Source organism: Stenotrophomonas sp. UBA7606, from assembly GCF_002477705.1.
Taxonomy (GTDB): domain Bacteria; phylum Pseudomonadota; class Gammaproteobacteria; order Xanthomonadales; family Xanthomonadaceae; genus Stenotrophomonas.
In genome coordinates, this window is the sequence record NZ_DLJW01000067.1 from 1,063 (window position 1) to 43,940 (window position 42,878).

General features: G+C 65.1%; 34 protein-coding genes. 12 read left to right on the forward strand and 22 right to left on the reverse strand.

The features are described 5' to 3' along the window. Nucleotides 1–1,839, forward strand: a 1,839-nt coding sequence (acnA, locus tag B2527_RS08825) for an aconitate hydratase AcnA (RefSeq protein WP_293707976.1), incomplete at its 5' end; no start/stop codon positions are given. 133 nt (nucleotides 1,840–1,972) lie between these two features. Here the strand turns inward: acnA and hutC are convergent. After that, nucleotides 1,973–2,701 carry a histidine utilization repressor gene (gene hutC, locus B2527_RS08830; protein ID WP_293707978.1) on the reverse strand — a complete coding sequence of 243 codons (729 nt, stop codon included), beginning with the start codon at nucleotides 2,699–2,701 and terminating at the stop codon, nucleotides 1,973–1,975. A 28-nt stretch (nucleotides 2,702–2,729) separates the two neighbouring features. After that, entirely contained in the window at nucleotides 2,730–4,103 is a 1,374-nt protein-coding gene (locus B2527_RS08835; RefSeq protein ID WP_293707980.1) for a formimidoylglutamate deiminase, read from the reverse strand. Nucleotides 4,104–4,160: 57 nt separating this feature from the next. Here B2527_RS08835 and hutI point away from each other — a divergent pair, with 57 nt between their 5' ends. From hutI to hutU, 4 genes are all read left to right on the forward strand, one after another. After that, nucleotides 4,161–5,366 carry an imidazolonepropionase gene (hutI, locus tag B2527_RS08840; RefSeq protein ID WP_293707981.1) on the forward strand — a complete coding sequence of 402 codons (1,206 nt, stop codon included), beginning with the start codon at nucleotides 4,161–4,163 and terminating at the stop codon, nucleotides 5,364–5,366. 23 nt (nucleotides 5,367–5,389) lie between these two features. Continuing rightward, complete coding sequence (gene hutH, locus B2527_RS08845) at nucleotides 5,390–6,937, forward strand: histidine ammonia-lyase (protein ID WP_293707983.1); 1,548 nt, start codon at nucleotides 5,390–5,392, stop codon at nucleotides 6,935–6,937. Between the two features lie 616 nt (nucleotides 6,938–7,553). After that, nucleotides 7,554–8,405: an N-formylglutamate deformylase gene (hutG, locus tag B2527_RS08850; protein WP_293707984.1), complete on the forward strand. Its 852-nt coding sequence runs from the start codon at nucleotides 7,554–7,556 to the stop codon at nucleotides 8,403–8,405. Further along, a complete protein-coding gene (hutU, locus tag B2527_RS08855; RefSeq protein ID WP_293707985.1) occupies nucleotides 8,402–10,069 on the forward strand; it encodes a urocanate hydratase in 1,668 nt (555 codons plus the stop codon). Before hutG ends, hutU begins: the two co-directional genes overlap by 4 nt. A 52-nt stretch (nucleotides 10,070–10,121) precedes the next feature. Here the strand turns inward: hutU and B2527_RS08860 are convergent, their stop codons facing one another. Next, nucleotides 10,122–10,541, reverse strand: coding sequence for a DoxX family protein (locus tag B2527_RS08860; protein WP_293707986.1), 420 nt, complete (start codon nucleotides 10,539–10,541; stop codon nucleotides 10,122–10,124). Between the two features lie 126 nt (nucleotides 10,542–10,667). Here B2527_RS08860 and B2527_RS08865 point away from each other — a divergent pair, with 126 nt between their 5' ends. Continuing rightward, entirely contained in the window at nucleotides 10,668–12,902 is a 2,235-nt protein-coding gene (locus B2527_RS08865) for a CocE/NonD family hydrolase (RefSeq protein WP_293707987.1), read from the forward strand. A gap of 42 nt (nucleotides 12,903–12,944) precedes the next feature. Here B2527_RS08865 and B2527_RS08870 read toward each other — a convergent pair whose 3' ends face one another. After that, nucleotides 12,945–13,514, reverse strand: a complete 570-nt coding sequence (locus tag B2527_RS08870) for a TetR/AcrR family transcriptional regulator (RefSeq protein WP_293707988.1) — start codon at nucleotides 13,512–13,514, stop codon at nucleotides 12,945–12,947. Between the two features lie 80 nt (nucleotides 13,515–13,594). Here B2527_RS08870 and B2527_RS08875 point away from each other — a divergent pair, with 80 nt between their 5' ends. Further along, nucleotides 13,595–14,146 carry a thioesterase family protein gene (locus B2527_RS08875; RefSeq protein ID WP_293707990.1) on the forward strand — a complete coding sequence of 184 codons (552 nt, stop codon included), beginning with the start codon at nucleotides 13,595–13,597 and terminating at the stop codon, nucleotides 14,144–14,146. Between the two features lie 36 nt (nucleotides 14,147–14,182). Here B2527_RS08875 and B2527_RS08880 read toward each other — a convergent pair whose 3' ends face one another. The 4 genes from B2527_RS08880 to B2527_RS08895 form a co-directional block, all read right to left on the reverse strand. Continuing rightward, nucleotides 14,183–14,662 (reverse strand): VOC family protein, encoded by a 480-nt coding sequence (locus B2527_RS08880; RefSeq protein WP_293707992.1) that lies wholly within the window; start codon nucleotides 14,660–14,662, stop codon nucleotides 14,183–14,185. 129 nt (nucleotides 14,663–14,791) lie between these two features. Then, entirely contained in the window at nucleotides 14,792–15,271 is a 480-nt protein-coding gene (locus tag B2527_RS08885) for a L,D-transpeptidase family protein (RefSeq protein WP_293708579.1), read from the reverse strand. Nucleotides 15,272–15,417: 146 nt separating this feature from the next. Then, on the reverse strand, nucleotides 15,418–16,566 hold the full coding sequence (locus B2527_RS08890; protein ID WP_293707994.1) for a fatty acid desaturase family protein: 1,149 nt from the start codon (nucleotides 16,564–16,566) through the stop codon (nucleotides 15,418–15,420). A gap of 2 nt (nucleotides 16,567–16,568) precedes the next feature. Next, nucleotides 16,569–17,624 (reverse strand): ferredoxin reductase, encoded by a 1,056-nt coding sequence (locus tag B2527_RS08895; protein WP_293707996.1) that lies wholly within the window; start codon nucleotides 17,622–17,624, stop codon nucleotides 16,569–16,571. Between the two features lie 91 nt (nucleotides 17,625–17,715). On the opposite strand from B2527_RS08895, the gene fabR reads away from it, so the two are divergent. After that, nucleotides 17,716–18,378, forward strand: a complete 663-nt coding sequence (fabR, locus tag B2527_RS08900) for an HTH-type transcriptional repressor FabR (protein ID WP_293707998.1) — start codon at nucleotides 17,716–17,718, stop codon at nucleotides 18,376–18,378. Between the two features lie 37 nt (nucleotides 18,379–18,415). Here fabR and B2527_RS08905 read toward each other — a convergent pair whose 3' ends face one another. Next, complete coding sequence (locus B2527_RS08905) at nucleotides 18,416–19,525, reverse strand: DUF1615 domain-containing protein (RefSeq protein WP_343124754.1); 1,110 nt, start codon at nucleotides 19,523–19,525, stop codon at nucleotides 18,416–18,418. 125 nt (nucleotides 19,526–19,650) lie between these two features. Between B2527_RS08905 and B2527_RS08910 the strand changes: the two genes are divergently transcribed. Further along, on the forward strand, nucleotides 19,651–20,622 hold the full coding sequence (locus B2527_RS08910) for a hypothetical protein (protein ID WP_293708002.1): 972 nt from the start codon (nucleotides 19,651–19,653) through the stop codon (nucleotides 20,620–20,622). Between the two features lies 1 nt (nucleotide 20,623). On the opposite strand, the gene B2527_RS08915 is transcribed toward B2527_RS08910, so the two are convergent. Continuing rightward, nucleotides 20,624–22,612: a PAS domain-containing hybrid sensor histidine kinase/response regulator gene (locus tag B2527_RS08915; protein WP_293708003.1), complete on the reverse strand. Its 1,989-nt coding sequence runs from the start codon at nucleotides 22,610–22,612 to the stop codon at nucleotides 20,624–20,626. 312 nt (nucleotides 22,613–22,924) lie between these two features. Between B2527_RS08915 and B2527_RS08920 the strand changes: the two genes are divergently transcribed. Together B2527_RS08920 and B2527_RS08925 are read left to right on the forward strand one after the other, a co-directional pair. Next, nucleotides 22,925–23,701: a HipA family kinase gene (locus B2527_RS08920; protein ID WP_293708004.1), complete on the forward strand. Its 777-nt coding sequence runs from the start codon at nucleotides 22,925–22,927 to the stop codon at nucleotides 23,699–23,701. After that, the gene (locus B2527_RS08925) at nucleotides 23,679–24,071 is read left to right on the forward strand and encodes a DUF3037 domain-containing protein (RefSeq protein WP_293708006.1); all 393 of its coding nucleotides are present in this window, start codon (nucleotides 23,679–23,681) and stop codon (nucleotides 24,069–24,071) included. Before B2527_RS08920 ends, B2527_RS08925 begins: the two co-directional genes overlap by 23 nt. 53 nt (nucleotides 24,072–24,124) lie before the next feature. Here the strand turns inward: B2527_RS08925 and B2527_RS08930 are convergent, their stop codons facing one another. The 12 genes from B2527_RS08930 to rpsF all read right to left on the reverse strand — a co-directional run bounded on the left by B2527_RS08930 (nucleotide 24,125) and on the right by rpsF (nucleotide 41,249). Further along, the gene (locus B2527_RS08930) at nucleotides 24,125–25,744 is read right to left on the reverse strand and encodes an acyl-CoA synthetase (RefSeq protein ID WP_293708008.1); all 1,620 of its coding nucleotides are present in this window, start codon (nucleotides 25,742–25,744) and stop codon (nucleotides 24,125–24,127) included. Between the two features lie 269 nt (nucleotides 25,745–26,013). Continuing rightward, nucleotides 26,014–28,713, reverse strand: coding sequence for a DNA gyrase subunit A (gene gyrA / locus B2527_RS08935; RefSeq protein WP_293708009.1), 2,700 nt, complete (start codon nucleotides 28,711–28,713; stop codon nucleotides 26,014–26,016). A 721-nt stretch (nucleotides 28,714–29,434) separates the two neighbouring features. Continuing rightward, on the reverse strand, nucleotides 29,435–30,496 hold the full coding sequence (gene mtnA / locus B2527_RS08940) for an S-methyl-5-thioribose-1-phosphate isomerase (protein ID WP_293708010.1): 1,062 nt from the start codon (nucleotides 30,494–30,496) through the stop codon (nucleotides 29,435–29,437). A gap of 45 nt (nucleotides 30,497–30,541) precedes the next feature. Beyond that, on the reverse strand, nucleotides 30,542–31,225 hold the full coding sequence (locus B2527_RS08945) for a DUF3011 domain-containing protein (protein WP_293708012.1): 684 nt from the start codon (nucleotides 31,223–31,225) through the stop codon (nucleotides 30,542–30,544). Between the two features lie 115 nt (nucleotides 31,226–31,340). After that, nucleotides 31,341–32,249: an EF-P lysine aminoacylase EpmA gene (gene epmA, locus B2527_RS08950; RefSeq protein ID WP_414717046.1), complete on the reverse strand. Its 909-nt coding sequence runs from the start codon at nucleotides 32,247–32,249 to the stop codon at nucleotides 31,341–31,343. Nucleotides 32,250–32,284: 35 nt separating this feature from the next. After that, nucleotides 32,285–32,767, reverse strand: a complete 483-nt coding sequence (locus B2527_RS08955) for a GNAT family N-acetyltransferase (protein ID WP_293708016.1) — start codon at nucleotides 32,765–32,767, stop codon at nucleotides 32,285–32,287. Between the two features lie 2 nt (nucleotides 32,768–32,769). Further along, nucleotides 32,770–35,241, reverse strand: a complete 2,472-nt coding sequence (gene ligA, locus B2527_RS08960) for an NAD-dependent DNA ligase LigA (RefSeq protein WP_293708018.1) — start codon at nucleotides 35,239–35,241, stop codon at nucleotides 32,770–32,772. Between the two features lie 187 nt (nucleotides 35,242–35,428). After that, nucleotides 35,429–36,166, reverse strand: coding sequence for a cell division protein ZipA (zipA, locus tag B2527_RS08965; protein WP_293708020.1), 738 nt, complete (start codon nucleotides 36,164–36,166; stop codon nucleotides 35,429–35,431). 48 nt (nucleotides 36,167–36,214) lie between these two features. Continuing rightward, nucleotides 36,215–39,718: a chromosome segregation protein SMC gene (smc, locus tag B2527_RS08970; RefSeq protein ID WP_293708022.1), complete on the reverse strand. Its 3,504-nt coding sequence runs from the start codon at nucleotides 39,716–39,718 to the stop codon at nucleotides 36,215–36,217. Nucleotides 39,719–39,948: 230 nt separating this feature from the next. Further along, on the reverse strand, nucleotides 39,949–40,398 hold the full coding sequence (gene rplI / locus B2527_RS08975) for a 50S ribosomal protein L9 (RefSeq protein WP_293708024.1): 450 nt from the start codon (nucleotides 40,396–40,398) through the stop codon (nucleotides 39,949–39,951). 177 nt (nucleotides 40,399–40,575) lie between these two features. Continuing rightward, a complete protein-coding gene (rpsR, locus tag B2527_RS08980) occupies nucleotides 40,576–40,806 on the reverse strand; it encodes a 30S ribosomal protein S18 (protein WP_002804494.1) in 231 nt (76 codons plus the stop codon). Between the two features lie 11 nt (nucleotides 40,807–40,817). Beyond that, nucleotides 40,818–41,249, reverse strand: coding sequence for a 30S ribosomal protein S6 (gene rpsF, locus B2527_RS08985; RefSeq protein WP_293708576.1), 432 nt, complete (start codon nucleotides 41,247–41,249; stop codon nucleotides 40,818–40,820). A gap of 248 nt (nucleotides 41,250–41,497) precedes the next feature. Between rpsF and B2527_RS08990 the strand changes: the two genes are divergently transcribed. After that, nucleotides 41,498–42,712: an MFS transporter gene (locus tag B2527_RS08990; protein ID WP_293708578.1), complete on the forward strand. Its 1,215-nt coding sequence runs from the start codon at nucleotides 41,498–41,500 to the stop codon at nucleotides 42,710–42,712. Nucleotides 42,713–42,878 lie beyond the last annotated feature (166 nt).

Here is a 42,878-nt window from a genome sequence, read left to right on the forward strand (position 1 = left end):
GCCACCTGCGGCATCTTCCCGATCGATGCCGAGTCGTTGAACTACCTGCGCCTGTCCGGCCGCAGCGATGCGCAGATCAATCTGGTCGAAGCCTATGCAAAGGCGCAGGGCCTGTGGCACGACGCCAACAGCGCGCATGCGCAGTACAGCGCCACGCTGGAACTGGACATGGGCGACGTCAAGCCGTCGATGGCTGGCCCCAAGCGTCCGCAGGACCGTGTGCTGCTGCAGGACGTGCACAGCAACTTCGCCGAAGCCCTGACCACCCTCACCGCCAATCGCAAGCCCAAGGTGGGCTGCGCGGTGCAGGAGTTCGACGAGGAAGGCGGCGACCAGCCGCAGGCCAAGCGGCTGGCGGCCAAGCCCATTTCCAGGATCCGCATCAACGACGAGGACACCGAGCTGTCCGACGGCTCTGTGGTCATCGCCGCCATCACCTCGTGCACCAACACCTCCAACCCGGCGGTGATGCTGGGTGCCGGCCTGCTGGCGCGCAACGCGGCCCGCATCGGCCTGAAGGCCAAGCCGTGGGTGAAGACCTCGCTTGGGCCGGGTTCTCGCGTGGTGACCGACTATCTGGAAAAGGCCGGCGTGCTGACCGATCTGGAAAAGCTGGGCTTCTTCGTGGTCGGCTATGGCTGCACCACCTGTATCGGCAACTCCGGCCCGCTGCCAGAAGCGGTGTCCGCCGGTATTGCCGAGAACGAACTGGTGGTGGCCTCGGTGCTGTCGGGCAACCGCAACTTCGAAGGCCGCGTGCATCCGGAAGTCAAGGCCAACTACCTGGCCTCGCCGCCGCTGGTAGTGGCCTACGCCATTGCCGGTACCGTCAACATCGACCTGACCAAGGAGCCGATCGGCAAGGGCAGCGATGGCAAGGAGGTGTACCTGCGCGACATCTGGCCGAGCAACAAGGAGATCGGCGACATGATCGCCGCTACCGTTGGCCCGGAAATGTTCAAGCAGAACTATGCCGACGTGTTCAAGGGCGATACCCGCTGGGCGCAGATCGAGTCGCCCGAAGGCCAGGCCTACGAGTGGAACAGCGACTCCACCTACATCAAGAACCCGCCCTACTTCGACGGCATGACCATGCAGGTGGGCAACATCAGCGACATCCATGGCGCGCGGGTGATGGGCCTGTTTGGTGACTCCATCACCACCGACCATATCTCCCCGGCCGGCAACATCAAGAAGGACTCGCCCGCGGGCCGCTTCCTGCAGTCGCGCGGCGTGCAGCCGGCCGACTTCAACAGCTACGGCAGCCGCCGCGGCAACGATGACGTGATGGTGCGCGGCACCTTCGCCAACATCCGCATCAAGAACCTGATGTTTGGTGGCGAAGAAGGCGGCAACACGCTGTACTATGCGCCCGGCAGCCAGACCGGCGTGAAGCTGGCGATCTATGACGCGGCAATGAAGTACAAGGCCGACGGCGTGCCGCTGGTGGTACTGGCCGGCAAGGAATACGGCACCGGCTCGTCGCGCGACTGGGCGGCCAAGGGCACCAACCTGCTGGGCGTCAAGGCGGTCATCGCGGAAAGCTTCGAGCGTATCCACCGCTCCAACCTGGTCGGCATGGGCGTGCTGCCGCTGCAGTTCCATGACGGCGAGAACGCACAGACGCTGGGCCTGGATGGCTCGGAGGTGTTCGATGTGACCGGCCTGGACGATGGCAAGGCCAAGACCGCAACGGTCACCGCGACCAAGGCAGATGGCAGCCAGAAGAGCTTCACCGCCAAGGTATTGCTGCTGACGCCCAAGGAAGTGGAGTACTTCCGCAATGGTGGCCTGCTGCAGTACGTGCTTCGCCAGCTTGCATCCAGGAAGGCAGCCTGACCAAAAACGCCCCGCAAGGGGCGTTTTTCTATCGACAGGCCAGGTAAAAGCCGCGACGCCGACGATGCGTGTCTGCGGGAATCCCTGGGCAATCGGCCTCCCAGGGCTTCGCGCTCATGCCCCTGCTACCGCGTCAGCGGGCACCTGGCGCGAAGCGCGCGATCAGGTCATAGGCATCGCCCAGGAACATCTGCCGCACCCAGGTGATGGACAGCTCGCCACGCCAGGTCTGGCGATCGATCACCAGGCAGGCCGTGCCCAGCGGCACTTTCAACAGCGCCGCTTCTTCGGCATTGGCTGCCACCGCGCTGATCCGGTGCTGGCCGCGCGTCCATGACACGTTCTGCAGCAACCAACTGCCGGGGGCGTGCGTGGAGAAATCCACGTCCAGCGTTTCCGGCACCGCCTCGGGGTTGATCAGGCGGCGCTCCAGCGCCAAGGGCTTGCCATCGGCCAGATGCAGGCAGCGCATCGCCAACAGCTTGCCCTCGCCCACCAGCTCCAACTCTTCGGTTACGCCGGCCTTGGGCTTGCGCAGCGCACGCTCCAGCAACTGAAACATGTAGGCATGCCCACGCTCGGTCACCGCCACCTCGATATCGGGGATCTCCAGCGCCACCTGCTCCAGGTGCGGCGGCTGCCGCGCAACGAACGAACCCGCGCGACGCCGGCGCTCGATCATGCCGCTCTCGGCCAGCGTGGTCAGTACCTTGTTCACGGTCATCCGCGAACAGTGGTACTGCTCCATCAGCTCGTGCTCGAACGGAATGCGGAAACCGGGCTGCCATTCGCCACTGAGGATGCGGCTTTCGATATCACTGCGGATGCGGTGATTGAGGGTGGGAGCCTTCTTGCTCTTCACTCGGGGTTCCTGAAAGGGCTGCAGCGCGTCAGGCCAATATCCGGCCCAGCGCGGCACGGTAGCGCGCGGTGATCGCCTCGCGGTTCACGTGGCGTCCATCGCGCACCAGTTGCCGGCCATTGCGCCAGACGCCACGAAGGGCGCCATTACGTGCGGCAAACAGCCAGCTGTCAAGCAAGGCATCGCCGGCACGGCCCAGCATTGCCGGGTGCTGTTCATCCAGCTCCAGCAGATCCAGCGGCGCGCCAACTGCCAACCCCGCCTGCTCGCCCAGCGCCTGCGCGGCCCCTTCAACGGCCTGCTGGTAGAGCCAGCGGCCGCTGGAGACGGCTCCTGGCGACAACACGTTGCGCCCGCGCAGCTGCAGCCGCTGGCCGTATTCGAGCAGCCGCAGCTCCTCGGCCGCATCGATCAGGACATTGGAATCGGAACCCACGCCAAAGCGTCCGCCGGCCTGCATGTAATCGCGCATGGGGAACAAACCGTCGCCCAGGTTGGCCTCGGTGATCGGGCACAGGCCCACCACCGCACCACTGACCGCCATCTGTTGTACTTCATGGGCATCCACGTGGGTGGCATGCACCAGGCACCAGCGCGCATCGACCGGGGCGTGGTCATACAGCCACTGCACCGGGCGCTGGCCGCTCCAGGCAAGGCAGGCATCGACCTCGCGGGTCTGCTCGGCGATATGGATATGGATCGGCCCCGCCGCCATGCCGACCAGGGCCTGCAACTGCTGCGGCGTGCACGCACGCAGGCTGTGCGGTGCCAGCCCAAGGACGGCATCGGGAATCGTGGCCAGGGCCTCGCGGCAGCCTTCCAGCAGGCGCGCAAATCCATCCAGATCGTGCAGGAAGCGACGCTGCGCCGGCACCGGTGCAGCCCCGCCGAAGTCGCTGTGGGCATAGAACACGGGCAGCAGGGTCAGGCCAAGCCCGGTTTCGGTGGCCGCTGCGGCAACGCGGCTGGCCATCTCGGCCGGATTGGCGTAACGGCTGCCGTCTTCGGCATGGTGCAGGTAATGGAACTCGCCGACGCGGGTAAATCCACTTTCCAGCATTTCCATATAGGCCTGCGCCGCAATGGCCTGGAAGGTATCCGGATCCAACCGGTCCAGGAACCGGTACATCAGCTCGCGCCAGCTCCAGAAGCTGTCCCCGGAGCGCCCGCCCACCTCGGTGAGCCCGGCCATCGCCCGCTGGAACGCATGGCTGTGCAGGTTGCCCAGGCCGGCGACCACACATCCCAGACGCTGCGCCTGGCCGTCCCAGGCCATGCCCGGAGTGATGGCGGTGATGCGCCCCGCACGACTGTCGATGCGCACATCCTGTGCCCAGCCTTGCGGCAACAAGGCCTGGGTGGCGTGGAAACTGAGCTCTGGGGTGGATTGGCTCGCAGTCACTGGACACTCTCCGATTCTCATCGTTATTGTATATACAAATAAGCACGGAGAGGGGCAATGCGCTGCGACACGCTTTGGCACAACGCCAATCTGATGACCCTGGACGACCCCAGCGGCGGCCTGGGCATTGTCCGCGACGGCGTCATCGCCGCACATGAAGGCCGCATCGTGCATGTGGGCAGCGCCGCCAACGCGCCCACGCTTGCCGCTGACCAGCACATCGACTGCGCTGGCCGCTGGATCAGCCCGGGGCTGATCGACTGCCATACCCATCTGGTCTATGCCGGCAACCGTGCGGGCGAGTTCGAACAGCGCCTGCGCGGCGTGAGTTACGCGGAGATCGCCCGCGCCGGCGGCGGCATTGTTTCCACCGTCAAGGCTACCCGCGCTGCTGACGAGGCCGCGCTGACCAACACCAGCCTGCCGCGGCTGGACGCGATGCTGGCCGAAGGCATCACCACCATCGAGATCAAATCCGGCTATGGCCTGAACCTGGCCGACGAGCGCAAGCAGCTGCGCGTGGCGCGCCAGCTCGGCGAGCTGCGCAAGGTCGAAGTGGTACCCACCTTCCTGGGCGCACACGCTGTACCGCCGGGGCACGAGGCCCAGGCCTACATCAACGAAGTGTGCGCGGCGATGATCCCCGCGATCGCTGCCGAAGGGCTGGCCGAGGCAGTCGACATCTTCTGCGAGAACATCGCCTTCACTACCGCGCAGGCACAGCAGGTGTTCAAGGCCGCGCGCCAGCATGGGCTGGCGATCAAGATTCATGCCGAGCAGTTGTCCAACCAGCATGGCGCCGAGTTGGCAGCGCACTTCGGGGCGCTGTCGGCGGATCACATCGAGTTCCTGGATGCGGCTGGCATCGCCGCGATGCACAGGGCCGGAACGGTCGCCGTGCTGCTGCCCGGCGCCTACTACTTCACCCGCGAGACCCAGCTGCCGCCCGTACCGCAATTGCGCGAGGCAGGCGTGCCAATCGCCCTGGCCACCGACTGCAACCCCGGCACCTCGCCGCTGACCAGCCCGCTGCTGACGATGAACATGGGCGCCACCCTGTTCCGCCTGACCGTCGCCGAGTGCATTGCCGGCTTCACCCGCGAGGCCGCACGCGCGCTTGGCCGCGCTGACCGGCTGGGCACCCTGAGCGCCGGCAAGGACTGCGACCTGGCCATCTGGGACATCGAGGCACCCGCCGATCTGGTCTACCGCATCGGCTTCAACCCCCTGCATGCCCGCGTCTGGCGCGGGCAACCCGCCTGAAACAACGCACCACTGGAGCATTCATGAACACCCCTTTGACCCTCGTCCCCGGCCACGTTCCTTTGGCCCAATGGCGGCAGATCTACCGCGGCGCCGCCGTGCGCCTGCATGAATCCGCACAGGCAGCGGTTGTGCGCAGTGCGCAGGTGGTGGACGCCATCGTCGCCAAGGGCGAGCCGGTGTATGGCATCAACACCGGCTTCGGCAAGCTGGCCAGCGTGCGCATCGAACGCGAGGACCTGCAGACCCTGCAGCGCAATATCGTGCTGTCCCACGCTGCAGGTGTGGGCGAGCCGATCCCGGCCAACGTGGTGCGGCTGATGATGGCGCTGAAGCTGACCAGCCTGGCGCAGGGCGCGTCGGGCATCCGCCCGGAAACCCTGTCGCTGCTGGAAGCCATGCTGCAGAAGGACGTGGTACCGGTGGTGCCCTGCCAGGGTTCGGTCGGCGCCTCCGGCGACCTGGCACCGCTCTCGCATCTGGCCAGCGTGATGATCGGCGTGGGCGAAGCCTTCGTTGCCGGCGTGCGCATGCCGGCCGAAGCAGCATTGCAGCAGACCGGGCTGCAGGCACTGGTGCTCGGTGCCAAGGAGGGCCTGGCCTTGCTCAACGGCACCCAGTACTCCACTGCCTATGCCTTGGCCGGCCTGTTCGAGATCGAGACCGTTTTCCAGGCGGCGCTGGTCACAGGCGCGCTGTCGGTGGAAGCCGCCAAGGGCTCGGACACGCCGTTCGACCCGCGCATCCACAGCATCCGCGGCCAGCGCGGGCAGATTGCCACAGCAGCGGTATTGCGCGAGCTGATGCAGGGCTCGGCCATCCGCGAATCGCACCGTGACAACGACGTGCGCGTGCAGGACCCGTACTGCCTGCGTTGCCAGCCGCAGGTGATGGGCGCTGCACTGGATGTGATCCGCCAGGCTGCGACCACCTTGGAAATCGAAGCCAATGGCGTGTCCGACAACCCGCTGGTGTTCACCGACACCGGCGAAGCACTGAGCGGCGGCAATTTCCACGCTGAGCCGGTGGCCTTCGCCGCTGACATGCTGGCGATGGCGATCTGCGAGATAGGCTCGATCAGCGAGCGCCGTACCGCCATGCTGGTGGACCCTGCCTTGTCCGGCCTGCCGGCATTCCTCACTCCCAAGCCGGGATTGAACTCCGGTTTCATGATTCCGCAGGTGACGGCGGCAGCACTGGTATCGGAGAACAAGCAGCGCGCCTATCCGGCGAGCGTCGATTCGATCCCGACCTCGGCCAACCAGGAAGATCATGTGTCGATGGCAGCGCATGGCGCACGTCGTCTGCTTGCGATGGCCGAGAACGCCGCCAACGTGATCGGCATTGAACTGCTTGCCGCCGGCCAGGGCTGTGACTTCCATGCGCCGCTGCGTTCGAGCCCAGCGCTGGAGCAGGTTCGCTCCACCCTGCGTGCGCAGGTGCCCGCCCTGGTGGACGACCGCTACTTCCATCCAGACATGGTTGCTGCCACCGCATTGGTGCGCGCTGGCGCCTTGACGGCAGGCCTGGCGGTGCTGCTGCCGGGCGTTGATGTTGCGGATCAGGGCTGATCCAGACCCATGCGGAATTGGCTGCAAACTGCGAGCACTTCCCTTCTCCCGCTTGCGGGAGAAGGTGGCGCGCAGCGCCGGAAGAGGGGCGCTTTTCGCTTCAACAGCCAAGAGCGCCCTCACCTGCCCTGCGGGCATCCTCTCCCGCCTGCGGGAGAGGCGACAGCGGGCAACGCTGAACTCTGTGGGACCACGCCGACCCGCCCGCAAGCCGCGAACCTTTCCCTTCTCCCGCCTGCGGGAGAAGGTGGCGGGCAGCGCCGGATGAGGGGCGCTTTTCACTTCAACAGCCAAGAGCGCCCTCACCTGCCCTTCGGGCATCCTCTCCCGCACGCGGGAGAGGCGACAGCGGGCAATGCTGCACTCTGTGGCGCCGCGCAGACCCGTCCGCAAGCCGCGACCCCGTCCCTTCTCCCGCCTGCGGGAGAAGGTGGCGCGCAGCGCCGGATGAGGGGCGCTTTTCACTTCAACAGCCAAGAGCGCCCTCACCTGCCCTGCGGGCATCCTCTCCCGCAGGCGGGAGAGGCGACAGCAGGCAATGCTGCATTTTGTGGCGCCGCGCAGACCCCACCGCAAGTCACGAACCATTCACCCCATCCAGCCCCGGGCCCCCGCCATGACCACATCCCCTGATTGGCTGCACATCCATCGTGGCCAAGCGCCACTGATCGTCAGCTTCCCGCACACCGGCACCGAGCTGCCGGCCTCGCGCGTTGGCCACTTCCTGTCACCGTGGCTGGCACGGCGCGACGCCGACTGGTGGGTGCATGAGCTCTACGCATTCGCCAAGGCGATGGGCGCCACCACTGTGCGCACCGCCATCTCGCGCTCGCTGATCGACGTCAACCGCGACCCCTCCGGCGTTTCGCTCTACCCGGGGCAGAACACCACCGGCCTGTGCCCGCTCACCACCTTCGACAACCAGCCGCTGTACCGCCCCGGGCACGCACCCGACGAGGCAGAAATCCAGTACCGCCGCCAAACCTGGTTCGATCCCTATCACGCCGCACTGGCGGAGGAGATCGCGCGCCTGCGTGCCGCCCACGACACCGTCGTGGTCTATGACGCGCACTCCATCCGCTCGCTCATTCCGCACCTGTTCGATGGCGAACTGCCGCAGTTCAACATCGGCAGCGCCGGCCCCAGTGGTGCGCCCGACACCTCCTGCGACAACGCGCTCACCGACGTGGTCGAAAACCTGTGCGCGATCAGCGGCATGAGCCATGTGCGCAACGGCCGCTTCAAGGGTGGCTGGATCACCCGTCACTACAGCAACACTGCCAATGGCGTGCATACGCTGCAGATGGAACTGGGCTGCCGCGGCTACATGCACGAACCGGCGCCCGAAGACGTCGACGAGCACAGCTGGCCCACGCCCTACGACCCCGACCACGCCACCCCCGTTCGCAACACCTTGCAGCAAGTGCTCGGCGCTTGCCTGGAATTTGCTACCCGGAGAAATGCATGACCCGCCACGACCCCACCCGCAACCCGCGCGCACCGCGCGGCACTACGCTCAACTGCAAATCCTGGCAGACCGAAGCGCCGTTCCGCATGCTGCAGAACAACCTGGACGCGGAAGTCGCCGAAGATCCCACCTCGCTGGTCGTCTACGGTGGCATCGGTCGCGCCGCGCGCGACTGGGAGAGCTACGACAAGATCCTGGAAACGCTCAAGCGCCTGGACGACAACCAGACCCTCCTGGTGCAGTCCGGCAAGCCGGTCGGCGTGTTCCCCACCCATCCCGACGCGCCGCGCGTGCTCATCGCCAACTCCAACCTGGTGCCGCACTGGGCCAACTGGGAGCACTTCAACGAGCTCGATAAGAAGGGCTTGATGATGTACGGGCAGATGACCGCCGGCAGCTGGATCTACATCGGCAGCCAGGGCATCGTGCAAGGCACCTACGAAACCTTCGTCGAGATGGGCCGCCAGCACTACGGTGGCAGCCTGAAGGGCAAATGGATCCTCACCGCCGGGCTCGGTGGGATGGGCGGCGCCCAGCCGTTGGCCGCATCGCTGGCCGGTGCCAGCAGCCTGACCATCGAATGCCGCCAGAGCAGCATCGATTTCCGCCTGCGCACCCGCTATGTGGACGAACAGGCCAGCGACATCGACGACGCACTGGCACGCATCGCCAAATACACCGCAGCCGGCGAAGCCAAGTCCATCGCCCTGCTCGGCAACGCCGCCGAGATCCTGCCCGAACTGGTACGCCGTGGCGTACGGCCGGACTGCGTCACCGACCAGACCAGTGCCCACGACCCGGTGCACGGCTACCTGCCGATCGGCTGGACCGTCGAGCAATGGCTGGCCGAACAACAGGCCAATCCGGAGCAGGTGCGCGACGCGGCCAAGGCTGCAATGCGTGTGCACGTGGAGGCAATGCTGGCCTTCCATGCCGCCGGCATCCCAACCGTCGACTATGGCAACAACATCCGCCAGATGGCCTTCGATGTGGGTTTGAAGAACGCCTTCGATTTCCCCGGTTTCGTGCCGGCCTATGTGCGACCGCTGTTCTGCCGCGGCATCGGCCCGTTCCGTTGGGTGGCGCTGAGCGGCGATCCGGAGGACATCTACAAAACCGACGCCAAGGTAAAGGAGATCATTGCCGATGATCCGCACCTGCACCGCTGGCTGGACATGGCGCGTGAGCGCATCAGCTTCCAGGGCCTGCCGGCACGCATCTGCTGGGTGGGCCTGGGCTTGCGCCATAAACTCGGCCTGGCCTTCAACGAAATGGTGCGCAGCGGTGAACTGAGCGCGCCGGTGGTGATCGGCCGTGACCATCTGGACAGCGGCAGCGTCGCCTCGCCCAACCGCGAAACCGAAGCGATGCAGGACGGCTCCGATGCGGTCTCCGACTGGCCGCTGCTCAACGCCATGCTCAACGTCGCCGGTGGCGCCACCTGGGTGAGCCTGCACCATGGGGGTGGCGTGGGCATGGGCTACTCGCAGCACTCAGGCGTGGTCATCGTCTGTGACGGCAGCGACGCCGCCGACCAGCGCATCGCGCGCGTGCTATGGAACGACCCCGGCACCGGCGTGATGCGCCACGCCGATGCCGGCTACGACATCGCCCTGAACTGCGCGCGCGACAAGGGCCTGGACCTGCCCGGCATCCTGGGCTGATGCGCTACCCGCCCGTTGCAGCGAGCTGCAGCGGGCGGGTCTTCTCCCGCCCTCAGCGGCGGCTGCGGCACACGGCGTACCTGCCTGCACCGGTCACCACCAGCAACAGCAGCCCACCGGCAATCGACACGTTCTTCAGGAACTGGGTGAGGTTGGCCGCGCGTTCGGCCCCCTGCATGCCCCAGAACGCATGGCCCAGGAGGGCGGTGCCCAGCACGAACGCTACAAACAACAACGCCAACGGCCGCACTGCGATACCCAGCATCAGCGCAATGGCGACCACGAACTCCATCGCCACCGCGATGGCGGCTGCCACTTGCGGCAACGGTGCCTGCAGCGATGCCATGTAGCCAACCGTGCCCTGGAAGTCATGCAGCTTTGCCCAGCCTGACAGCACAAACAGCAACATCAGTGCCAGCCGCGCAAGCAGTATCAAGCCATCGCGATTACGTTCCGCCCATCGATCCAACATGACTGTCTCCTCTCGACAGTGTTGTTCTTGCTTGCCTCTGGCGCCAGGCCGGAGGCCTGCGCCTGCTTCCAGGCCGCCCACGCGGTGTGCTATTCAACGCCCTCCGCAAACTGCCGGGTCAACCCGATGCGCTACCTGTTGGGATTCCTCCTGTTCCTGACCGTCGGCACGAGCTTCGCGCAGTCCGTCAGCATCCCGCTACCGGCGCAGCTGCATCATGGTGCAGGTGACGTGGGCATGCGCCAATTCAGCAAACAGGTGTTGCAGCTGTACCGCGAAGACGATGCCGCGCAATACCTCGACAACGTCTTCCGATTGCAGCTTGCTGCGGGTCTTGATGCGGAAGCGGTCGCCAGCATCCGGCAGCTGCGTGCATTGCGGGCAGGCCCTGTCGGGCAACCGCCGTTGTACCTGCAATACGAGATCTATGCGCTGGCCCGGCAACGCGCAGCCGCAAGCGGCACGCCCTTTACCCTGCACTGGCCCGTCGTGTTTGCCGAGCAGTTCGGCCGGCTCGACGATCGCACTGCGCTGCAGGCCGCGTACGCTTTTGGCAGCTATCTGCCCCGCCTGCGCGCGGAGCTGGACACGCAGCTTGCAGAGATTGCCGGCCAGAGGGCCTTGCCCCTCAGCGATGCGCTCAAGCTGATACGAGCATGGCAGGTACAGCGTGCCTATGCCGATTTCCAACCACAGTTCGCCAGCGCGCTGGCTGCCGATGACCAACATCGCTATCTCATCGACAGGCACCTGATGATTCCGGCCGAGGATGGCACCGGCCTGGCCAGCATCCTGGTGCGCCCGCGGCAAGCGCCCGTGCTCCCCACCCTGCTGACTTTCACCATCTATGCCAACGATGACTGGGCATGGGCCGATGCCAAGACGATGGCCGCCCACGGCTATGCCTCGCTGGTCAGCTACAGCCGTGGCAAGGGCAGGAGCAGCGCAGCCATCGTGCCGTTCGAGCAGGATGGCCCGGACGCCGCCGCGGTGATCGGCTGGGCGGCGGCGCAACCCTGGAGCGACGGCCGCGTGGGCATGTATGGCGGCAGCTACAGCGGCTACACCCAGTGGGCGGCACTGAAGCAACGGCCTGCAGCACTCAAGGCAATCGCAACCTCGGCCACGACCGCCCCGGGTATCGATGTACCCATGGAAGGTGGCGTCTTCCTCAACTTCATGTACGCGTGGCCGCATTACACCAGCAGCAACCGCGGTCTGGACGAGGTCACCTATGGCGACAGCGAGCGCTGGAATCGGCTGAACAGCCGCTGGTTCCGCAGTGGACGCGCTTACCGTGAACTCCCCGCCATCGATGGGGCAGCCAATCCGGTGTTCCAACGCTGGTTGCAGCACCCCCGGTACGATGCGTACTGGCAAACGATGATTCCACAGGAAGAGGAATTTGCCGCTATCGACATCCCCGTGCTCGTCACCACCGGCTATTTTGATGGTGCCCAGATAGGCGCGCTGCACTACTTCCGCCAGCATCTGAAGTACCGCCCCGACGCCGATCACAGCCTGCTTATTGGCCCCTATGAGCACTTCACCATGCAGACCGGCGTGCCGCCGCAGGTGCAGGGTTATACGCCAGAGCCCAGTGCGCGACTGGACCTGCAGGCCTTGCGCCTGGACTGGTTCGATCATGTGTTCAAAGGCGCCGCCAAGCCCGCCCTGTTGGCCGACCGGGTCAACTGGCAGGTGATGGGCGCTGACCGTTGGCGGCATGCCCGCACATTGCAGGCAATGGGCAATGCCCGGCGACGGCTGTACCTGCAACCCGGTGCCGGCAACGAACATCGCCTGCTCGCTACCCCCGCGCAGGCCGCAACCACACTGCAACAGGTCGACTACCGCACGCGCGATGATGCCGACTGGCAGCCATCGCCCAAGGTACTCAACCCCGGCCTCGATCCGCATGCAGGCCTGGTTTTCCGCAGCGATGTGCTGAGCGAAGATCTGGAACTGGCAGGACCTTTCACTGCAGAACTGGATTTCAACCTCAACAAGGTGGATGCCGATATCAGCATCGCCATCTATGAGCAGACGGCTGAAGGCAACTATCTGGACCTGGCCTACGCGTTGCAGCGCTTGAGCCATGTGCACGATCCCCGGCAACGCCATCTGCTTGCGCCCGGCAGCACACAGCATGTCAGTCTGCGCGACACCCGCCTGCTTGGCCGCCGGCTCGCTGCGGGCAGCCGCGTGGTTGTAACCCTCGGCGTGCTCAAACAGCCCAATCTGCAGCTCAACCTGGGCAGCGGCAAGGCCCCCTCTGACGAGACGATTGCCGATGCAGGCACGCCGCTGCGGATCCAGTGGCACGGCAGCAGCTACGTGGAGCTGCCGGTCAGGGAATAAGGAGCCTGCCGCAAGGGCAGGCATCAACCAATCCGCCTGTATTCAGCGCAGCAACCGCTCCAGCCGCTGCACCACGCGATCGAACGCGGCGATGTCACGCGTCGCCCGGCTCATCGCAACGCCGCCCTCCACTGCTGCGATCAGCAGCGTCGCCAACGCGCGGGCATCATCGGCCGCGCGACCTTCGGCAGCGAACGCATCGCCCAGCCGCTGCTCCCAGGCAGAAAACGCAGCACCTGCCGCCTGCCGGGCCTCGTCGCCACCGCCGTCGATAGGCTCTTCCACAGCAGCGGCGAGCACCGGACAGCCGACGCGGAAATCCGATTGCAGCAGGCGTTCACGCCACAGCGCCAGGAAGCGCGACACGCCATCTGCTGCCCCGGCTTTCAATACCTCCTCCAGCATCCGCTCGATGCGATCGCCCGCCAAGGCCGTGGCCTGCCCCAGCACCTGCTGCTTACCGCCGGGGAAGTGGTGGTAGGTGGAGCCGAACGGCGCATCGGCGCGCCTGGTCACCTCCCGGATGCTGGTGGCGTTGAGGCCGTAGGTCGCCAGCATGTCGGCCGCGGTAGTGATCACGCGTTGCGGCGCGTCGGTCGGACGTCGGCTCATTGGCGGCTCCTTGCTATGACGATCGTCATAGCTTAGCGTACCGCCATTATGACAGTCGTTATAGAAGGCTCGGCCGTGCCATGAATCTCTGGTTCCGTCTGCTGCATCTGTTGATCTGCTCCCTCTTCCGGCCACGCTTGACGGCCCTGGCGGATGTCTCCCGCCTGCAGTTCAGGGTGCTGCCCAACGACCTGGACCTGAACATGCACATGACCAATGGCCGCTACTGGACGATCTTCGACCTTGGCCGCCTGGACCTGGTCCTGCGCACCGGGCTTGCGCGGGTGGCGATGCGCAGCAAGTGGGCGCCAATTGCTGGTGCCGGCACCATCCAGTTCCGTCGCGAACTCAAACCCTTCCAGCGCTTCACCCTGGAAACGCGGATGATCGGCTGGGTGGGCGGCCGCATCCTGATGGAACAACGGGTGCTGATCGGTCCGGAACAGACCGTCGCTACCCGTGCCCTGCTGATCACCGGCATGTACGACCGCCGCAAACGGCGCTTCCTGACCGGCGAGCAGGTGCTGCAGGCAGTCGGCATCCACGATGCACGTTCGCCCCTGCTTGGGCCGGCCGCACAGGCCTTGTTGGCGGCTGATGCTGCGCTCAAGCTGGAAGACGACGCCAGCTGAGCCCCGCCCGGTCTGTGCGCCGCCACTGCCTCATGCTCAACCGCGTCGTGCTGCCTCGATCGCCGCGATGTCGATCTTGGTCATCTCCATCATCTTCTCGAACGCACGCTTGGCCGCCGCCGGGTCGGGATCGGTGATGGCCGCGCTGAGCGCGCGCGGCGTTATCTGCCACGACAAACCCCACTTGTCGCGGCACCAGCCGCAGGCGCTCTCCTCGCCACCGTTGCCGACGATGGCGTGCCACAAGCGGTCGGTCTCATCCTGGTCATCGGTCGCCACCTGGAACGAAAACGCCTCGCTGTGCTTGAACGTGGGGCCGCCATTTAGGCCCAGGCAGGGAATGCCCATCACGATGAATTCAACCGTCAGCACATCCCCCTGTTTGCCCGAGGGATAGTCGCTTGGCGCACGATGGATCGCGTGCACATGGCTGTCAGGGAAGGTCGCCGCATAGAAACTGGCCGCATCCAGCGCGGTACCGTCGAACCACAGGCAGATCGTGTTCTTGGCGTGCATCGGTATTCTCCTGGTCTGGAGGAATAATCAGCAGCGATCTGGCTCAGTTGCTTACAACTATTCGCTCTGCTCGCTGATTGCATCGAGCGTTGCCGATAATTGCACAGAGTTCCGCCAAGCCCAACCGGTTCAGGGCACGATGAGAATCGGCACCGGGGTATCAACCACTTTCCACAGCGCATCCATCTGCGCGTTGGTCAGGGCAATGCAGCCGTCTGTCCAATCCACTGCCTGCAATTGTGCCGCCGGCAACCGCGAACCGTTGGGTTGCCCGTGGATCATGATGTCACCGCCCGGCGATACCCCCTGGTTGCGCGCGCTCTGGCGATCTGCCGTGTCCGGATAGGACACATGAATGGAGCGGTAGTACCGGCTGTTGGGGTTCTTCCAATCCAGCAGGTACTGCCCCTCAGGCGTGCGCTTGTCACCTTCCTGCTGCTTGTGGCCCACGGGTGAGCGCCCCAGCGCGACACGATGGTGCAGCAGCAGTTCACGGCCCGCGAACACGAACATCTCGCGCTCGGACTTGTCGACATAGACAAAGCTGGCCTTGGGCTGTGCCGCCCTGGCCGGCAGTGCCACCGTCCCCAGCCACAGCGCGAGAACCATCCCCAACGCGCTTGCACACCGCACCTCAGCCCCCCTTAGTCCGCATCTGTAGGCAGCAAGCCAGCCGACACCCCTCGCCTTCACCTGCAGAGAAGCACAAAGCCCATAAGCAGCAACGCCGCCCCCAAGGGCGGCGTTGGCAACACTCAATCGGCAGCCAGGGCACGCTGCGACGGTTCTGCCGCCGATACCGACACCAACGGCCGCTGCGGCGCAGGCTTGCTCGGGAACGCATGCCGCAGGATGCGCCACATCACCTGGCCAAACTGTTTCGGCATCGAGCCCGTGTTGTAGTGCTGCCCGTAACGGCGGCAGATTTCCTTCACTTCCACCGCCATGGCTGCATAGCGGTTGGCGGGAATGTCCGGGTAGAAATGGTGTTCGATCTGATGGCTGAGATTACCGGTCATCACGTCCATCCACCTGCCGCCGGTGAGGTTGGACGAACCACGCAGCTGGCGCATATACCAATGGCCCCGGGTCTCGTTGCGCACGCAATCCTTCGGAAAGGTTTCGGCTTCGGCGGTGAAGTGGCCGCAGAAGATCACCACATACGTCCACACGTTGCGGATCACGTTGGCAGCAAGGTTACCCAGCAGCACCGGCAGGAAGAACGGCCCGGCCAGCAGCGGGAAGAACACATAGTCCTTGCCGATCTGCTGCAATGCCTTGCGCCGTACCGGCCTGGCCTGGCGCCACAGCTGGCGCAGAGTGATCTTGCCACTGAGCACCCGCCCCACACGCAGATCCTGTATGGCAATACCCCATTCAAACAGCAGCGCGAATACCACCGCGATGAACGGCTGGGCCAGGAAGTACGGGTGCCAGCGCTGCTCCGGGAAAATGCGCAGCAGGCCGTAGCCGATGTCGTCGTCCAGCCCGCGCACATTGGTATAGGTGTGGTGGCGGAAGTTGTGGGTCTTGCGCCAGTTCTCCGAGGTGCCGGCAATATCCCATTCGTAGGTCTTGCCCTGCAGATGCGGGTCGCCCATCCAGTCGTACTGGCCGTGGATGACGTTGTGCGCCAGTTCCATGTTCTCCAGGATCTTGGAGAAGCCCAGCAACAGCACGCCAGCGATCCACGCGGGCACCAGCAGGCTGTGCACGAAGGCCCCCAGGAACAGCAGCGCACGCCCCGCCACACCGGTCCAGCGCACCGCCGCGACGATGCGGCGGATGTAGCGGGCGTCACTTGCCCCCAGCAAGGCCTGGTGACGGGCGCGCACGCCATCGAGTTCATCGCCGAAGGCCTGCAGTTCCTGCGGCGACAGCACACGGTTATGCACGGAAGACATCGTTACAGCTCCAGGGTCAGATCGGTACTGGCGCTGTTGACGCACAGCTTGAGCGGGGTTGAGGGCTCACTGGCATGCTCACCGGTGAGCGTGTGGCGGGTGATACCCGACACCTTGGTACAAACGCAGGTATTGCACAGGCCCATGCGGCAGCCACTGGCCGGCTGCAGCCCCTCCGCCTCCAGTGCCGCCAGCAGCGATGTGCCACGGGCAATGCTCAGGCGACGGCCACTGCGCAGCAACTCCACCTGCACGCTGCCCTGCTCCACTTCCGGCAACGCAGGCAGGCTGAAGGCTTCCCCTTCAAAGCAGGCCACCTGCGGCGCCAGCCGTGCACGTGCCGCTTCGACAAAGCCGGCCGGGCCACAGGCCAGCACCCGCGCCATCGTCAGCTGGTTGAAGGAGGAGAAATCAAACCCATCCACACGCGCTGCAGAGGCCGCCTCGCGGGTCAGCGCCAGGTGCAGATGGAAACCGGACTGGCGCGCCGCCATGGCCTGCAGCTCGTCCAGGAAACACAATTCCTCCCGCCGCCGCGCCCAGTAGACGAGGTCGACGGGCGCCGCCAGGGGCTGCGCATCCAGCTGCCTCAGCAGCGCACGCATCGGGGTGATGCCGCTGCCTGCGGCCAGCAGCAGCAATCGCTGGGGTGCCGGGGCCAGGGTCATCCCACCAAACGCGGCTCCGATGCTGAACACCTCACCGACAACGGCAGACCGTGCCAGATGCTGGCTGACCTTGCCGCCCGGGATGGCCTTGACGGTGATTGCCAGATGGCCGTTGTCCAGCACGGTGGGGCTATAGCTGCGCGTGCACAGGCGGCCATCGACCTCCACCCCAAGATTCAGGTGCTGCCCGGCGCGCATGCCGCCGAAATGACGATTGGGCTGCAGCTGCAGCGTCACTGCATCGGCACTGGCCGGGCTACGCGCGACCAGCCGCACCAGCGGACGGCGCAGGGTCCATAGCGGATGCACCCGGGTGGACCAGAAATCGAAGAAGCCTTCCTTGAACCAGGGGATCAACGGCGGCGTTGCATTGCGGTAGACAGCACTCATGGCGCAACTATACGGCCGCACATACAGGCGTGTATACACTTGTATATTCGCTAGTCAGGCTATGATTCACGCACCTGACCGGCCTGAGCCCATGACTTCACGCGAACAGCCCCTGCCCGCACACGACGACCTGCACCCGGCGCGCAAGGCCAGCATCTCGCGCGACGACCTGCTGGCCGCCGCGTTGGCGCTGGTGGGACCGCACCGCAGCGTGTCCACCCTGAGCCTGCGCGAAGTCGCGCGCGAGGCTGGCATCGCGCCCAACTCCTTCTACCGCCAGTTCCGCGACATGGACGAACTGACGGTGGCGTTGATCGACCTGGCTGGGCGCTCGCTGCGTACCATCATCGGCCAGGCCCGTCTGCGCGCCGCCGACAGCAACCGCGGCGTGATCCGCCTGTCGGTGGAAACCTTCATGGAACAGCTGCGCGCCGACGACCGCTTGATGCACGTGCTGCTGCGCGAGGGCACGGCCGGCTCGGATGCCTTCAAGCAGGCGGTGGACCGCGAACTGGGTTATTTCGAAGAAGAATTGAAGGGTGATCTTGTACGACTGGCCGCACTGGATGGCGCGCGCCTGCACGAACCGGCGCTGGCCGCCAAGGCCATCACCCGGCTGGTTTTCGCCATGGGTGGCACCGCCATGGATCTGCCGGCCGAGAAGGACCCGGAACTGATCGAGCAGATGGCGCAGATGATCCGCATGATCATCACCGGCTCGCGCGCCCTGGCGCGCCAGACCGCCAAGACCTGACCGCATCCGGCGCTCACCCGGCGTCTCCAGGATCCAGCTAACGCTGCAGGCACTGCCGGTAGCGCCCATCCACGCGGTTGGCAAACCACTCGGTGGTGAGCTCACGGGTGATCTTGGGGCTGTCCAAGCGGATACCCGGGATCAGAGCGCGCGGTAACGCTTTGCCCGCCCGTGCATCGGCCAACGCGAATACCTGCGCATGCAGTGCGCTGTCGCTGAAGCTCAACTGGTCGGCCTGCTGCAGGGCGCGACGCAGTTGCGCATCGTCCATGTCCAGTTGCGGCCCCAGCTCGCGCAGGGCGCGCTCGGTCTGCCCCGGCTTGTCCAAGGACGCTCCCGGCGCCAGCACATCTCCGTCCAACGCCAGTGTGTTGCCAGTGGCCACCGCCACCGCATTCTGGAACGCCGCGTTGCGGCTGGCATACCAGCCGGCGTTGTAGTCGGCAAAGCGGTGCACCTTCTGGGTATAGGGCGTCTGGTAACCCAGCAGGTGCAGGATGCCGAAGTACAGACCTCCGCGACGGCTGAACACCTCGTCACGGATGCCGGTTTCCAGCGGATACGGGTAGCCGTCCGCATGCGCCTGCGCGAAAGCGATGCCCACCTGCATCGCCCCACCTGTCTGTACGGGATTCTTGCCGGCGAACAGACGCTGCCCCAGTGGCACCCGGCCGATGATCTCCTCATACAGACGACTGAGATCGCGCTCGGTACGTACACGCGCCAGATGCTCGGCATAGCTGCGGCCGTCGCTGGCATTGATCTTCAAGCCTGCATCCACCAGCAGTCGCGGCACGTGCAACGCAGCCGCACGCCGGTCGATTTCGCCGCGCGCCACCTGCGGCAGGTTGGGTACCTCCGGATTGGCACGGTAACCGGACTCCTGCTCGATGATCGCCAGCACCGCGCAGATGTTCTCGGGATTGGGCGTCACCCGCTGGGCGGAAAACGCAGCCTGGATGTCGGCCGCCCAGCCACTACGGTCGATGGTGGCAGCGGGAATCCGTCGCTGGATATCCGCGCGCACGACATCGGCCGAAGGGCCTGGCGGCGGCGCTGGCACCGTGCTGCAACCGGCCAGCGTCAGCAGAACCACCGCTGCCACCCAACGACGGCACCTCCCTCCGACGTGCGTGTTTGCCAGCATTGCAAGGTTCCTCAGGTACTTTTCCATGGCAAACCCTACCGCAGCACTCGCCAACAGCGAAGCACCGTACGATTCACGCGCCCCCATGGCACACTGCGACAACGACACCCTGGAGCTGCAACGGAATGCCCACGCCCCATCCTGTCCGCGCCCGCGTCTTCGCCTGCCTGGCAGCCTGCCTGCTGTTGGCCGGTTGCGGCGAAAAAACCGAACAACAGCAACTTGCGGCGCTGCACGACAGCTTCACCTATAAGCGATATCGGCAACTCTCCGAGAAGGGGCTGCCTGCCGCCTACGCGGCCTGGGCTGCCGGCAGTCAATGGGCCGAGGCGGAGCCGCCCCCTCCTTTCACACCGGAAACCGAATGCCTCGTCCATGCGCTGCTTGGGTACAGCGCCTTGACCGCCAATCGCGGCACCTTGGCCATCGCCGAGGCCGACATCGTCGATACCCTGCCCGCCTGCAGCGACCTCAAACAGCCGAGCGCGGCACTGCGTGCGGTCGCCTTCCAACGCCTGGAATGGCCACAACTGGCACACGAACAGAGCCAACTGGCCATCTTTGGCCCGACAACCGGCAATGCCGCCGATGCCGAACAGGCTCTGACCCAGGCGCTGGTGATCCATGCCGTGCTTGGCTATGCCGCCCTGTCCGACAAGGACGCCGCGCGCGCCCAGGTTCATATCGACGCGATTGCCCTGATCCTGCAACAGCCCTGGCTTGGCGACCTGGGCAAGGCGGGCTTGGCAATCCAACAAGGCGACGTGCGCCAGGGGCTGGTGGCGCTCAAGGGGCTGTCCAACAATCCGCAGGTCCCGCCCGAGGTGCGCACCTACCTGCAGCAGATGATCGCAGAGATCGAGGCCGATACCGGCGACGTCGACTCCTCGCTATGGACCGCCCGTGTGTTCGCGATGATCATCTGGCGCGAAGCCCGCGCGCATGGCCCGCAGGGCGTGCGCAGCCTGATCGGATTTGTCGACCAGCAAAGCGGCAGGCTGGATCAGGTAGGCGAACAAGGCAAGGGCATGCTGCACGGCTGGTGGAACACCGCGCGGGAAAAACTGCGCGGCAGCGGCAGCAACAACAGCGACTGATTCACCCGGCCTGTGGCGCAGCCGCTGGCGCTTCCGCGTTGGCGGCCTGCGCATGACCGCCCAGCGCGCTCTGTATGCGGGCGGATATCTCCGCCGCCGAGAACGGTTTGAACAGCACCGGATACCTGTCATTGACCAGGCCCTCGCGGATCACCACATCCGCGCTGTAGCCGGTTGCAAAAATGATGGGAGTACGGCTGCCCGCCTCCACGGCCGCTATCAGGTCATGCACGTTGAGCCGCCCGGGCATGCGGATGTCGGAAATGATCAGGTCCGGTTTCATCCCTCCCTGCAACAAGGTCACTGCGTGGTCCGAGCTGAAGGAGGGGATGGTGTCGTAGCCGAGCTGGTTGAGGATGCGGTTCATGGCATCACGCACCGAATCATCGTCCTCGACCAGCAGTATCCGTCCGCTACCCATCACGATGGCAGCATTCACATCCATCGCATCATCGACCGGAACCGCCGAAACCGGCAGATACATCGCCACCCGCGTGCCCACACCCGGTGTCGACTCGATGCTGACGTGGCCGCCAGAGTTCTCCACGAACGTCTTGACCATGGTCAGGCCCAGGCCATTGCCCTTGCCGCTGCCCTTGGTGCTGAAAAAAGGATCGAACACTCGTGCCTGCAACTCGGGCGCCATGCCCGCACCGGAGTCTTCCACTTCGAACATCACATACTCGGCAAGGTGGCCGTTCTGGTCCTGTCGCGAGCGTGGCGCCACCCGCAACGCCATGCTGCCGCGCCCGGCCATGGCATCACGCGCATTGATGGCCAGATTGATCAGCGCGTTCTCCAGATAGGATTTGTCGGCAAACAATGGTTGCAGGCCCGGCTCCATCTGCAACTGGAAGCTCACCTCCGCACCCACTGCCTTGGCCAGCAGGTCGTGGATGTCGTCAACCAGCGCCTGCGGCTCAAGCGCCACCGCGTTCTGCGGCAGGCGCCCACTGAACCCAGCCAGCTGCGTGGACAGGCGCCCTGCCTTCTTCAGGCAACCATCCAGCACCCGCAGATAGGGCAGCAGGGCCGGTTGCTGCGGCTGGGCCTGCATCAGTTCGATATTGATGCCCATCACGTGCAGCAGGTTGTTCAGGTCATGGGCCACGCCGCCGGCAAGGTGCGAGACCAGCTCCATCTTGTGCTGCTGCGCCTGCAGGCGCTGTGACTCAAGCGCACGCTGCTCGTGGGCGATGCTGCGCTGACGCAGCTGCTCGATGCGGGCGTTGGCACCCATCTCGGCATCGTGGAACGCCTGGATATTGATGCTGGTACCCACCCAGTACAGGGTCGCGCCCAACGCATCACGCACCGGTGCCATCGAGAATTGGAACCAATGGTAGATGCCACCATGGTCGCGCAGACGATACCGATGCGGCGTATCCATCCGTCCCAAGCTCATTGCCTTGGCCAACGCCACACCAGCGCCGGTCAGGTCATCCGGATGGATCTTGGCGATGTAGCGGGTATTGTCCCCATCATGGAATTCCGGCTGACCATAGATGAACAGGTTGGACGTACGGTTGGTCCAGAACAGTTCCCCCTTCACCGTGCACAGCCAGACATTGTGCGGAAAATTGTCCAGGATGCGGCGGTAGCCTTCATTGAGCAGGACCTCCGCCGGCGCATCCGACGATGCCTGCCCCGTCAAGTCCAGCAGCGGACCCGCCAGCGGCGTGACCATGCAGTGCAACCAGGTCGCGGGCGCGCCTGCCTGCAGCAACGGAGAAAACTCGTAGCGGGCATTGGTATGGGGGCAGTCATGCGCGACCATCATTCCAGCAACCGTAGCGTTGTCCATCACGTTGGACAACGCAGCGACTTCGGCAAATACGTTCCTGCCGGCAACAATCTGCAGGCTCTTGAAAAACAGCAGGAATGCGTCGTTGGAGTACAGCAGGTTCCTGCTTGCGCTGTCGATCACCGCGACGGCAACTGCCGAATCGCGGAAGGCGATTGCATACCTTGAAAGAACCGCATCTTCCATCGAACGAACCTGTCTTCGGCCCAAGCGCCCGCGGAACTCCGGCACTCTGGCACTGCGCCATCGTTCATGCCGGATATCTGTGCCGCACAAATACACGGCTGCCCTGCATGACAGCGTGAATGGTGGGATACGCCCGCCTGCCTCTGACGCACGCCCCGCCTGCCATACCCACCGATTCTGCGTATGCCTGCAGCGCGGTGCATGTGTCAGGAGGCATGGTGCCGCAACTGTATCCAACAAGATGCGGGATGCCACACGCCGCCGGTTCCTTTTGGGTTAGGCTGGCGGCCCCTGTCCTGCCGGTCCATACGCTTGAGAACGGTCCACGCTACCCGCTACATCACCCCGCTGCGCGAGGGTGGCTCGCTGCCAGCGGTCATCGAGGCTGATGACGACGGCATGTATGTCATCAAGTTCCGTGGCGCCGGCCAAGGGCCCAAGGCGCTGATCGCCGAGTTGGTGGTCGGCCGCCTGGCGCAGGTGCTTGGGCTGCCGATGCCCGACATCGCCCTGGTCGAACTGGACCGCGAGTTCGCCCGTACTGAACCGGATCCTGAAATCCAGGATCTGATCCGTGCCAGCGAAGGCACCAACCTGGGCAGCGATTACCTGCCGGGCGCGATCAACTATGACCCGGCGGCAATGCAACCGGACGCGGCACTGGCCTCGCGCATCGTCTGGTTTGACGCTTTCACCAGCAACGTGGACCGCACTGCGCGCAACCCCAACCTGATGGTCTGGCACCGCCAGCTCTACTTGATCGATCACGGTGCGGCGCTGTATTTCCATCACGATTGGGAAAATGCCGGCGAAGCCTGCGGCAAACCCTTCGTGCTGATCCGTGACCATGTGCTGCTGCCATTTGCCAGCGCCATCGGCGAGGCCGACAAGACACTGGTGCCCCTGCTGACTGACGAAGTCATCGACGCCATCGTCGCCGAAATTCCCGACAGCTGGCTGCAGGGCGAACCCGCCTTTGCCGATGCCACCGCCTACCGCCAGGCCTACTCGGATTACCTCAAACGCCGCCTGCAGTTACGCGAGGCATTCGTACAGGAGGCCATCCGTGCCCACGCTGCACACCTATGATTACGCGGTGATCCGCGTGGTACCGCGGGTTGAGCGCGAGGAATTCATCAACGTCGGGGTGATCGTCTCCTGCCCCCGCGCACGCCACCTGGAAGCCGCCATCGAGATCGACAGCGGCAGGCTGCAAGCCTTTGCCCCGCAACTGGACCAGCAGGCCCTGCAGCCATGGCTGGATGCGATCGTGGCGATCTGCCGTGGCGAGGCCAGCGCCGGCCCCATCGCACAATTGCCGCCAAGGGCACGCTTCCACTTTCTTACCGCCAAGCGCAGCTCGGTGGTGCAGACCTCGGTGACCCACGTCGGCCGCACCGCACACCCGGAAGGCATCGTCGAGCACCTGCTTGAACGCATGGTGCGCACGCCACGCTGATTGCGGCGCAGCTGCATTCAAACGCAATGGCCCGCTGCAATGCGGGCCATTGTTCATTCGGCTTCAAGCAGCTCCCTGGCCCTGTCACGCAACGTGAATTTCTGCACCTTGCCGGTTGCCGTGCGCGGCAAGGGGCCGAACACGAAACTGCGCGGCACCTTGAAACCGGCCAGGTTCTGCCGACAATGCGCCAGTGCCTCTTCACTGGCCAGTTCCACCTCTTCTCTCAACTCGATGAAGGCGCATGGCGTTTCGCCCCACTTCGGGTCCGGCTTGGCCACCACTGCTGCCGCCAGCACCGCCGGATGCCGGCACAACACGTCCTCCACTTCCAACGAGGAAATATTCTCGCCGCCGGAAATGATCACGTCCTTGGAACGATCGCGGATCTTCACGTTACCGTCGGCATACACCACGGCCAGGTCACCGGTGTGGAACCAGCCGCCGGAGAACGCTTCGGCGGTGGCGCTGGGATTTTTCAGGTAACCCTTCATGGTGATGTTGCCGCGGAACATGATCTCGCCCACGGTCTCACCATCCCACGGCACCGGCTGCAAGGTCTGCGGATGCAGTACCTGCATGTCTTCCTGCAACAGGCAGGCCACGCCCTGGCGGCTGTTGAGCTCGGCACGCGCGTCGACGGGCAGGCCAGCCCAGTCCGGCTGCGGCTGGCAGATCGATGCTGGCCCATAAACTTCGGTCAGGCCATAGACGTGGGTGATCTCCACACCCATCCGTTCCATCGCTTCGAGCACCGCCGCAGGCGGCGCAGCGCCGGCCGCCTGCCCCTTGATCCCGGCCAGGCCGTGCTTGCTCTCTTCCGGCGCTGCTGCCAGTGCCGCATGCACCACCGGCGCACCGCAATAGTGGGTGACGCCATGTGTGCGCATCAGGTCCAGTACCCGCCGCCGGTCGAAACGGCGCAGGCAGACCTGGGTGCCGGCCACGGCCGCCATCGTCCACGGGAAGCACCAGCCGTTGCAATGGAACATCGGCAGCGTCCACAGATAAACCGGGTGCTGTGGCATGCCCCAATCGATGATGTTGGCAACTGCATTCAGATAGGCACCACGGTGGTGGTAGACCACACCCTTGGGATCGCCGGTGGTGCCGGAGGTGTAGTTCAGCGCGATCGCACTCCACTCGTCAGCCGGCAGCTCGAACGCAAACGCCGGGTCGGCCGCGGCCAACAGCGCCTCGTACTCGATCTCGCCCAGCCACTCACCCTCCTCAACCTCGGCATCATCCACGTCGACCACCCGCGGCGGCTGCTTGCACAGCGCCAGGGCGCGCTGCATCACCGGCGCGAACTCGCGGTCGGTAAACACCACCTTGGCTTCGCCGTGGTCCAGCATGAACGCCAGGGTCCACGCATCCAGCCGGGTGTTCAGGGTATTGAGCACGGCGCCAAGCATCGCCGGCCCGTAGTGCAGCTCGATCATGGCCGGCGTGTTGGGCAACAACGCGGCCACGGTATCGCCGGCGGTGACGCCCATCGCCTGCAGGGCCGAGGCCAACCGGCGGCAGCGCTGATAGACCTGGGCCCAGTCCAGGCGCCGCTCGCCGTGGATCACCGCCAGGCGCTGCGGGTGCACGGTGGCGGCCTTGCGCAGGAAGCTGATCGGTGACAGCGCGGTGTAGTTGGCCTGGTTGCGGCCTAGGTCCTGGTACATCTGAAGCCTCTCCCTCTCCAAGGATGTTGCAGGTACAGGGTCGGCCAGAGGCCGGGCTGTTGTCGCTGCGACATTAGTCGCAGGGATTGGTCCTGGATTGCGCGCTTTCGCCCCATCCGAGGCGGCCCTCACCCCAATCCCTCTACCGCTGGCGGGAGAGGGGCTGAAACACGCTCCGCTCGCAGCCCAACGAGGACATGCCCGCAGTTTCCGTAACCCACAAAAAAAACGCCGGCTTGCGCCGGCGTTCTTCCTGCAACTCACAACGATCAGGCTTCCGGCGTCGCCGCCGGTGCTTCATCACCGCTCACTGCAACATCCTCGTCTGCCGCGTCGTCCTCAGCCTCCAGCGAGGCATCCAGGCGTTCGACCGCCTGCAGCTTCTCGCCCTTGGACAGACGGATCAGGGTCACGCCCTGGGTATTGCGGCCTACGCGCGAGATCTCCGAACCACGGGTACGCACCAGGGTGCCACCGTCGGAAATCAACAACACTTCGTCGCCGGTGCCCAGCAGCACCGCACTGACCAGCTTGCCGTTGCGCTCGCTGGTCTGGATGCCGATCACACCCTGGGTGCCCCGGCCCTTGCGCGGGTAATCCGCCAGCGGGGTGCGCTTGCCGTAGCCGTTTTCGGTCGCGGTGAGGATGTACTGCACGCCGGCATCGTCGGCAGTCTCGACAATCTCGCCGCCGTCAACCAACACGTCCTCGACGCCGCTCTCATCCTCGTTCTCGTCCTCAACGCCACCCGCACTTTCGGCGACGATCAGGCTTACCACTTCCTCGCCCTTGGCCATCTTGATGCCGCGCACGCCGGTAGCGGTACGGCCCATCGAGCGGACCTTGTCCTCACCAAAGCGCACGGTCTTGCCATTGGACGCAAACAGCAGGATGTCGCGTTCGCCGTCGGTCAGGCCAACGCCAACCAGTGCGTCACCTTCGTCGAGGTTGATCGCGATCTTGCCGCGTGCCAGACGGAACGCAAACTCGCTCAGCGGGGTCTTCTTGACCGTGCCGTTGCGGGTGGCGAAGAACACGAAATGGTTTTCATCGTACTCGCGCACCGGCAACACGGCCTGCACGCGCTCGCCGTTCTCCAGCGCGATCCAGTTGATGATCGGGCGGCCACGGGCATTGGAACCGGCTTCCGGCAACTGGTGCACGGGCAGCCAGAACACCTTGCCCGAGCTGGTGAAGGTCAACAGGGTGTCGTGCGTATTGACCAACCACAGCTGCTCGATCGAATCCTCGTCCTTGGTCGCAGCGGCACTGCGGCCACGGCCACCGCGACGCTGTGCGCGGTAGGCACTCACCGGTTGGCGCTTGACGTAACCGGCACGCGACAGGGTTACCACCACGTCTTCCGGCGCGATCAGGTCCAGGATGTCCAGGTCTTCTTCGCTGTGACGGATTTCGGTGCGACGGGCGTCGCCGAACTCGGCACGGATGCTTTCCAGCTCTTCGCGGATCACTTGCAGCAGCACATCCGGATTTTCCAGGATGCGGATCAGGCCGGCGATGACCTCCAGCAACTGACGGTATTCCTCGGTCAGCTTGTCCTGCTCCAGCCCGGTCAGGCGGTGCAGGCGCATTTCCAGGATCTGCGTGGCCTGGACGTCGCTCAGCTGGTAGTTGCCGTTGACCAGGCCGATGCCCTTGGGCAGGTCTTCCGGACGCGAGGCCTCGGCGCCAGCGGCGCCCAGCAGCGCTCCGACCAGGCCCGGCGTCCACACCTTGGAGAGCATGCGCTCCTTGGCTTCGGCCGGGTTGGCCGAGGTCTTGATCAACTCGATCATTTCATCGATGTTGGCCAAGGCAACGGTCAGGCCTTCCAGCACGTGCGCACGCGCACGCGCCTTGCGCAGTTCAAAGATGGTGCGGCGGGTGACAACCTCGCGGCGGTGGCGGATGAATGCCTCCAGCATCTCCTTGAGGTTCATCAACTTCGGTCGGCCATCAACCAGCGCTACCATGTTGATGCCGAACACCGACTCCATCTGGGTCTGCTGGTACAGGTTGTTGAGCACAACCTCGGCCGATTCGCCGCGCTTGACTTCGATGTAGATGCGCATGCCGTCCTTGTCGGACTCATCGCGCAGCTCGCTGATGCCTTCGAGCTTCTTTTCCTTGACCAGCTCGGCGATCTTCTCGATCAGCCGTGCCTTGTTCACCTGATACGGAATCTCGGTGACGATGATCGACTCGCGGCCGTTGTCGGCCACTTCGATATCGGCCTTGGCACGGATGCGCACGCGGCCACGGCCGGTGCGGTAACCGGCAATGATGCCGGCGGTGCCGTTGATGATGCCGGCGGTGGGGAAATCCGGGCCCGGGATGTATTCCATCAGCCCATCCACGTCGATCGACGGCTCGTCGATCAGCGCGATGCAGGCATTGATGCACTCGGTGAGGTTATGCGGCGGGATGTTGGTGGCCATGCCCACCGCGATACCGGCCGAACCGTTGACCAGAAGGTTCGGGAACCGGGTCGGCATGACCGTCGGCTCCAGCTCTTTTTCGTCGTAGTTGGGCTGGAAATCGACGGTTTCCTTGTCGATATCAGCCATCAGCTCATGCGTCAGGCGCGACATGCGCGCCTCGGTGTAACGCATGGCTGCCGCCGAGTCGCCGTCGACCGAACCGAAGTTACCCTGGCCGTCCACCATCATGTAACGCAGCGAAAATGGCTGCGCCATGCGCACAAGCGTGTCGTAGACCGACGCGTCGCCGTGCGGGTGGTACTTACCGATCACGTCACCGACGATACGCGCCGACTTGTAGTACGGCTTGTTGCTGTGCGCACCGAGTTCGTTCATGGCGAACAGGACACGGCGATGGACCGGCTTCAGGCCATCGCGTGCATCGGGGAGTGCGCGGCCCACGATCACGCTCATCGCGTAATCGAGGTAGCTCTTGCGCATCTCGTCTTCCAGTTTTACCTGGATGATTTCCTTGGCGGTTTCTGCCATTCGGGTTCCGTTGTCAGGTAGCGATCCTGCCCGGCGGCACTCCCTTGACGGGCCGAGTGCCGGGCTCTGGGATCAACCTACGGAGTCTATCACAAAAGGCGCTTTTTCGCCGCCAGTTGAGGGACTTTTACCGGAACAAATCAGGAACTTAGGGGCAGTCCGCAGGTGCTGCCACAAGCTACTGGGGCAATCCCGTGCAGACTGGACTGCCGGACCCGGTTACGGCATTGAATAGGTGCCGGATCTGCGCGTGGGACGGCTGGGGAGTCGGGAGATGGCTGAGCTTGGGGGCGCCAGGCTGGGCCCTTGCCGAGCATGGCTCGGCACTACACCTGGTGGGTGAGGTTCGTTGGGGAAATCCCTGCCGAACATGGCTCGGCACTACCCCTGGTGGGTTGAGGTTCGTTGGGGAAGCCCCTGCCGAGCATGGCTCGGCACTACACCTGGTGGGTCGAGGTTCGTTGGGGAAGCCCCTGCCGAGCATGGCTCGGCACTGCACCTGGTGGGTTGAGGTTCGTTGGGGAAGCCCCTGCCGAGCATGGCTCGGCACTACACCTGGTGGGTTGAGGTTCGTTGGGGAAGCCCCTGCCGAGCATGGCTCGGCACTACACTTGGTGATTGAGGTTCGTTGGGAAAGCCCCTGCCGAGCATGGCTCGGCACTACACCTGGTAGGTTGAGATTCGTTGGGGAAGCCCCTGCCGAGCATGGCTCGGCACTACCTCAGGCGAAAGCCGCTGCCATGTTGGCCCGGTCCGGCTTCAGGATCACACCGCGCTCGGTGACGATGGCATCGATCAGCTCGCCCGGGGTCACGTCGAACACCGGATTCCAGGCCGCGATGCCCTCGGCCACGGTACGCACGCCACCCACGCCAAACAGCTCGCCCGGGTCGCGCTGCTCGATCTCGATCTCGTCGCCGTGGGCCGTGCCCATGTCCACCGTCGAGGAAGGTGCCACCACCATGAACTTCAACCCATGATGGCGGGCGGCAATGGCCAGCTGGTAGGTGCCGATCTTGTTGGCGGTATCGCCATTGGCACAGATGCGGTCGGCACCAACGATCACCCACTGCACCGCGCCGGTCTTCATCAGGTGCGAGGCCGCCGAATCCGCCACCAGGGTGGCGTCGATACCGTCCTGCTGCAACTCCCATACGGTCAGGCGCGCGCCCTGCAGCCACGGCCGGGTCTCACCGGCGAACACGCGCTCGATACGCTGCTGCGCCTTGCCTGCACGGATCACGCCCAACGCCGTACCGAATCCGGCTGTGGCCAGCGAACCGGTATTGCAATGGGTCAACACACCGCTCCCCGGCGTGATCAAGGCGGCACCCAAGGCACCCATATGGCGGTTCGCCGCCAGGTCCTCATCGGCAATGGCCTGGGCTTCCAATGCCAGCACCTGCTTCCAGTCAGCACCGGCCCCCTGCAGTGCACGACGCATGCGGGCCAATGCCCAGGCCAGGTTGACGGCAGTCGGCCGCGACGCGTTCAGGCGCTGCAACGCCGGCTCCAGAGCCTGCAGCGCGGCAGCACCGTCAGCGGCCTGCACTTGCCGGGCCGCCAATACCGCACCCCAGGCGGCGGCAATGCCGATGGCCGGGGCACCGCGCACCGTCAGCGCATGGATGGCCTCGGCGACGGCGTCACTGTCCTGGCACAGCACATGCTCCACCACGAAAGGCAGCTTGCGTTGATCCAGCAGTTCCAGCGCTTCGCCGGTCCAGCGGATCGGGCGGATATGGTCGTAACGGGCGTAATCGATGGCGTGGGTGTCGTTCATGGCGCCATTGTAATCGGCGCCATCGCCATGGCGCGCATCACCCGCTCAATCTGCGGAAAACTCGGCCCTACACCCTTTGTCCACCCATACCCCGAACCGGTCCCAGCCCCAGCTGTCGCCCTCCTTGCAGGGGGCATTGGACAACTGCTTCAGCAAGGTGACCCGGTGAGTCACGCTGACACCGCACTCCCGCCGCAATTCGCCCTTGGACTCACAGGTGATCCGGCGCGGCACATCGACAAAGCCGGAGCCGTCCTCGGCACCGACTTCAAACTGTCCCTGGCAGCCCCGGCTGACCCAGATCTCGTTGCGGCCATAACCCCAGCTGCGGCCTTCCCGGCACGGCAGCACCGATTGTTGGCGCAGCAGGCGCACAGGTGCACCACGCAATACCACCGGGCAAACCTCCACCCGGCCCTTGGATTCGCAACGGACCACGCGCCGGGTGAGCCGCGTTGACTGCGTGCGCGGCGCGAACTCGGCGCGGCAGCCGTCACTGACCCAGACCTCACCCTGCTCGAAGCCCCAACTGCTTTCGCGGATGCAGTCGCGCACCGACAGCTGGCGCACCATCTGCACCCCCCGATCGGTGTTGATCGGGCAACTGACGCGCAGTTCGTCTTCGGATTCGCAGCGCACCACGCCGGTGGCCGGTGCCGCCGCAGCATCCTTCACCGCCGCAAACAGCGATGGCGAGACCAGCAGCAGCACGCCGCAGAACCACTTCATCCGCTCGATCCCTCCCGCCCTGATGGATATCGCTTGCAAGCAGCCTGCCTCAGACCATGTGAGTACCGCATCATCATGGCCGCAGGGCCGTGGCCCGTCCATGACAGGAATCAATTCAGGCGTTGGCGAAATCGTAGGCCAGCACGTCGGCGATGCGTGTCGTCCCCGCCAGCGCCATCAACAGGCGATCCACGCCCACCGCCACGCCTGCGCAGGCCGGCAGCGCGGGCAATGCAGCAAGAAAGCGTTCATCCAACGGCGGCAACACCGCGCCACGGCCGGCCCGGATGTCCAGATCGCGCGCAAACCGTTGCCGCTGCTCGTTGGCATCGTTCAGCTCATGGTAGCCGTTGGCCAGCTCCACTGGCCCCAGGTAGAGCTCGAAGCGCTCGGCCAAGGGCGGCTCGCCCGCGCGGATCCGCGCAAGCGCCGCCTGGCTGGCAGGCCAATCGTGGATCACGGTGATGGCGTCGTTGTCGAAAAGCGCCTGGATGCGATGGCTCATCAGCAGATCCAGCCAGTCGTCGCGGGTGAGCCCGTCCGGCTGGATGCCCAAGTCGCCCAACCCGGCCCGCAACTGCGCCTCGCTGGCGACAAAGGGGTCCAGCCCCACGCCATCGATGAACAATTGCCTGTAACTGACGATGCGCACCGATGCCGGCGACCGGCCGACCAACTGCAAGGCCTGCTGTACCAGCGCGATGGTTTCCTGGATCAACTGATGATGATCCCAACCCACCCGGTACCACTCGAGCATGGTGAACTCGGGGTTGTGGCGGCCGCCGGCTTCGCCATTACGGAACACCCTTCCAAGTTCATAGCAGTCACCAACGCCGGCCGCCAGCAGGCGCTTGAGCGGGTATTCCGGCGAGGTTCGCAACCAGCGCACGGGCGAACCGGCATCGACATGACCACTGAAGCGGGTGTGGAAACCCTCGATGTTGGGTTCGGTATTGCCCGCTGCCGACATGATCGGGGTTTCCACCTCCAGCACGTCGCGACGGGCGAAGAAGTCGCGGATCATCGCGTTCAGGCGCGCCCGACGCCGCAATGCCTCGATCACGAATGCAGGCTCCCGGCGGTGCCTGTCAGCGGCAGGGTCAGGATGTCGCGTTCGTCATCGCGATAGCCGGCGGCCAGGTACAAGGCCTTTGCCTTGGCGTTGTGATGATTCACTTCCAAGCGGATCACCGCTGCGCCCTGCCCGGCCGCCCAGTCGCGGGCGAGCGCCAGCGCCTGGTGGCCCCAGCCGCGGCCGCGCGCCACCGGTGCCAGATACAGTTCGTCCAACAGCACGAAACGCCCGCCCTGTTCGACGCTGAAGCACCAGCCCAGGGTGACGTAGCCGGCCAGCTCGAAGTCCTCGGCCGACAGCAGCAACACCGCACCAAAATGCGGATTTTCCAATACCGCCTGCAGCCCCGGCTCCACCAGCTGCGGCAGGTAAGCAATGCTGTCTTCCGCATAGAAGTCGCGCACCATCGCGATCAGCTGCGGAAAGTCATCCGGCCCGGCAACCCGGACCTGCAAGGTAGTGCTCATGTTCATTGCCCATTATCTGCGAGGTAAGCCAACAACTGCGCCTCGTCCCAGACCGGGACGCCGAGTTCGTTGGCCTTGTCCAGCTTGGACCCGGCTTCACTGCCGGCAACCACGAAGCTGGTCTTCTTCGACACGCTGCCGGCCACCTTCGCGCCCAGCGCTTCCAGCTTGCCCTTGGCCACATCGCGACTCATCTGCTGCAAGGTACCGGTCAGCACTGCGGTCTGCCCTTCCAGCGGGCCAGCCGCATCTACCTGCGCCTCCGGTGTGATACGCAACAAGGTATCCAACGCCTGCCCGGCGGCAGTGAGCAAGCCAGCGTTGGCATCCTCCTCCAGCCAGCGCACCAGTGCATTGGCAACTTCCGCGGGCAACCCGGCAGTGACGAAGTTGTGCGCGCTCTCGTCGCGGATCGCCTCCACCGACGGGAATGCCTCGGCCAGTTGGCGTGCACGCACGGCGGTGACCTTGGGAATCTCCAGGTCGGCCAACAGCGTGGCCAGTGACAATTCCGCGCGCAGCCTGGGATGGGGTGCATGCGTATCGCTGATCTGCACGCCGCGTGCCAACAGCGCGTCGATGGCCTGCTGGTTGCCCGGCTGCGCCATGAAGTGGCCAATCGAACGCGCCACTTCACCGCCGATATCCGGCACCCGCTTGAACAGCGGCCAGGGCAGATGGCGGATCCGTTCCAGGTCACCAAACCACACCGACAAGGCCTTGGCGGTGCTCTCGCCGACATGCTCGATGCCCAGCGCGAACAGCAGGCGCTCCAGCGTGGTGTTGCGGCTGGCGGCGATCGCGGCGATCAGGTTGTCGGCCCACCTGGTGGCGATCTTCTTTGTATTCCACTCAAAACTGGCCGGCACGGACAAGGCCTGTGCGCGCCAGGCGGCATCACCCGCATCCAGCTTGAGAATGCGATTGAGCGTCTCGCCACTGCCTGCCGGCTGCAGATGCAGGCGCAGCTGCGACGTCAGGCTTTCCGGTGAGTCAGCATCCAGCGCCAGCTTCAACACCAGCAGTTGATCGCGGCTGAGCGCATACAGGTCGGCGACGCCGCGCACGATGCCCGCATCCACCAGGGTCTCGATGTACTTGTCGCCCAGGCCGTCGATATCCATGGCCTTGCGTGAGGCGAAATGCGCGATGGCTTCCTTGCGCTGCGCCGGGCAGCTCAACTCGCCCGAACAGCGCCAGGCGGCCTCGCCTTCCTCGCGCACGACCTCCGCGCCACATACCGGGCACTCGCGCGGCATCTGCCACGGCGTGGTGCCTTCCGGGCGCCGCTCGGCGATGACGCTGACAACCTCCGGAATGACGTCGCCGGCACGGCGCACGATCACCGTATCGCCCACCCGCACATCCAGCCGCGCGATCTGGTCGGCGTTGTGCAGGGTCGCATTGGTGACTACGACGCCGGCCACATGCACCGGCTTGAGCCTTGCCACCGGCGTCGCCGCCCCGGTACGGCCGATCTGGATCTCGATGGCTTCAACCGTGGTGGTCTGTTCCTGCGCGGGGAATTTATGCGCGATGGCCCAGCGCGGCGCGCGGGCGACGAAGCCCATTTCCTGCTGGCCCTCGCGGTCGTCCAGCTTGTAGACCACGCCGTCGATGTCATAGGCCAGGCCGTCACGGCGCTCGCCGATATCGCGGTAATAGGCCAGCAGGCCTTCGGCCCCCTGCACCACCTTGCACAGGTCGCTGACCGGAAAGCCCCAGCGTGCGAGCTGCGCCAGCGTTGCCGAATGCGTATCGGGCAGTTCACCGCCAGCCACCTCGCCCAGCCCGTAGGCATAGAAGCTCAATGGCCGCTGCGCGCTGACCCTGGGATCAAGCTGGCGCAACGAACCGGCGGCGCCATTGCGCGGATTGGCCAGCACCTTGCCGCCATGCAGGCGTGCCTGCTCGTTGTAGCGCTCGAAATCGGCACGCGGCATGTAGACCTCACCGCGCACTTCCAGAATTTCTGGCCAGCCTTCACCAAGCAGCTGCTGCGGGATCACCTTGATCTGGCGCAGGTTGGCGCTGACGTCTTCGCCGGTGGCACCATCGCCACGGGTCGCGCCCTGCACGAACACGCCGTGCTCGTAGCGCAGGTTGATAGCCAGGCCGTCGAGCTTGGGCTCTGCGGAGAAGAACAGTTCGCGGCGATGCAGGCGCTCGTCGATGCGGCGCACGAAATCGTGCACCTCGGCATCGCTGAAGGCATTGCCCAGCGACAGCATCGGCACCGCATGCACTACTTCGGGAAAGCGCGAAGACGGCTTTCCGCCGACCTGATGGCTGGGCGAATCGGCGCTGTCCAGTTCCGGGTGCGCGGCTTCCAGTGCTTCGAGCTCCCGCATCAAGCGGTCGTACTCGGCGTCCGGAATAATCTGTTCGTCCTGCTCATGATAGGCGCGCGCGGCAGCGGCCAGCTGGCGGCGGAGTTCGCTGATGCGCTGGATAGCGGCGGTAGTCTGATTCATGCGGCGATTTTACCTGCGCGGAGTGTTGGCGCGGTAAAAGCAGCTGCTGCGAGTGCAACCATGTTTGCTGCGAACAGCACCCCTCCCCGGCCCTCCCCTACGCTGCGCGCAAGGGAGGGGGAAAAGATAAGCCCCCTCCCTTTGCCGCAGGCAAGGGAAGGGTTGGGGAAGGGTGGCGCTTAAGGCTTCACCAACGCGGCGACTTGGTCAGCGGCGGCGCCTGGTGCTGGCGGTCATAGGCGCGCAGGTCATCGCGGATGTGGGCGATGCGCTGGCGACCCAGTGCGTTGCGACTGTCATCCAGCACCACGCCATCAAGCAGCTCGCCCATGCGTTGTACGGTCGGCAGCATCTTTTCCCAGGCGTCGAGCGCGGTCATCGGCGCCGGCAGAGTCAGGAAGAACGCGATGGCCGGGGTTTCCAGTTCGCGGATGGTAGCCATGTCGAAGCTGCCCGGCTTCATGATGCTGGCCATCGAGAAGATCGGGCCGCGCTCGGGGTGGCCTTCCACCAGACGGTGGAACACGTTCATGTAGCCGAAAACCAGGCCGGTCTTCTCCGCCGCCACCACGATGTCCTCGCCGCGCAGCACCTGACCGGCGCGCGCCGCCACATACAGCGACACGATCTTGTCGAAGTCCTGGCTGGGCCGCTTGCCCAGGTCGCTGGCGTTGGCCGCCTCCACGTCGGGCAAGCCCAGTTCAGGCTGACTGACCTGCTCCCCCTCCACCGCGGGCGCCACGCTGTCGCCATCACCCTCAAGATCGCCTCCCAGCACCGGCTCGCGGCGCTGACGCTCGGCGTCGGCCGGCTCCTTGCGCTTGCCCTGGGCAAGCCGCTTGGGGCGACCGAACAGGAAAATGGCTGCTATCAGCAGCACCCCGGCAACCAGAATGCCGATACGCAACAGTGCCATGTCGGACATGCGTTGAAGTCTCCGGATTAATCGTTCAGATGATTACAGAATGGCACGTCAGGCCGCGCCCGCCAATCGCGCGGCTTCTTCCAGGTCCACGCTGACCAGGCGGCTGACGCCCGGCTCGCGCATGGTCACGCCCGACAACTGATAGGCCGCCTCCATGGTCGCCTTGTTGTGGCTGACGAACAGGAACTGCACCTTCTCGCTCATTTCCTTGACCATGTTGGCCAGACGGCCAACGTTGGCCTCGTCCAGCGGCGCGTCCACCTCGTCCAGCAGACAGAACGGCGCCGGATTGAGCTGGAAGATGGCAAACACCAGCGCCACCGCGGTCATCGCCTTCTCGCCGCCGGACAGCAGCGAGATGCTGGACACGCGCTTGCCAGGTGGCCGCGCCATGATGGTGACGCCGGTGTCGAGCAGGTCTTCGCCGGTCAGTTCCAGATAGGCGTGGCCGCCACCGAACAGGCGCGGGTACAGCGCCTGCACGCCGGCATTGACCCGGTCGAAGGTGTCCTTGAAGCGGCCGCGGGTTTCCCGGTCGATCTTGCGAATGGCGTCTTCCAGCGTTTCCAGTGCGGTATTGAGGTCGACGTTCTGTGCCTCAAGGTACTCCGAGCGCTGCGAAGCCTCACCGTACTCGCTGATGGCCGCCAGGTTGACCGGCTCGAGCCGACGCATGCGGCCGTCGATCTGGTGCACCGCCGATTCCCAATCGGACAGGCGCGCCTCCTCGGGCAGGGTATTGATCACGTCCTGCAGCACGAACCCGGCCTTCTCCACCGCCGCCGACAGCTGCTCGGCACTGAGCACCAGTGCCTGCTGGTCGAGCTTGCGCTGGGAGATACGCTCGCGCTGCGCCAGCGCCTGTTCGTCGCGCTGGTGGCGGGTCTGCTCCAGGCCGCGCAGCTCGGCGTCAATGCCTTCCAGCAAGGCCCTGGCCTCGCCCAGTACGCGCTCCGCCCGTACCCGCTCGGCCAAGGCATTCTGGTGCTCGCTCTCCAGCGTCTGCACCGGGGTATCACCGTCATCCAGCTGCAAGTGCAACTCGCCCAGGCGTGAATCCAACTGCCCGCGCTGGCTGGACATGCGTTCCAGCGCCTGGCTCAGCGCACTGATCTGGGTACGCTGCGATTCCAGGGTCAACGCCAGTGCATGCATGCTGTCACGCACGTTGCGGGCCGCATCGCGGGCCGCGTCGCGAGCCTCGCCCAACTGCCGACGCTCGCCCTCCAGCGCCTGCCGGGCCGACTCCAGGTCGCCCATGCTGTTGACCGCTTCATCAAGGCGGATGCGGGCTTCGCTGGCCTGTTCGCGACTGGCATCCAGCGTTTCCAGCAACTGGGCCAGTTCGCTCTCGATGCGCTCGATGCGGGCGCGGGTGGTGTCCAGGCGTCCCTGCTGGCTCTGCAGCTGACCGGCCAGCTCAGAGCCGGCACGGTGCGCCTGATGGAGCGCACGCTGCGCCTCCTCGCGCTGCTGCTCGGCTGCCAGCAATTGCTCGCGACCGCTACCCAGCCGGGTATCCAGGGTGACTTCGCGCTCCTGCAGGGTTTCGATCTGTTCGCGCAGGGTCACGATCTCGCGCTCGCGCAGCAAGGCCCCCTGCTGCGCGGCACCCGAGCGCGACAACTGCAGCCAGCCCTTGCCCAGCCGCTCGCCGTCGCGGGTGATGACCGCTTCGTCCTCGCCCAGGCTGGCCTGCAGCGCCCGTGCCGCGGGCAGATCATCGGCACCGTGCAGGTGCGCCAGCATGCGCCGGATGGCCAGCGGGCCTTCCACTCTGGACGCCAACGAGGTGGGCGCGAACGAGGCCTTGCCCGGCGCCGCCGATACCAACGCCAAGCGCCCTTCGCCGAGCTCGGCCAAGGCATCGACCAAGGTCTCCGGCGCGTCCACCAGCACGGCTTCGATCAGCTGGCCCAACGCGCTTTCGACCGCGTTTTCCCAACCCGCCTCGACGCTGATGCGTTCACCCACGCGCGCCGCCGATTCCAGACCCTGCGCCTGCAGCCACGCCAACGCAGCGCCCTGCTCCTGGCCCAGCGCAGCCTGCTGCAGGGCTTCGAGCGAAGACAGCCGGCCGCGCGCGGCCTGGGCCTGCTTGCGCACTTCGGCCAGCTCGGCCTGCGCTTCGCGCTGCTGGGTTTCCAGCGTGCTGACGGACGCCTTGCGTGCCTCTACCTGTTCTGTCAGACCCTCGACGGTGAGCTTCTGGGTTTCGTGCTGTTGCTGCAGTTGCTCGAAGGCCTCGCTCAGGGCGGCCAGATCCAGGCCCGCACGCTCCCCCTGCAGGGCCTCGCGGCGGCGGTCAGCCTCCAGCACCTGTTTGTCCAGGTAGTCGACGCGGGTGCGTTCGACCTCGCCCGAACGGGTCGCTTCGGAGGTATTGCGGTTGTGCGCTTCCCAGCGCTGCTGCCAATCGGTCAGCCGGCCTTCGGCTTCGCGCAGCGCCTCCTGGCGGATCTCGTTCTCTTCCTGCAGCTGCTCCAGCTGCGGCTCGGCGTTCTCCACCGATTCGCGCAGCACGATCAGCTTGGCCTCGTCGCCGCTGATGTGCTGGCCGAGCTCGGCAAGTGCCTGGCGGGTTTCGTCGCGCGCTTTGTGCAGGCGCTGCGCCATTTCCCGCTGGTGCTGGATCTGCTGCTCCAGGCGGGCCAGGCTGCTGCCTACCTGGTAGACCTCGGCCTGTGCCTTGTTCAAATTCTCGGCCGCTTCCTCGCGCCGCACGCGGCCCGTCTCGATGCGACTCTCGGCCTCGCGCTGCTCGGCAATCAGCTGCTGCAGTTTGGTCTCCTCGCGCGACAACGCCTCGCGCAGACCTGCCAGGCGCCCATCCAGCCCGCGGAACTCAAGTGCCTTCCACTCCGCATCCTTCACCCGGCGCTCTTCCTGCAACGTCTGGTACTGCTCGGCCTGGCGCGCCTGCCGCTTGAGATGTTCCAGCTGCTTGCCGATCTCCTCGCGCAGGTCGTTGAGCCGGTCCAGGTTCTCGCGCGTATGGCGGATGCGGGTTTCGGTTTCCTTGCGGCGCTCCTTGTACTTGGAAATGCCAGCCGCTTCTTCCAGGTAAACGCGCAGGTCTTCCGGGCGCGCCTCGATGATCTGGCTGATCATGCCCTGCTCGATGATCGAGTAGCTGCGCGGGCCAAGGCCGGTGCCCAGGAACAGGTCGGTGATATCGCGGCGACGGCACTTGGTGCCGTTCAGGTAGTAATTGCTGCTGCCGTCACGGCTGACGGTGCGCTTGACCGAGATCTCATTGAACGAGGCGTACTCGCCGGAGATCGTGTGGTCGGTGTTGTCGAAGATCAGCTCCACCGTCGCCTGCGACACCGGCTTGCGGCCGGCAGACCCGGAAAAGATCACATCGGTCAGCGAATCGCCACGCAGGCGGCTGGCCGAGCTCTCCCCCATCACCCAGCGCACCGCGTCGATGATGTTGGACTTGCCGCAGCCATTGGGGCCGACGACACCGGTCATGTTGGTCGGCAGGTGCAACGTCGTGGGGTCGACGAAGGACTTGAAACCGGAGAGCTTGATCGTGGATAGACGCATGGAATCGGGCTGTTGGCGGACATCGGCAGCCACTGCCGACACCCGGAGGGAAGTTCCGGAAGTTCCATCTCCATGCTCAAGTCATTGATATCCCCGGGGATTCAATAGACCAAACACAGTACTGGCACCCGAGTATAGCGACACCCAAGGCAGCCGCCAGTCGCGCCAGCGGGCCACCAAAACAAACGGGCGCCTTTCGGCGCCCGTTGCGTGCAGCTTTTACCGCAGGATCAGGCGTCGGCTTCGACGATGACCTTGACGGTGGTTTCCACGTCGGCGTGCAACTTGACGATGACGTCGAACTCGCCCACGTTGCGGAAAGCGCCTTCGCCCAGGATCACTTCGCTCTTGCTCAGCTCCAGGCCGGCAGCGGTGAAGGCTTCGGCGATGTCGCGCGGGCCAACCGAGCCGTACAGCTTGCCTTCGGTCGAAGCGTGCGCACCGATGGTGACGCTGGCGCCTTCGAACTTGGCAGCACGGGCCTGGGCTTCGTCGTGCGAGGCCTGGGCCTTGGCTTCGTACTCGGCGCGCTTGGCTTCGAACTCGGCGATGTTGCTTTCGGTGGCCGGCACGGCCTTGCCCTGCGGCACCAGGTAGTTACGGCCGTAGCCCGGCTTGACGTCGACCAGGTCGCCCAGGCCGCCGAGGTTGGTCACTTTCTGTACGAGAATCAGCTTCATGGAATTTCTCCGTTATTCGTTAGCGATGCCCGAGGCACCGCAACGCTTGCTGTCCGAATAGGACGGGTTTGAGGCGAGAAGCGAGTAAAGAGGAGTGTGAAACGAGGGAGGGCAAAGCGCCCCACTCCCACTTCTCACTTCTCATCGCGGCGCATGCGCCGCGACTCGTTTCCGCACTCAGACGTCGTGGTTGTCCGTGTACGGGATCAGGGCCAGGAAACGGGCGCGCTTGACGGCCGTTGCCAGCTGGCGCTGGTACTTGGACTTGGTGCCGGTGACGCGGCTCGGAACGATCTTGCCGTTCTCGGTCAGGTACTGGCGCAGGGTGTTGAGATCCTTGTAATCGATCTCTTTCACGCCTTCAGCGGTGAACTTGCAGAACTTGCGGCGGCGGAAGAACTTGGACATGAAAGTGCTCCTTATTCAGCAGAAGCGGCGTCGTCGCCGGCTTCGTCATTGTTGGAAGATGCACCTTCTTCGTCGTCACGACGACGGCGCTCGCCACGCTCGGGCTTGTCGCCCTTTTCGTCCTTGCTCTTCATGATCAGCGACTGCTCGGTGTCAGCCTCGTCACGCTTGATGACCAGGTTGCGCAGCACGGCGTCGTTGAAACGGAAGCTTTCGGTCAGTTCGTTCAGAACCGACTGGTCAGCTTCGATGTTCAGCAGCACGTAGTGGGCCTTCACCAGGTTCTGGATCGGGTAGGCCAGCTGGCGGCGGCCCCAGTCTTCCAGACGGTGGATGGTGCCGTTGCCGGCTTCGACCAGCGCCTTGTAGCGCTCGATCATGGCGGGGACCTGTTCGCTCTGGTCCGGATGGACCAGGAACACGACTTCGTAATGACGACTCATGTTTTCATACCTTTCGGATGTGGCCCTGATGGGCCGGACAGCCCCCCGCCGTGGTTTGCGGTGGGGCAAGGGTTCCTGCACCGGAAGCGCAGGAAGCCGGGCATTATCCACTGCGCAAGACCTTGAGGCAAGTCGCCCGGCTGGCGCAACACAGCATCCGGCCTCGAAAAGTCACTGAGGCAGGCTGATTGCTGCGACGCAACAGTACACTATGTAACCGCTTACACACCCCGCCCTCCGGACCCGACGTGACTACTCAGCCTTCCTTGGCCGCCTTGCTGACGCCCCGCCAGCGCACCCTCATCCTGATCGCCCTGTCACTGGGCGGTTTTGCCATCGGTACCAGCGAGTTCGCCAGCATGGGTCTGATGCTGGAGATCAGCCGCGGCCTGGCCATCAGCGAGGCCCAGGTCGGCCATCTGATCAGCGCCTATGCCATCGGCGTGGTGGTAGGCGCGCCGTTGCTGGCCTTTGCTGGCGCCAGCCTGCGCCGCCGCACCCTGCTGCTGTGGCTGATGGGCTTCTATGCCATCGGCAACCTGGCCAGCGCACTGGCCCCCAACTATCCCAGCATGCTGCTGGCGCGGTTCGTGGCGGGGCTGCCGCACGGCGCTTACTTCGGCGTGGCAATGCTGGTTGCCGCCTCGATCAGCCCACCGGAACAACGCGGCGCCGCCGTCTCCAAGGTCCTGATGGGCCTGTCCATCGCCATCCTGCTGGGGAACCCACTTACCACCTGGCTGGGCCAGCAGTTCAACTGGCGCAGCGCCTTCGTCCTGGTCAGCCTGCTGGCCATCGCCACGGTGACCATGGTCGCGCGGCAGCTGCCGCCTGATCCGAGCGAAACCCGCACCTCGCCGATGCGTGAACTGCGCGCCTTCAACACCCCCCAGGTGTGGCTGGCATTGGCGATCGGCGCGATTGGATTTGCCGGCATGTTCTGCGTCTTCACCTATCTGGCCCCGACTCTGGTCAATGTCACCGGCATCAATGAACGCTGGATGCCGGTAGCGGTCGGCCTGTTCGGCGTGGGCGCCATCATCGGCAACATTGCCGGCGGCAAGCTGGTGGACCGGCTGCAGTTCCGCGCCGCCGGCGTGCTGCTGGCCTGGTCGATCCTGGTATTGCTGCTGTTCCCGCTGGCCGCGCATTCGGCCTGGGCCATGGTGCCGGCGATCATCGCCGTGGGCACGATGGGCGCCCTGGCCGTGGCCCTGCAGACGCGGCTGATGGACGCTGCCGGCGAGGCCCAGACCCTGGCCGCTGCCTCCAACCATGCCGCCTTCAATACCGCGAACGCATTGGGCCCGTGGCTGGGTGGCATGGCGATTGGCGCCGGCTACGGTCACGCCTCCACCGGTTATGTGGGCGCAGCGACCGCGGCGGCAGGCTTGTTGCTGTGGGGTATTGCGGTGATGCTGCAGTGCCGCCAGGACGCACCGGCGCAAGTGGCTGCCGACTGACGTAGTGCCGAGCCATGCTCGGCAGGGGCTTTCCTGGCAAAGCCAACCCGTAGTGCCGAGCCATGCTCGGCAGAGGCTTTCCCGGCAAAACCAACCTGTAGTGCCGAGCCATGCTCGGCAGAGGCTTTCCCGGCAAAACCAACCTGTAGTGCCGAGCCATGCTCGG

What these genes read in the sequence shown, in the direction of transcription:
- hutI (WP_293707981.1), top strand. Translation starts at nt 4,161, where the DNA reads ATGCGCTGCGACACGCTTTGGCACAACGCCAATCTGATGACCCTGGAC.
- hutH (WP_293707983.1), top strand. Translation starts at nt 5,390, where the DNA reads ATGAACACCCCTTTGACCCTCGTCCCCGGCCACGTTCCTTTGGCCCAA.
- hutG (WP_293707984.1), top strand. Translation starts at nt 7,554, where the DNA reads ATGACCACATCCCCTGATTGGCTGCACATCCATCGTGGCCAAGCGCCA.
- hutU (WP_293707985.1), top strand. Translation starts at nt 8,402, where the DNA reads ATGACCCGCCACGACCCCACCCGCAACCCGCGCGCACCGCGCGGCACT.
- B2527_RS08860 (WP_293707986.1), bottom strand. Translation starts at nt 10,541, where the DNA reads ATGTTGGATCGATGGGCGGAACGTAATCGCGATGGCTTGATACTGCTT.
- B2527_RS08865 (WP_293707987.1), top strand. Translation starts at nt 10,668, where the DNA reads ATGCGCTACCTGTTGGGATTCCTCCTGTTCCTGACCGTCGGCACGAGC.
- B2527_RS08870 (WP_293707988.1), bottom strand. Translation starts at nt 13,514, where the DNA reads ATGAGCCGACGTCCGACCGACGCGCCGCAACGCGTGATCACTACCGCG.
- B2527_RS08875 (WP_293707990.1), top strand. Translation starts at nt 13,595, where the DNA reads ATGAATCTCTGGTTCCGTCTGCTGCATCTGTTGATCTGCTCCCTCTTC.
- B2527_RS08880 (WP_293707992.1), bottom strand. Translation starts at nt 14,662, where the DNA reads ATGCACGCCAAGAACACGATCTGCCTGTGGTTCGACGGTACCGCGCTG.
- B2527_RS08885 (WP_293708579.1), bottom strand. Translation starts at nt 15,271, where the DNA reads ATGGTTCTCGCGCTGTGGCTGGGGACGGTGGCACTGCCGGCCAGGGCG.
- B2527_RS08890 (WP_293707994.1), bottom strand. Translation starts at nt 16,566, where the DNA reads ATGTCTTCCGTGCATAACCGTGTGCTGTCGCCGCAGGAACTGCAGGCC.
- B2527_RS08895 (WP_293707996.1), bottom strand. Translation starts at nt 17,624, where the DNA reads ATGAGTGCTGTCTACCGCAATGCAACGCCGCCGTTGATCCCCTGGTTC.
- fabR (WP_293707998.1), top strand. Translation starts at nt 17,716, where the DNA reads ATGACTTCACGCGAACAGCCCCTGCCCGCACACGACGACCTGCACCCG.
- B2527_RS08905 (WP_343124754.1), bottom strand. Translation starts at nt 19,525, where the DNA reads ATGCTGGCAAACACGCACGTCGGAGGGAGGTGCCGTCGTTGGGTGGCA.
- B2527_RS08910 (WP_293708002.1), top strand. Translation starts at nt 19,651, where the DNA reads ATGCCCACGCCCCATCCTGTCCGCGCCCGCGTCTTCGCCTGCCTGGCA.
- B2527_RS08915 (WP_293708003.1), bottom strand. Translation starts at nt 22,612, where the DNA reads ATGGAAGATGCGGTTCTTTCAAGGTATGCAATCGCCTTCCGCGATTCG.
- B2527_RS08930 (WP_293708008.1), bottom strand. Translation starts at nt 25,744, where the DNA reads ATGTACCAGGACCTAGGCCGCAACCAGGCCAACTACACCGCGCTGTCA.
- gyrA (WP_293708009.1), bottom strand. Translation starts at nt 28,713, where the DNA reads ATGGCAGAAACCGCCAAGGAAATCATCCAGGTAAAACTGGAAGACGAG.
- mtnA (WP_293708010.1), bottom strand. Translation starts at nt 30,496, where the DNA reads ATGAACGACACCCACGCCATCGATTACGCCCGTTACGACCATATCCGC.
- B2527_RS08945 (WP_293708012.1), bottom strand. Translation starts at nt 31,225, where the DNA reads ATGAAGTGGTTCTGCGGCGTGCTGCTGCTGGTCTCGCCATCGCTGTTT.
- epmA (WP_414717046.1), bottom strand. Translation starts at nt 32,249, where the DNA reads ATGATCCGCGACTTCTTCGCCCGTCGCGACGTGCTGGAGGTGGAAACC.
- B2527_RS08955 (WP_293708016.1), bottom strand. Translation starts at nt 32,767, where the DNA reads ATGAGCACTACCTTGCAGGTCCGGGTTGCCGGGCCGGATGACTTTCCG.
- ligA (WP_293708018.1), bottom strand. Translation starts at nt 35,241, where the DNA reads ATGAATCAGACTACCGCCGCTATCCAGCGCATCAGCGAACTCCGCCGC.
- zipA (WP_293708020.1), bottom strand. Translation starts at nt 36,166, where the DNA reads ATGTCCGACATGGCACTGTTGCGTATCGGCATTCTGGTTGCCGGGGTG.
- smc (WP_293708022.1), bottom strand. Translation starts at nt 39,718, where the DNA reads ATGCGTCTATCCACGATCAAGCTCTCCGGTTTCAAGTCCTTCGTCGAC.
- rplI (WP_293708024.1), bottom strand. Translation starts at nt 40,398, where the DNA reads ATGAAGCTGATTCTCGTACAGAAAGTGACCAACCTCGGCGGCCTGGGC.
- rpsR (WP_002804494.1), bottom strand. Translation starts at nt 40,806, where the DNA reads ATGTCCAAGTTCTTCCGCCGCCGCAAGTTCTGCAAGTTCACCGCTGAA.
- rpsF (WP_293708576.1), bottom strand. Translation starts at nt 41,249, where the DNA reads ATGAGTCGTCATTACGAAGTCGTGTTCCTGGTCCATCCGGACCAGAGC.